The following is a 57,671-nucleotide window of genomic DNA, read 5'->3' on the forward strand; positions in this document are numbered from 1 at the left end:
TTATACAGCTACTGCGCTTATACTGCGCTTATACTGCGCTTATACTGCGCTTATACTGCGCTTATACTGCGCTTATACTGCGCTTATACTGCGCTTATACTGCGCTTATACTGCGCTTATACTGCGCTTATACTGCGCTTATACTGCAACACATGCACTTCATTTTAAAGGCCACACATGCTGGATGAACAGGAACTCACCGCCTTATTGTTAAGCTTGTTGCCCAGCCCAGCCTATATCTACGGTGCCATCATTTTCGGCATACTGGGTATGGCGGCCTACGCCTATGGCAAGAAAAAGTCTAGCACCCGCATCAAATGGCTGGCCATAGGTCTGATGTTTTATCCCTACCTGATAGGGAATGAAACCTGGCTGCTCTACCTGGTGGGCGTAGCACTATGCGGGGCCATTTACTATTATCACGACAAATCCTGATCATTGACCAAGTGTGCACAAGCGCTTGAAATCAGGACAGTATTTTTTCCATTTCTTCAAACTGCAGGTTTTCAACCAGCATCTGTTCCTTGCCGTTATTTGAAGGGAAAGGCTTGAAGCGGCCTGTGCGTACATAACCACGGCGTTCGTAGTAAGCAATCAGTTCTTTCCTGACGCTGATGACGGTCATCCAGATTTTATCTATGCCCCATGATACTTGCGCGTGTCGTTCAGCCGTTTGCATGAAATGCTTGCCTATGCCCTTACCTTGCAGTACCGGGCGTACTACAAACATGCCCAGGTAAGCGGCACCTTCGGTTTTCTCCAGATTGACACAACCTATGATGTCGTCACCTTGCAGGCAGAGCAGGATGACGGAATCGGGTGTGGCGATCAGCTTGCGTACTTCTGGTGCAAGTATGCGTGAACCCTGCAATAAGTCGGCTTCCGTGGTCCAGCCCTGGCGGCTGCTGTCGCCACGGTAGGCACTGTTGACTAGATCGGCGATTGTTTCGGCATCAGCATCCACCGCAGGGCGAAAGCTGATTGCGCTGGTATTGCTTGAGGTGTTTTCTGTCATACGTGTCTCTGTGTTATGGAGGGCTTGCGACTGGGCTTACAACTGCGCTTATAACTGTGATTGCAACTGAGCTTGCCGCGGGCCTGAAATAATAACATGTGTTTTTCCTGGGCCAGAATCCGGCTTTGCTGATGCGAAAACTGCGTGTTAGCATGTCGTGAATGTATAAAATTTTGGCTTTCTATCAAGAATTTTCCGGTATTTTCTGATTTAGCGATGAAAAACTCCACCACCAAAGCAATTCTGTTTGTCTGTATGGGTAATATTTGCCGTTCACCCAGTGCTGAAGGGGTGTTCCGTGCCCAGGCTGAAGCTGCGCAACTGAATTTGCATATCGATTCTGCCGGGACCCATGCCTATCACATCGGCGAGCCACCCGACCCACGCTCGCAAGACTTTGCTGCCCGCCGCGGCATCGATCTGTCGCAGCAAAGGGCGCGCAAGCTCAGCGCTGATGATTTCGCAAAATTTGATTTGTTGCTGGCCATGGACAAGGACAATCTGGCCAGGATGAAGGTAGCCTGTCCTGTGGCCCATCAGCATAAGCTCAAGCTGATGATGGACTATGCCAGTCAAAGTGACAGTGATGTCGTGCCTGACCCTTACTACGGTGGCCCGGATGGCTTTGATCTGGTGCTGGACTATATAGAAGATGCCAGTGCCGGCCTGGTCCGCGCAATACAGCAAGACCTGAACAGAGGAAAAGAATAATGCAGACTCAAGATCAGGAATTCATCGCGAATGCCATACGCCACTATTTACAGCAGCGCCCAAACAGTGCCGATACGGCTGAAGGTATTAATCACTTTTGGATAAACTGGCCAGGTGACGTACTGCCCACGTCGGTGGTATTACCGGTACTTGAGAACATGCGTACTGCCGGTGAGCTGGAAAGCGTGGTGGTAGGGGGGCGCACGATCTGGCGTGCCGCCCGTTCTGACAATTGACCTGGATGTCTATGTCAGTTAACAGAGTATGCAGAGTATGGCTTATCGCGGTCTTTTCTTATGCCTTATCTTTCAGTCAGTTTTCAACAGTCTATGCCGCTAACGATCTGGTGAAGATAGAAACAGTCAGAAAAGCCGGTTCAGATACCGTGGTTGCCACCAACAACAGCCGCATGCCGGTGATGGTGACACTACAGCTCAGCAGTTCCAGCAACCTGGCATCGAGTCGTAACTGGCCTATACAGGTGCTGCTGGCGGGTGGGCAAAGCATGGAACTGGTAGACGTATCCGCAGCCAACAAGCAGTTTGCTTACACGCTTTATTCCAATAGCCAGGTCGTCCAGGGTGACCCCAGGGCGCGGCATGATGCGGGTGTCAGCTACCGCATTCCTTTTCTTGCTGACCAGGCTTTTCAGATATTGCAATCGGCAGATGGCCCCCTGTTTACGCATACCACGGTGGCCACGCGCTATGCGGTCGATATCAATATGCCTGTCGGTACTGCGGTTGTTGCAGCACGGGCCGGCATGGTGGTTGAAGTGGTGCGTCAGTTTGCTGACAATGGCAAAGCTGAGCCCGAATTTTTTGACAAGGCCAATTATGTACGCGTTCTGCATGATGACGGTAGCTGGGCTGATTATGTCCACCTGATGCAAAACTCCACCCAGGTGCAGCCTGGCCAGCGGGTGGAAATCGGGAATGTGCTTGCTTTGTCTGGCAATAGCGGTTTTTCGACCACCCCGCACCTGCATTTTCATGTGCAGGTGAACCAGAACGGCACCATCATTTCTCTGCCATTTCGCTTTCGCAATGCGCATGACGGGGTGTTTACCCCACTCTACAAGACCTGGCTCATCCCCGATCCACCGAACCTGACCGTCAGCAGGGCAAAAACCAGGAAAACCCTGCGTGAATGCCTGTCAGCCGGCAAGGTGATTGATGATGTGGTGATACGCTGTCTGTCTTCTTAGTGGGCTTGTGTTTGGCGACACTGTTCACTCAGACCTGATCGGTTTTTGTTTCTGACTATCACCTGCATGTTATTGATGCATTTGACCTACATGCGCGGGATGAAACTGCATCCTGGCAGAAAAGTGGCATTACACTGTATGCCTTTGAGCGGGCTGGAAGCATATCGGGGCTATCCCTGTTTTTCCTTTATTTTTTTCTTTTATTGCCTGGATTGCTGAAAATAGCAGCAGCAAGGTCTGCCGGGATTGGAACTTATCAGGCTTATCCGGGTCTGACCCGGCACAATTCCCGTAGGGGTAAATGCATTTCAACCCGTAAAAAATGCATTTCATCCATAAAAAAGAGCAGTTCAAAACCTGGGGTATTGAACTGGACAGGTTCCCGGGGAATACTCTCTCATCCAATTTTCCCAATAACAAATAGCGACAGGGATTCATCATGTTACGTAAAACACTCCTCGTTCTTGCCATCGCCTCAGCCCTGGCAGCTTGCAGCAAAGACAAAGCCACGGAAAAAGCCAGTGCAAGTTCCAGTGCCAGCGCCAGTGCAACAGCAGACAAGGGTGGGGCTACGGACAAAAAACCACCGGTCAAACTGGTGATTGCACCGGAAGACATCATGACCGTGCAAAGCAATGCTCTGGCATCAGGCCCTGTTGTTACCGGCTCAATACAGCCTGAACGCAAGGCAGATCTGCGTGCGGAAGTCAGTGCCGTGGTGCTGCAAGTGCTGAAAGAAAACGGCGATGTCGTCAAACGCGGCGATATCCTGGTGAAACTGGATGAAACCTCGATTCGCGACAACCTCAATTCAGCCGAAGACAATGCCCGTAGCGCCGCCATGGCCCTGGACCAGTCTGACCGTGCCCTGCAAAGGCTGAAAACCCTGCGTGCATCTGGCATGACATCCCTGCAGGCGCTGGATGATGCCGAAGTACGTCGCAACAGTGCCCAGAGCGAGCTGTCGGCTTCCAGAGCCCGCGCTGTGGTGGCACGTCAGCAATTACAGCGTACTGTCGTGCGTGCCCCGTTTGACGGCGTCGTCAGCGAGCGCAAGGTATCGGCGGGTGATACCGCATCAATAGGCAAAGAACTGGTCAAGGTCATCGACCCGACCAGCATGCGTTTTGCCGGTCGCGTCTCTACCGACAAGATCGCCCTGGTTAAAGTGGGACAGCCGGTTGGTTTTCGTATCAATGGTTATGCCGGTCAGGAATTTCGTGGCAAGGTAACCCGGGTGGATCCGGCAGCCAATGATGTGACACGCCAGGTGGAAGTGCTGGTGGCGTTTGCCGACAGCAACCAGCCACGGGTATCCGGCCTGTACGCCGAAGGCAATATTGAAGCTGCCATTGTCAGCGCCCTGATGCTGCCGGAAGCTGCAGTCGTCAAGGCAGGCGACAAGGCCTATGCCTGGAAAGTGGCAGGAAAAACCCTGAACCGGGTGGATTTGCAGATCGGCAAACGTGACCAGCGCACCGGCAATTATGAAATCCGCAGTGGTCTGGTGGCGGGTGATGTGGTCATGCGCAGTCCAAGTTCCAGCTTCAAGGATGGTCAGAACATAGAAATGGCAGCGGCCAAAGTCGCCGTGGCTGACGCGACTCCAGCGCAAGGGAAATAATCATGTTCTTATCCGATTTCAGTATCAAAAAGCCGACTGCGACGATCGTACTGATCATCGCCCTGATGGCTTTGGGTTTGCTGGCACTCAGCAAACTCAGGGTGAACCAGAACCCGGATGTCGAAGTACCGGGCCTGTCCGTCGTCATGCCTTATCCTGGTGCATCACCGGATACGGTGGAACGCGAAATCATCAACCGTGTTGAGAAATCCCTGCAGGCAGTATCCGGTGTGCAAGAAGTCTGGGCAACGGCAGCAGAAAACAGCGGCCGTTTCGATATCCGCTTCACCTTCAAGAAAAACATGATCGAGGCTTCGGATGAAGTCCGGAATGTGATTTCCACCTTGCGCTATAAATTGCCGACAGAAATGCGTGAACCGGTGATCCAGCGCTGGGACCCGGGTGCACAGCCGATTCTGAACATGGCACTGTCGTCCAGCAAGCAAACGCATGCCGAAATTTCTCGTCTGGCCGAAGATAGCCTAGCCGACAAGCTGCGCAGTATCAATGGCGTGGCGACGGTAGAAGTGACAGGTTCGCTGAAGCGTGAATTGTCAGTGCTGCTGCGGGCAGAAAAATTGCGTGAATTTAATATCTCGGTCGGCGATGTGGTGAGTGCCCTGCGCAATCAAAACACCAATGCCCCGGTCGGCAAGATACGCGGCACTCTGGATGAAGAAAGTATACGCCTGGTAGGCCGTATTGAATCGCCGGAAGAATTTCAGAACATCGTGGTCAAACGCAACGGTGAGCAAATTGTTCGCCTGGCGCAGGTGGCTACCATAGAAGACAGTTTTGCTGACGTGAATGGCCTCAGCATACGCAGCGGCAAGCCGAACGTGGGCATCTATGTGACACGTGCCCGTGATGCCAGTACCGTCAGCGTGGCACAGGCAGTGCGTGAAAAGGTCAAGGAAATCAACAAGGACCTGGAAAAAAACCTGCCAGGTACCAAGCTTGAAATCACCCGCGACGGCGGTGAAGATGCGCAGCGCAGCCTGAACAATGTGATCGAATCACTGATACTGGGTGCCGGCCTGACCATCTTCGTGGTATATGCCTTCCTGAATTCCTGGCGTTCTACCCTCATCACGGCCCTGAGCTTGCCGACTTCTGTCATTGCCGCCTTCATTGCGGTATGGCTGTGCGGCTTTACCCTGAACTTCATGACCCTGCTGGGCCTGTCGCTGGCAATTGGTGTGCTGATTGATGATGCGATTGTGGTGCGGGAAAACATTGTGCGCCATATGCAGAACGGTTCTGACCGTCGTACTGCGGCACTCGAAGGTACGGCTGAAATCGGCATGGCCGTGGCTGCTACGACGTTTTCCATCATTGCGGTGTTTATTCCTGTGGCCTTCATGCCTGGCATGCCGGGTGAATGGTTCCGTCCGTTTGCGCTGACGGTGGCCTGTTCGGTGTTTGTCAGTCTGGGTATTTCCTTCACGCTGGACCCGATGTTGTCGGCATACTGGGGTGACCCGCCAGATCACCATACTGCGCCGAAAAAAGGTATCAGCAAGGTATTGGCCAACTTCAATGACTGGTTTGACCATCAGTCCGACCGTTACAGTAATGTGATTGCCTGGGCCCTCCATCACAGGCGCTGGATGAGTGCGATTGCCCTGTTCAGCCTGGTGGCTGCACTGGGTGTGCAGATGAAGTGGGGCGGCACCAGCTTTTTGCCAACCGCAGATTCCGGCAACCTGATGATCACCGTGCGTACACCAGCTTCTTCATCCATAGAATATGCGCGCCTGAAAATGGAAAGAGCGGCAGAAATTGCACGTGGTATTCCAGAAACCAAGGAAACCAATAGCAATATCACTGCCGCCGGTGGCCGTATATATGTGGATATAGGCAAGCGTACACAACGCAAGCGCAGCGCCAAGGAAATCGCAGTTGAATTGCGCGAAAAAGTAAGGGCTTTGGTCGGTGCTGAATATGTGGTGCTGGATGATTTGAACAACGGCGCACAAAAACCGGTGCAGATAGAATTCACCGGCCCGGATTCACGCAAGCTGCTGGAAATCACCAGTGCTTACATGGATAAATTGCGTCAGGTGCCAGGTGCGGTGGATGTTGGCCTGTCTGAACAGGATCCTAAAAAGGAATTGAAGATAGAACTGAATCGTGGCCTGGCCAATTCCATGGGTATTTCATCGAATGATGCAGCGCAGGCCTTGCGTGTGGCCTTTGCCGGTATCGAAGTTGGTGACTGGGTTGACCCTACCGGTGAAACCCGCGATGTGGCAGTGCGCCTGCATCCGAACGATCGTGTCAGCAAGGAAAACATAGAACGTCTGCCTATCGCCGTATCCGGCACCAGCCAGATGGTACCGTTGGACCAGATCGCCACTGTTACCATGGGCAAAGGGCCTTCCGGTATCGAGCATGCAAATGGCAAGCGCACCATCACCGTGTCTGCCAATGCGCAGGGGCGTTCCAACGGCGAAGTCATTGCCGACGCCATGAAACTGGCGCAGTCCTTTGATTATCCGCCAGGCTATGGCCTGTCACTGGGTGGTTCTGGCCAGGATCAGCAAGAAGTATTTGGTGCCATGCTGATTGCCCTGTTGTCCGGTATTGGTTTGATGTATCTGATCCTGGTGATACAGTTTGGCTCCTTCACGGCCCCACTGGCTGTGATGCTGTCGCTGCCTCTGTCTTTGATCGGTGTGGTGCTGGCCTTGCTGATCACCGGCAGCACTCTGAATCTGATGAGCTTTATCGGCATCATCATGCTCATGGGGCTGGTGGCGAAGAATGCGATTCTGTTGCTGGATGCTGCCCGCAAACGTGAGTCAGAAGGCTATGACCGTGAAGATTCGCTCATGCATGCTGGCCGTGTGCGTCTGCGTCCTATCCTGATGACGACCTTTGCATTGATTGCCGGCATGATGCCTGTTGCACTGGGCCTGGGTGAAGGCGGTGAGTTCTATCGTCCGCTGGCGATTGCGATTATCGGCGGCACCATCACGTCCACCATCCTGACGCTGCTGGTTGTGCCGACCTTCTATGACAGTATAGAAATTGCACGCGACCGCATGATGGCAAAAATGAGCAGACGCATGACAGAACGCAACCCGCTGGTCGGTTTTTGCATGACCATACTGGAAGCCATATTTACCCTGTTGTTCATACGCTTGATATATCGCACTTTGATGAAACTTATCGGCATGCTGACTGGTCGAAATCGTAAAGCAGCAAACACGCTGACAGTTAAGCCAGAAAATGCATGAGCAGAAAAAAGAACGAGAACAATGAAATGGAATGAATTGAAGTAGTAACGCTTCCCTCTTGCTGATAGACCGTTGTTATCTGGTCAGCAATTTCAAAGCCTGTGCAACGAGGTGTGCACAGGCTTTTTTTTTGAGGACATCCGAAAAATTGCCCCAAAGCGTTGAGGCTTCCGCTTTTCATTTTAAGTTTGTACTAAAGTACTGTCTTCGCCGTCGTGGTGTAGTCGGGGTTTCAGACAACATGTTGTCTGCCGACGAAACGAACGTCCCTTGAAAGGGACGTTTCCTAAAAGCGATAAGCCTTGTTGGGACAATTTTGTGAATGTCCTCTTTAATTTTTACTGGATTGACGTTGCAGCCTGCAGCTGGCTGGCAATCTGTGCTGCAATTTCATATGAATGCAGGCGTGCGGTGTGGTTGTGGATTTGCGAAGTCAGCATCAATTCATCTGCGCCTGTGCTATTGATAAAGGCCTGTATTTTTTCAGCCACGGTATCGGGTGCGCCGATGGCCGAGCAAGATAAAATCTGATCCAGCAGCATTTGTTCTTGCGGCGCTGTCTGTTTCAGGAAATCACGTACCGGCAGCGGTAGTTTGGCCGGGCGGCCACTGCGCAAATTGATAAAGGCTTGCTGGGCCGAACTGGCCAGGTAATGCGCTTCGTCGTCCGTATCGGCAGCAAAGACATTAAAACCCAGCATCACATAGGGCTTGGCCAATTGTGCAGAAGGGCGGAAAGTGGCGCGATAGATATCGATTGCCTGCATCATCTGCTGAGGTGCAAAATGCGAAGCAAAGGCATAGGGCAAGCCCATGGCAGCAGCAAGCTGCGCACCAAACAGGCTGGAACCCAGTATCCAGACCGGGATGGACAAACCGGCGCCAGGCACCGCCCGTACATAGCGGGCATCGCCTTCAAAATACGCAATCAGTTCCGCCACATCTTGCGGAAATTCATCCGCGTCGCTGGACAAATTGCGACGCAAGGCACGCGCCGTGCGTTGATCTGACCCAGGTGCGCGCCCCAGTCCCAAATCGATGCGGCCAGGGAAGAGTGATTCCAGCGTACCAAACTGTTCGGCAATGACCAGCGGTGAATGATTGGGCAGCATGATGCCACCGGCACCCACGCGTATGCTTTTGGTCCCGGCGGCGATATAGCCTATCAGTACAGACGTAGCTGCACTGGCAATACCGGGCATGCCATGGTGTTCTGCCAGCCAGTAACGCTTGTAACCCCAGTTTTCGCCATGCTGGGCCAGGCTGAGGGAATTATGGAAGGATTGTGCAGCATCGCTGCCTTCTGCTATCGGTGACAGATCGAGTATGGATAAGGGATACATGAGCCTGCAATTTCAAATGACAAGAAAATCATTATGGGTGAAATTGCCAATTCTTGTTGGCAGGCTAAAAAATGCTGTCAAAAACGAATTATTTTTTCGCCAAGCTTCCCATTACGGTATCACGCAGCAGGCGGTCCAGAACAGAAAAATCCATATCTTCGGTAGCATGCTGCTTCACGTTTTCTAGCCTGCCCAATTCGGTTTCAATAAAGCGGTTGATGACAGGCATGGCCGGTGCCAGTTCTGATTCTTTGGCACGTCGCTTGATGACCAGTAGTTCAGCGATGGCTGCCTTCAACACCTCATCACTGATCAGTGCATCCACCAGGTCCTGGAAGCGCATCGGTACTGTACCGAGGTTTTTCTCTATCCATAAACTGGCCAGTAGCGGGCGCAGTACATACAGGTATTTTTTCAGCTTGACGATGTCGCCACTCAAATGCTCGCGGTAGTTTTTTGCCGCCATGTGCAGGTAATGATAGTAAGAGCGCTCTGGCCGGTGCACTTGCCTGGTTGCTGCTTGTATTGCCTGTAGAAACACCGCATCGGCCGCATACACCACAGGTGACGACAGCCATTCGATCAGGGTTGCATTACCCATGCGCAGCAGGCCCAGTGCCTTGCGTACATCCCAGCCGCTGACATCATAAATTTCATTGACCGGTAATTCGATGACATCGCGACCGGGCACCACTGTCAGATACCAGTCTGGCCGGTTCACGTAGATAAAACGCACATCATAATCACTGTCAGGCGAGGCAAAGCCCCAGCCACGACTGCCTGATTCACAGGCAAACAAGACCCTGACATCATGCGTCTGTTCTATGCGTTGCAAGGTGGCATTGATTTCTGTGCGTATCGCAGGGTCTATCGGGTGTTCCTGTTCTTCAAATGCCAAATGATCGTCATGCATGTCAAAATCCTCTATTGTTTTTTGCAGCCTGCCTGAATGGCTGCTTTGTTGAAAATCATACCTTCCTGCGCAGATAATTTGTAAGAAAATGCAATTCGCATTGTCTGCCTGCCGGATCAGCACTAGGCTGGAAGCCCACTTGCCTCATGCCGGAAGTAAAACCACCATGCGATGCACTACAGTTCAAGGACTATCCGTCATTACACTCATGCTTGCGCTGACAGCCTGCGGCGGTGGTTCTGGCAATACCAGTAGTGGTGCGAGCGGCAGTACCACGGGTACGAGCGGCGGCGGCAGCAATACGGGTAACACGGGTTCTACAGGCACCACCACTGCCACAGCACCAGTAATCAACAGCTTTGTCGCCACTGCTGCCAGCATCACTTCAGGACAAAGTACACAATTGAGCTGGAATATCAGTGGTGCCACCAGTGTCACCGTCAATGGTTCCGCCGTGACGGGCAACAGCCTTACTGTCAGTCCAGTCGCCACCACAAGCTATACCCTGCTTGCCAGCAACTCCGCTTGTAGCACCACATGCAATACATCTGCCTCGGTCACCGTTACCGTCAATACAGCAGGCACTGGCAGCACTGGTGGTGGCACAAATGGTGGCACAACGGCTAACGCCATTTATGGCGACTTGCGCAAGGCTGATTTGGGTGCAGGGGCCAATCTGAACGGGGCTGTGCCTTTTCCGGCAAATAATGCCTGGAACATGGATATTTCGGGTGCCGCAGTTGACCCGGCATCCGATGCGCTGATCAACAGCATAGGTCTGGGCACCAGTCTTCATCCCGACTTTGGTTCTGGCCTGTACGATGGTGCACCCATAGGCATACCCTATGTGGTAGTTGCCAGCAGCCAGCCCAAGGTGGTCGTGCAATTTACCGACTATGGTGATGAGAGTGACCCTGGCCCTTACCCCATACCTGCCAATGCACCGATAGAAGGGCAGCAGGCCAGTGGTATCACTTTTGGCGGTGATCGCCACGTTCTGGTCATAGACCGTGACGCCAATCGCCTGTATGAAGTGGGTAATGCCTATCCACAAACAGGTGGCAGCTGGAAAGTCAGTGGCGGTGCCATCTTTGATCTGACATCCAACACGGTAAGGCCAGGCGGCAAACCAGGCTGGACCAGCGCCGATGCTGCCGGTCTGCCCATCTTCCCCGGCCTGGTGCGTTATGAAGAAGCCGCCAGCGGTGCGATACGCCATGCCCTGCGCTTTACCGTCAGCCGCAGTCGTCGTGCCTATGTGCCACCGGCTACCCACTGGGCTTCATCGAATACCAGCAACACCTTGCCACCGATGGGCATGCGGGTACGCCTGAAAGCCAGTTTCCAGATACCGGCCAATTTCTCAAACGAGAGCAAGGCCATTCTGCAAGCCATGAAAACCTATGGCATGCTGGTGGCTGACAATGGTTCCAACTGGTACATCAGCGGCGCACCAGATGCCCGCTGGAATAATGAAAAACTGGTGTCCGAACTGGGCAGTGTCAAAGGTAGCAATTTTGAAGTTGTGAGAATGGATGGACTGGTGACGCCCTAGTGGACTGTAACAGTTAAAACAGAAGTGAAAGACGTTTGCCCGGCGATCAGGGCAAGACAAGGTTAACACTTGGGCAGAGCGATAGTGGACTATCGCGAGCATTTGCAACGCAGCCATGGTCGTCGCGCAAGCGGAAGGCACTCTGTTTTCAGCTGTTACAGTCCACTAGTATTCACTGACGACAATTTTTTCAAGCGAAACGGCGTATCCGGCACTGCCGGATACGATTTTTTTCTTGCTTGTCCAACTCCAGTGTTCCCTTAAAACAGAGACGGTCAATGTATAGCTGTCTTTGGGAATAATCGGGCTCATGAACTTCAGCGCAGACACCGGGTATTTACTGTACATATCGATGATGGATGACAATACAGTTTCGCCTTTGCTGTTACGCATACTCACCCGGGCATAACCGCCATCGGGGGTCGCAAGGCTATATAAACTGATTTGTCGACCGGTAAATGACACAGAGAAAGCTGCATCCTTTACATCTGATCTGCTTTGTGCAAATGGCGTCGTTTCATGTTGCCATGCGCCGGTGTAAGTAATGCTGTCATCCGTATTCTTGATAAACCGTCTTCCATTCGCGACAGGCACAGTGACGCCGGTCGCGGCATTGATTTGCCATGCTTCCTGATATAGAGGAATGGAAACGGATATGTCGTCGATAGTCAGCGGTTGCCAGACATAGGTAGCAGCAGATGCCTGTCTGGGGTAAGACCAGCGATCACCCATGAACATATAGGTAGTGCCTTGTTGTCCTTCAATCGGTAACACAAAAGTGACTTGCGAATTCCAGGTCAGTGTACCTTCCGGCGCGATGAAACCCCTGCGCGTCCACGGCCCCTTTAGTGAGGTGGCAGTGAAATAATAATTGTCATTGCGTTCCCAGCCGGTAAGGTCCGAACCAAAAAAATAATAGATATCGTTTTTCCTGAACAGGGCAGGGGATTCAAAACCTGACGTCATGGCATGATTGACCTGCTCACTGACACCGGTATAGTCGTCTGTCAGTTTGTAAATATCACCCCCGTGCAGCAGCACGTATCCGGCACCATCCTTATCCTGAAAGGTGCCCATATCCCATTTCTTGATAGGCTTGCCCTGATATAGCAAAGGTCCGTGGTAGGTATAATGGCCGGTAATGTTCTTTGACGTGGCATAACCGACAAACTGGCTTTTGTAGTCAAGCGCATCAACGTGCATAAACATGACATATTCACCCGTGGCGGGTGACTTCATGACTTTCGGACGTTCTCCCACCGTATCCGGGCCCAAATCGCCGCTGGCCTGAACCGGCAGGGCAATGCTCTCGAATGTCCAGTTGTACAAATCTTTCGATGAATAACAATTGAAACCGGCAAACGCATTGCCCGCATCCGTGTGTGCTTCACCAAACAGGTAATAGGTATCTTTATCCCTGATGATGCTGGCACCGTGGGCACTGACGACCTGCCCGCGGTTGTCAAACCAGGGGATACCCGAATGAATCGCCTTGTAGCTGACCGGTATTTGCGCGACTGAAAGATGCGAAATGACCATCAGGATGATGAATAATGGCCAGTCGCTGATCAGTGTGCGTTTCATTTTTCCAGACGTAAAATCAGGATTGCGCAGCCGCTTCCTGCAAAAACCTGGCCTTGATGGCTTCAGGGCTGGCTTCTATAAAAAAGTTTTCAAAACTGGTTTCATTGGCAAATGAATTGCGTACACGTGCCATCAGTTCGCCCAGTTCCTTGCCGGACAAGCCGGTAATCTCAGCAGCCAGGCCACCATTGAATTGGCGCTTCACCAGCTTTTTGCGGGCATAGTCTGCCAGGGCATCGTGATAGGCTAGCCTGAAATCGGGGAACTGCGCAAACGTTGTATCGAGAAATTCATTTTTCTGATTGTTGCGCTCTGTCGTGCCAGCTTCGGCCCACGGGTAGGCTGGTAATTCCACCTCATCCTGTTCGTCCAGCCAGGTCAGAAAGGCATTGTAGGTCGCTCTTTTGGCATCCCGTATGCGGGCTTTGTGATTTCTGTTATCGAGCAGGTAAATTTCGCGGTTGGCATAGGGTGATGCCACGACATAACGGAAGATGTCATTCAGGGTTCTGAACTGCCCATTGGTGCGCATGGTTTCGTAAAGCGCGGCATCGTAACCAATCAGACTCAGGGCTTCACCAAAATTCGTCGTAATGCAAACTTCGGCAATCATGTGGCTGCTGTTATCCGGATCGCGTAGTGGGTACAGCAAGCCAAGATGCCCGAACTTGGCACCAAACTTGTGGGCAATGCGGCCCACCAGATTACCAAAGTCGTTCAAGCCAAAGTAACGCGAAGCAAAATCAAATGATGCTGGTGCTGTTCGTATCAAGTCAACCTGGAACACACCTTCGGCTATCGCCAGACCCATGCTGGTGACATCGCCATTAAAGACCACTTCGGTCGCCTGCAATGCCTGCGCCAGTTGCGCAGCATCATAGTCCTGGCCAGCTTCGACCAGGATGTCCAGATCACCAAAATCTGTCTTATTGGCATACGCAATGACGGCTTCAATACGGCGTTGTGGAAAACACCGTTGCAATGTTGTCACTGCATGCCGTTCCACTTCACGGTATCTTGATGCGGGCAATCGAACCGATTCAGCCTGTAGTGCATTTCCGCCCATGACATTTCCTTATCTGTCGCCATGCTTTAACAAATAGCTGTTTGAAATTGCCTTGAATGACATGCTGCCGTCCAGACGCTTGAATACCACACCTTCTCTCAAAGTTGCCGGATTCAGGGAGCCACCTTCGGCATACTCCAGCACCCTGGCCACATCTGCTTGAAAGCGCTCCAGTGTCGTATTTTCCAGCCATGGTACCTCATTGACACTGGCACCCAGTGCGCGCAGATCAGCCACAACTTGCTGGCGTTCTGCCCTGCCCAGATATTGACGGGTATCGCTGTTGAACACGTCAAACAGATAAAATTCCTGACCGCGCAGTTTTTCTGGATTACCCTGAATGCCTTCGCCTATGATTTCGCCTTGCAAGGCAAGATTGCGACCATATGCCGTCAGTGCAGTCAGTAGCTTATTTTGCTTTGCCACCTTCCACAGGCTGTTGCTTTCTGATTCCCTGATCCACCAGTTTCTACCGCAGACACCAGATACATTGTCGTGATGGAAGACCGTCATGCTGGAACCATCCAGTTTGATGGTGACTTCAAATTCCGTTTTTGCATCCGTGCTCAGTACTTCCGTCAGATTCTGGATACGTTCCTGATCGGTCTTGCTGATGAAATCCGGAAAGGGGCCTTCCACTTCACCAGACAGTGAGGCAGGTATGGCAGGTTCCCATTTTTCAATGCCAAGCAATGCACCAAGATCAACGTCTCCGGCTACAGCATGTGCAGTCAGTTCCGAAAATTCACCCAAAGGCAGAATCAGACCCTGTGACAATTGGCCACGCAATCTGATGGTACGCAACCGCACACCAACTTTATCGTTCCAGTTGATCTTGTTCTTTTCCAGAAAAGTAAAACGTGCGTCGCTTAAAGGCAAAAAGGAATCAATCTCGAAATATACGCAGGCATCGCCAACCTGAAATTCATTTTTCTTGACCACGACAGACCAGCCATCCACGCTTGCGCATTCAATGGCATCTGCGCCGGGGATGGGTCTGATGTTGCTGACTTGTCTGATGGTGACTAATTTTCTCATTGGAATTTCCTTGTTATTTTTATGGTTGCCGCTATCGCGCAGTGCGCGAAAAAATGTTGATTGTATGTGATTAGGTGTATAGCTGGATAAAAAACGGGGATGGGAAGTATGGATTTTGTTGTCGTGGTCGAGATTGCCGGATTTGAACCAGCGACCGCTCGCATATGAAGCGAATGCTCTACCAACTGAGCTAAATCTCGATTTGTATCGATTGAAAAGGAGGGGATGATCGCCACGAATCAGCAATGCCGAAACGGGTCTGTGTGTGGCGATCAAAGATGGTGCGTCAGGCAGGGTTAGTGGACTGTAACAGTTGAAAACAGAGTGCCTTCCGCTTGCGCGACGACCATGGCTGCGTTGCAAATGCTCGCGATAGTTCACTATCGCTCTGCTTTGCGTCTTGCCCTGATCGCCGGGCAAGCGTCTTTCACTTCTGTTTCAACTATTACAGTCCACTAGAACCCGCAACAGTCGGTGTAGAAGACCGGGGCTCTATCCTTTGAGTTACTAACGTAATATGGCGGAAGCGATGTCAGTAATATCTCCCTATGAAAAATACGCGGATTTTTCATTTACCCATCTTTGCGCCCACCTGCTTCAAAAATGTATGATTTAATTTAAAAATTAAAATCAATTTCATTTAAAACAACTGGGAATTCAACTTCCGCTTACGCCCCGTTGCGGAAGTTCGCATTATTGGGCTACGCTCGTATAGCTTTCGCAGGTCGGTACATCAAGAACTCGGAGTTGATCCGAGCACACCAATAATTTTGGCGATCTGCCCATTCAACTGATCTTTCGCACCTTTGATAGTGCAAAGCTTCCCAGTTTTGTACTCGTCTACTAGTGTTCGCCCATATCGCTGGAGCATCATCACGTCTGACGGAGTAACCTTCGATTTCATAAAACCACCGGGGAAAGCTTTCTTGAAGTGCCAATGATTGTTTGTCACGAACGAAAGAAATTCCATGAGATATTCCTCAGTAAAAATAACATCAGGCTCCAGGTTGGCAAACTTTGAAAGCATCGATTCGTATTCTGCGGGCTCCTTAACTAGATGTTCATACACCCATGAGTAGTACTCATCTGCAGCTTGGTGGATACGGCCTCTATTCCGGTCTACCCGTACTCCAAAGTTCAGAGGTTCAATTCTGTCTTCCCACCAGCCTGAAAAAAGCGAAGGATAAAGGTCCAGTTCAAGTAGCGTATTTACATTGTTATGCTCAGCTCTCACTACGGTAAATTTCTTGTCGAACTGTAGCCCCTTATTACGGGCGAACGAAATACACACGTGATCCAGGAGAGACTCCGAGAAGCTTGATGTGACATTGTAAACATCAATGACTTCATGCACGTTTTTTTCATTGAATTTGAAATCCGCCTTGTAGAACCACCGCCTAGTTACCCCGAGACATTCGGCAAATGCACAATGTTCAAGGTCCATGAAGGCAAGACTCGAAAAAGTCAACAAATTATCAAAAATGTCTGCCGTATTTTTAAACGCCAAGTCAGGCGCGTATGAAGCGGGTTCTCGATGATTGCCGTGACCCAACTTAAGTTTGTAGTCAGTATTGGAATAAACTCTGAAGAGCCCGGTAACAAGAGACTCCGCAGGAAATATCAATTTTTGGTGGGCGCTCACGTTCCGAAGGTACTTGAGCATCTCGTAGTCTTTCCGATGCACCTCCCTGAACTCAGTGACGGAAGCATTGAGCCAACTTGGTGAGTTTTTTATCGAATTCTCGACAAAGAATAAAAGGCTACGTAGAAGATTGTTAAGGCTAAGTATGAAGTGTTTCGGTTGGTGATAGGCCGAATCCAACAAACGTTTATTCTCGTGAACGATCTCGATGTTTTGCACCACCTCCGGATGCTCTGCGTCCATTCGCTCAAAAAAAAGCGAGGACCGTGCCAAATCAAACATATATATCCTTCGCTTTCAAATCGTTACTACCGCAGTGGCTCTGCATCAAAGACTCGCAACTGAAGTGAAACCCATTTTCGAAACTCAATGGGAGAAATAGGGTTTTCAACTTGCACCATTTCAGGCCACACTCGAAGTGACATGATCTCCCACTCTTGAGCAATCTTTAATATTCTTGCGTCAACTATGTCAATTTTAACAGCTTCACTTAGCTTTATAGATGCACCACAAACGTGAGAAAAGTGAACCTCATCCGCAAGGTACGAGTGAGCCAAGTCGATAAGAGTTTTCAGTTCTGGCAGGCGGCGCGATTGAGAATATTTCATAGTTATTGACACGTTGTAAATTTTTTCGAAGTCGCTGCCCATTTTTTTTGAACGACCGCAGTTGGCCGGTTACTGTCAATCGCCAAGTTCGTGACCGCTAGTGTAAGACAGACCTCCAACAAGTCCAACTCCTAAGATCAAAAGCGATGCCATACCTTTGCTGGGAGCAAATGCGATTATCTGAAATCCGAAATTGTTAGCATAGAGGTCTGGAGTCGGATTCGCTTGTAACTCATCCATCGTACTAGACACATCTACCCAACCGTAAATCAACACCACAGACAGCCATACAAAGAAAATGACAAGTAAAATCAATTTTCGCTGTATTTTAAAGTTACTCACTGTCGCTTTTGGAACCGCCAACGGCAATTCCCAGCCACAGCCCGCCGCCGTCGCCATACAGGCCGCTTAGTTCGAGGCTACAAACGGACAGAGCAGAGAGCTGATTGATCCGGGAGACCATGGATTTATCCACCTTTCTTCCCACCTTTGATAGCAGGATGGTAGTGTATTTTGCTGGACAGCTGCACACGTCGGATTTGCGATTTCTCCTAAGAGAAGGCGAAAAACAAACCCCATCGCAGGGGCTTGTCTTCGGGTACTTGGAGGAAGCGGTGAGATTCGAACTCACGGGTCCGTTATGGACCTCCTGTTTTCAAGACAGGTGCAATGAACCGCTCTGCCACGCTTCCATGATTGGTGCCGGTTGCAGGATTTGAACCCACGACCCACTGATTACAAATCAGTTGCTCTACCAACTGAGCTAAACCGGCAAAAACTGGCGCCCTATAGCGGAATCGAACCGCTGGCACTTCGCTGGACAGGCGAATACTCTACCATTGAGTTAATAGGGCGAAAATTGGCGGAAGATGTGCGATTCGAACGCACATGGGCCTGAGGAGCCCGCCGGGTTAGCAACCCGGTGCAATACCATTATGCGAATCTTCCTTTATTAAAAAAATTATCGTGTATGTGCATTCCACATCCTGCTGGTGAGGTAGCAGTGATCTGTTGATCACACGATAAAACTGGACCCGCCTGCAGGGATCGAACCTGCGACCTCAACATTCGTATTGTTGCGCTCTTCCAGCTGAGCTAAGGCGAGAAATAGTGGCATCCCAGACAGGACTTGAACCTGTAACCTTCGGTTTTGGAGACCGCGACTCTTCCAATTGAGCTACTGAGATAAATGGGACTGACGAAAAAATGCGTAAAGATTTTTTCGTCAGTTCTGTTGACGTTGGTACTTGCAGATGGAATTGAACCACCAGCCTCTGCCTTATCAAGGCAGCGCTCTGACCAATTGAGCTATACAAGTAAAAAATCATGGTGTCCCTTGCTGGCTTTGAACCAGCGACCGACCGGTTATGAGCCGGTTGCTCTACCCCTGAGCTAAAGGAACGCGTTAAAGTGGAAAGAATGGCTCCTCGACCTGGATTCGAACCAGGGACATGCGTATTAACAGTACGCCACTCTGCCTGCTGAGTTATCGAGGAATTGAAAATTGGGGGGCTTGTACAAAACACCGGTTAAAACGATTGCGCTTTAATCGAAATTCTGTGGTGGTCGAGATAGAGAGAATTGAACTCTCGCCGTTCGGTTAAAAGCCGAATGCTCTACCTTTGAGCTACATCCTGCGTGATTTTATGGTTTGGCATCTTGCGATGCATGGTCTTTCGTTTCATGTGATGCTCCGGTAATTGCGTTGTTAAAAAATTGGTGGAAGTGGTCGGAATCGAACCGACGACATTCTGCGTGCAAAGCAGGCGCTCTCCCAACTGAGCTACACCCCCGTATTGGTTTTTTGTTTCATAAATTATGGTCGGAGTACGAGGATTTGAACCTCGGACCTTCTGCTCCCAAAGCAGTTGCGCTCCCGGGCTGCGCCATACTCCGATTGATTAACTTTTCTTGCTTAGTGATGCTGGTGCGTCCCCGTGGTAACGATCCACGCTCCCCGATTTTTCAGACCGGTGCTTTCACCTGTTTAGCTTGAGACACAATGATGGAGTCCTTGAGTGGAATCGAACCGCCATTCGCTGATAGAAAGTCAGCTGTCCTGACCTTTAGACGACAAAGACATCATGAAAAAAACCTCGAAATCATTGATTGCAAAGTCACTTTCATGATGAAACGGGCAGAGGGATTTTTACCCTTGTGAACGGTCAATGTTCGCACTACCCTGGTATCCACTCTCATTCCACAGGCATGTGAAGATGCCTGTGGAATGAGCTTGAATAATACTTCCCGAATTGTTAAAGAATTTCCATGGGCCGGTGTTGTCCGGTCACGACCGCTTGCACGGGTTTGACTGCTGTGATCTGCGTTGTGCGGATCAAAAAAACCAAAAACAAAAAACAAAAAAGCCCGGAGCTGTTGAAGGCATCCGGGCTTTTCAGCGCTGGGGTCGGGGGAGCGGGCTTAGCTTGCTCCGGTGACCTTAAGGGTTGCCCCTCGTATGCCTGTTTGTATGAACCATGTATCTTGCAGATTCATGGGGTTGACATCATTGAACATTTCACTATCGGCGTGTTCTGGTGATGTGAAGAATGGAATCGTATTGCGGGCAGCCTTCTTCGCCGCGGCTTTGCTGGCCTTGGCCGATGCCCGGGCTTGCGCATTGAAGCGCAGGCTTGGTATCAGTTGTTGGAGCAAAGTTGTTTTCACGATCATTCCTAAAATAGTGTTTGTTAATGCGAGTGCTAGTGGGTATTGCTTAGTCGATGGATGTATCTTGCCACAGGTTTTTGAATAAAACAAGCATGGCATGACGAAATTAATGAAATATTTGATGTGTTTTTGCGACAGGTGCAATATTTCTTCGTTTATTGCTATGATGCGCGCCTTCGAAGTGAGGTTCGGACATGCATACCATATCAACAGTTTTACCTGAAATAGCCCTTGGCCAACAACGTATCAGGGTCGTATTGCGACTACGCGAATTAATGGCGGAACACAAAATTCGTTCGGTCTCTGCGCTGCATCGCATACTGATCAGCAAGAAGGTCACCGTATCGCATTCACAGCTATTGCGCATCGTCGATAACAAGGCAGACCACTGGAAGGTGGAATTTCTGTCTGCCTTTATTGAGGTGTTTCAATGTAGTGAAAGCGAGCTGTTCAAGATTGAACGTTATGTGGAAACAGACGAGATTGCTGCTGGCGCCTGAATACAGCAGGAAGCCTTGTGTGCTGTTATGCTGCTAAATAGGTTTGTTCAAGTATAGAACCTGGCATTGAGGTCAAACATTAACGCTAGACATTAACCCCAGACATCACACCAGCCTTCTTCCTTCACCAACTTGCCTGGGAAGATGCCGCATGCGCCCCAGCCGTTGCGTTTGTCTTCATAGAGCTGGCAGCTACCGCATTTTTGCGTGTTCTTGAATTCGGGAAAGCGCTTGATGTCGACCTTGGCAGCATTTTCCACATAGGCATGCTGCTTGGCTTCGACTTCATCTTCTTTCAGGGGCACTTCGTTAGCTGCGCGGCCAGGCAGGGTGTACATGGCGAGACCTGCACCGAGCAGGCGTGCGACAAATATTCTGCGTTGTTGATTCGAGTTCATGGCTGAGCCTTTCATCAAAGACATCCTGTCCGTCAGTGTACTTCTGTTTATTAGGACTTACGCAAAACCGCCCCAGCTGCGTTGCAGCTCCTTGCCGTACTAAAGTACTGTCTGCGTCGCTGACGCCTTGCCGGGACAATTTTTCGTAAGTCCTATTTATAGATCCAAATGCACGCCGGCTTATTTTTGCAGATTCTCAATCTGCTTTTGCAGGGACAAATCCACGACATAATCCGGATAAACAGTGCGGAACCTGTTCCATTCCTCCAGCGCTGTTTTGTTTTGTTTGGCCTTGATCAGTTTCTCTATCTTTGCCAATCGCAACTGCGCATCAGATACTGGTGCTGCCACTGGTGGCGTTTGCACCATGGGTGGCGGTGCTGTAGCTACCGGCGCAGGCATGGCAACATTGTTACTATTGTCTGCAAGTTGCTTTTCTACAGACGATTTCATGGCTGCCATGGCTGGCGCACTGAGGGGGGCGGCACTTTTTGCCATACGCGTATCCATGCTTGTTTGTGGTATAGCCGGTTTGGTTTCAGCCTCGTTCGCCCTTAAATATTGTCGTGGCACTTCTTCTTTCATGGCGACTGAACCGGTGGCAAATGTGCGTGCCCTTTCAGCTTGCCCGCCGGCCGCCTGTTTGTCATCCGATGCGGCATTTGCTGCCATTTTTGCGAGGGACGAGACTTCGGCAGCTGACATGGCGGCTGCTGGTGCAGCCGGAATAGCGCGCCGCAATGCGTCTGGTGTCGCAGACGCCACAATGACCGGTTCGGCGGCAATGGCAGCAGCAGGGGGCACGGGGATAGCGATAGTTGCCGCAGCAGGTACAGCGGCAACTTGTGCAACAACTGGTGCAACCGGCTCGGGCCGGTTCATGGCGACAACCGTATTGTCCTTGTCCATCAGGCGTGATTTGGCTTTGACGCTGCCTGCAGGTTTGCGTGGTGATTGCGCGGGTATATTTGCTGCCGCACTGTCCATGTCGGCCATTGGCGCGGCAGCCACGACTGTTGCTGCCTTGCGCTCTTCTGGCACTTGCAGCTGCACCTCATTCTTGGCAAGTTGCGGATATGTATCCTGCTGATTTTTTTGCAGCAAGACAAAGGGTACGGCCAGCAAAACGCTGGCGGCCAAACCCAGTGGCAGTTTCCAGCGCCATAAAAATGAAGGCTTTTGTGATGATGGTGACGTTAGTGACGATGCATCAGGATTTTGCACATCATTGGCCGCTGCCAATGGTGACAATACTGGTTGAACTGGCAGAGTTGGCTGGGGTGCCAGAATAGCTGCCTGTATCATGGGCACTTCCGACGCAGCCAGTCTCAGGTGTGGGTCCAGGGCTGCTTCGGCATCGGCCAGTATTGCTGCATCCAGTGCGGCTGAAGGTGTATCTTGCGGCAATTCATGCAGCAAATCGGCAAGCGCACCTTTGCCTTGCAGGAACTCTTCAAATTCGGCGTCCTGCATAGGGTCAATATCGTTGATGTCGGTATCTCTGGAAGTCATGCTGGCTCACCTTGCTTCGTCTGGCTATGCAATTGGGAGCGCAATTTCTGCATGGCATAGCGTAATCTGCTTTTGACAGTCTCCACAGGTACTGCAGTGATGGCTGCAATTTCTTCGAGGCTGAGTCCATTAAATTGCTGCAAGACGAGTGCCTCTTTCTGGTCATTCGGTAAAACCCGTATGGCTGCATGCAGCCTGTCGGCTTGCTGTTTTTTATCCAGTGCGGCTTCTGGCGACAGCGTATCCTGGTTGGCATGTGTGGCGTTGTCGATAGCGGCATTGTCGAAGACATCGTGATGTGCGTCATCACCAACCAGAAAAATTTCTTTCTGGCGCAACAGATCAATCAGGCGGTTGCGTGCAATCTGGTACAGATAGGTACGAAAACCTGCCAGAGGCGTGTAATGCTGGCGGGCAGTGTGCAAGGCTGCCCAGCTGTCCTGCACAATTTCATCCACCCATTCACGGCGTGGCGAACGCCAACTGATAAAACGGTACAGACCATTGCTGTGACGCTGATACAGCTCGCGAAAGGCTTGCAGGTCGCCTTCGCAGTACAGCAGCATCAATGCTTCGTCAGTTTGTGGGGTGGAAATCATGCCGTCTAGTTTAACGGATATTCCCCGGTTCATCGCAGATTTTGCATTGCCTGCATTTGACAACCCAGTGTCTTTTTCAGTGCCTTTATATGCGACGTTTCCCGTTACCTGACACCACCAATGTGATGCCAGGTAACGGGGCTTGCTACATCGTGTCATCGCATCAAGGCGTGATGCTTATGCTCATTGGTGTTGTCCACGTTTTATCCGTGTCGTTGTAATACAGGTAGGCCGATGATGCCGGGCTGGTATAGGTGCCCGGTACGGTTGCCACCAGATCAATTGCCAGTTTCCGGACTTCGCCTGGTTTCATGTCACGGAAGTAGAGTATCACTTCACGCGCACGGGTTTCAAAGAAGGCGATCTGGCCTTTTTCGCGCATTTCTTTCAACTGCCAGTTCTGGAAAGTCAGGCCACCGGGCAAACCCAGGCGTACCAGGCTCATGGGTTGGCCAGTCTGCGTTCTATTGCTGACGACGGCATCCAGACGCACTGTTTCACCCATCTTCATGTCCGTTTTTGCCAGGCTGGTATTGAGGTTGATGACAGCATCTTTTGAAGAAGCAGGCGCTGTCGTGCGGTATTCAACAGCAATTGAATACGGCAGGGCTTCGCTGCTTTTTGACAGCAGGCTGATGCTATGTTTGCCTGGTGTCAGCAAGTCATCAATGTCGTTGAACATGACAGCTTCACGTCGGCCAGCTTCGTAATTTTGTTCACGTACCACGACGCCATCTATCAACAGGCTGATCTTGCCGGCTGTGGGGGCAATGCGGGTGGCATTGTCAAAGGCGATCATGGCTTTCAATGCCAGCACGGTTGCCTGTGTAGCACCCCATTGGCCAAAGCCGCTGCGATTGTTTTGCAGCCAGTCTATGCCTTTGCGCGCCTGTTCCAGATGGCCGCCAGCCTTCAACATACTCAAGATTGCCAGTGAAGTGGTTTCTATCTGCAAATTGCTGCCGCCACTGCGGGTGATGGAATGATCGGCATTGGTCCATGCGCCAGATGCTGCCTGCATTGCCGCCAGTTTGTTCACCGCTGCCTGACGTGCCTTGTCTGTGACGGCAGACGCACTGCCTTTTTCCAGCATGGTGCCGGTAGCCAGTGCCAGTTGATAGGCATCCTGCGTGTTTTCTGCCAGCCTGGCTGAGCGGGCAATTTCTTTGTCGAGGCCAGTTTCACCTGCCGACACCAGCGCCCAGGTGATATAGGCATCGGTGACTTCTGGTGTAGCGCGGCCAAAACTGTCCAGTGCCTTGACATCGCGCTGGTAACCGCCATTGCCGTCGCGTCTGGATTTCAGCCATGCCGCAGTGCGTTCCAGCATGGCCCGGTCAACGGCACCGTAGATTGGTTTCATGTCAGCAAATTCCAGCAGGCCATAGGCTGTCAAAGCCTCATGTCCGGGGTCACCGCCAAACCATTCATAGCCTTTTTTCGGCGATTCAAATCCGGCCAGTTTTTTATAGCCACTGTCGAGCAACTTGCCGGTGCGTTCCAGCAAGGCGGTGTCTGCCACGTCATGCTGCTTCAGGTATTGCATGATCATGACATTGGGGTAATTGGTGGACGAGGTCTGTTCGAAGCAGCCATTCGGTTCACGCAACATGCCTTCCAGACCCGATATCATGGTTGACAGTGACGATGTGTACACCTTGATACTTGCCTGCGCGCTGCCCTTGCTGGCCTTGCTCAGATCAAGTTCGTGGCTGGCCTGTCCTTTGATTTGTCCGGATTTTTCGAACAGTTGTGGAAAGCCGGGTGCCACCACCGGGATGCTGCGCAAAATTTCATCTTTCAGGCCCGCTGCGGTGGCAGACAGACGCACTTCAGACTGCCCGCGTACCCCGGTCACCTCTACCGGTATGAACAGGCTCTTGCGCTGGCCTGCTCCCAGCACTTCCGACAGCTTGCCGTTGCCGGGCTTGCCCGCTTCGCTGCTTGCCTTGAGCATGGCACCAAAACTGCTGTCCATGGATACCGGCATCGATTGCTCGCTTTCGTTGGTCAGCGTTACAGGTATCAAAGGATGGTCACCGGCTGATATCTCCAGCGGCAGCTTGGCGGACAAAGAAAACGGCAGTGAAGATTTGATGACGGTCTCATTGCGTCCCGCCAGCCCGGTCGCTGACTGGCCACCGGCCGCCCCCACACCTTCGGTAGAAACACGGAAAGAAGTTACTGCATCAGACAAGAAAAATTTCACACTGGCTTTGCCCTGTTTATCTGTCTTGACCGATGGTGCCCACATGACGGTTTCGCGGTAATCATCGCGAGGACCATCATGGCTGACCTGGTTTGCCTGGTAAGCCGGTACCGGGAACACGCGCACCGGTGCCAGGGCCAGCGGTTCTTCTTCGAAGCGAAAATCCATTTTCGCGGCAGCACGGGCAAAGTCCTTGTCCACCAGTTCTTTCGCCATGAAGTTACCTGCTACGGCTCTTTCTTCCGGGATCATGACCATTGCCGGCGCAGCTGCCGCTTGCATGTCTGCGACAGCCGCGCGTTGCTGTGGTAGACGGCGGCGTATCTCGGCTTCTGCCTTGACGACATTTGGATTTTGCGCAACTGGCATGACCAGTTTGCCTTCGGCTGCTTTTTTCATATCAGGCGGCAGTGCCAATGGCATAGGTGGGCTGGGAAGCGGGGCTGGTTTCATCGGTGCTTCAGGCATTTTCATCTTGACCAGGTCTGCAAAACCGCCTCTGGCAAGCGGCGCGGCTAAAGGTGCCATCTGCGTGTGGAAGGCGTTGATAACGGGCACCCAGTCAAAGCGGCGATAGCCACGCGTCCCCATCAGCATATCCAGCGCCAAAGCGCTTTTTTCTTCAGCCAGATCCATGTAGAAATTGGGTTCTTCCACCTTGCCTGGCAATTCTGATTCCAGCAACAGGCGTGACAGCAAGTGGGCGCTCTTGTCATCGGCAAAAGACAGCACCGTATCATCGACTACCGCCAGCGCCAGTTCGGCAGGTACGGGTTTGCCGCTGATATCTCTGGTGGTGATGGACAGTGCGACCTGGCCACGTGGGGTATAGCTTTTCTTGTCTGTCTCTACCTTGATGTCGAGCCGGTTGCGGCGATTGCGAAACACCAGTCTTTCGGCGAGTGGGGTCAGGGCCTGATCAAATACCGTGACCCGCGCAATACCAGCCGCATTGCGGATAGCTGCATCACTGGCCTGCAAGTAAATCACGGCGGGCTTGTCGGGGCCGGCTTCGATGGCACCCACATCAAACAGGTTTTCACGCACGGTTGCTGCCACCACCACTTTTTGTTTTTCCGAGCATTGCACGGCAATACGCAAGTCTTTTTCCTGGCCATCCAGGTCATCATAGCTACGCAGCACACAGCCACTTTCTTCGGCCAGCGGCAGGGTATAGGTTTCTGTCACCGTATCGGGTTTGCTGATTTCGGCATGATAGCTGCGGCCAGTAGCAGGGGTAAAGGCAATACGGCCCAGACCGTTTTTATACGTCGCAAAGCGCGCCACGGTATTGCCCCGGTCATCTACCAGGCGGCCTTCGACATCGGCGGGTTTGCCCAATCTGTTTCTGGCTTCAAAATACAAACGGGTGGGCAGGCCAGCCACCATTTTCCCACCTTCGGGGAAGAAGGACAGTGCCAGCTTTTTCTGCAATATCGGTATGGATTTGGAAATCGATTCGGTAATGCCGCCATCTTCTACCAGTATCGTCAACAAGCCATCGCCGGTATCTATTTTCTTTGGCAGATCAAACTTGACCAGGGCATCACCTTCACTATTGGTCGTGGCCTTGACACATGGCAGCTCCACACCATCTACCGTGACGATGGCTGTGATCTGTTTGTTTGTCAGCACCTCACCAGTGGGGCGTTTGACCTCTACCGTGGCGCTAACCTGTTCACCGGCGCCATACGATTTTTTGATGAATTCCAGCTTCTTTTTCAGGCGCGGTGCTTCATATGCCGACACAATGATGGCACGTTCGACTGTTTGCCCATCTGCACTGGTGGTACGCAAGGTATATTCACCACCCTGCGCATCCGCAGGGATTTCAAAATCATTGCTTGCTGTACCAGCCACCACGGCCACATTCTTTTTCAGGACCGTGGCACCTTTGGGCGAAATCAGCTCGACCCGGGTTTGAGATTGATCACTGCCCGTTAAGGTACGTGCTTTTAAATCCCAGGTCTTGAACCAGATGGTTTCACCCGGCTTGTACAAAGGCTTGTCCACCTGCATATACATGCGATGGCCAACCTGGTAATCAAAATAACTGTTGATCAGTTCTGGTAACTCTTTGCCGCGTGTCGTATTGTCGCGTTTGGCTGCATCCGGTGCAGCTTCTGCTGCCAGCGCCGGAAGTATGTCTTTTTTGCTTTTGGCGACCTTGCCCTCCTGACCATCCTGACTGTCACTCGCATGCAGGTCATTGTCTGTTTTTTTTGTATCCCCCGGCCCTTGGTCGGTGCGTTCTGTCATATTGGTCAACTGGCAGCCGCCGAGTATCAGGGCTAATAATAATGTGCTGGGCTTTTTCACGATGGGTATCCTTTTTGTGGAATGCTATTTTTTATATGCTGGCGGGTGCAGGCGCAGTTGTTTGGGATTATTCGGAATTATTCAGAGTTATTCCGGATCAGGCACAAAGCCGCCGGGGAAGGGGTTGGGCTGATCATGACGTGTACGCGGGATGATGCCGCGTGCCACCAGATGGGCATAGGTGTCGTAATGGATGCTGATGATTTCATTTGCCATGGGCGTAGCACGACGAAAATCCGTAGACCGCACGGCGCTGGGCAGACGTTCTCCATGTCCGGTGCCTATCCTGGAATCAGCCAGTTCTGCACCGTCGGCACGTTTTGCCATGCTGCCTGTGATGGCAGGGGCAGGGGCGGACGAAGGGACAGGAGCCTGTGCTGTAGCAGCGGAATTGCGCGAATACTCTTCTTGTCTGACGTATGCAGGTTCCACGTATTCACGAAACAGGGCAATGCCTATCACGCCCACATTGTCGGGGCGGCCAGTACGGGCAGCATAGGAATCAGGCAGTTGCGAGAAGTAAAATGCCGCCACTTCATCCATATTCTTGCGCCAGCCTTTCACTTCCATGGTTTGCCAGGTGTTCAGCACATAACCTGCCTGCGCCGGCGAAGCCGTGCTACCGGTCAGTACATTGATGCCATCGACGGACAGTACAGATAAAACCCGTTCATCTGTCTTGTTCCTGATTTCTATCGCATAGCGGTCACCGGGCTTGCCCGCGACATAGTTCACCCCCTGATGGCGCCAGATGGGCAGGCGTTCGCCTGTGGCCTGATTGATGATGCTGACAGCAGCCAGTTGCCCGGCACTGGCTATGGGAGCCAGTAAGGCCATGATCAGCGTTGTTACGATAGTTATCCAGGTTTTCATGTTCACTCCAAAAAATGAGGGTCTTGTTCATTAAACGGAGCAGCAAAAGAAACGGGGTTAAAGTTTTTGGAAATTATTTGCAAGAGGCGATAAATCAGTTTTCTCGCGTTGTGGTGTCACATTTTCAATTTTTAAGGATAATATGAAGCCAATAAGGCCATTGCGGAGTATTAGCCAGCCGCAGCAACAATGACAGGAATCAGCATGAACACAGAAAATACCGCCGAATCAGGCAGCCCAGCCGCAGCAGATGCCCAGTTTTTAGATGAAGTTGAAGTGCGGGTACTGGGCGCACTGGCAGAAAAAGAAGCCGCCACCCCAGACAATTACCCGCTGTCCCTGAATGCGATGGTGAACGCCTGTAACCAGCTCACCAGTCGCGACCCCGTCATGTCCGTGACCGAGGCCGAAGTGCTGGAAGCCATAGACAGGCTGGCCACCAAAAAGCTGGTCAACGCCATCCACCAGGCTGGTGCCCGCGTCGCCAAGTATGAACACCGCATGCGTATCAAGTGGATGCTGGACCAACCCAAGGTGGCTGTACTGAGCATCCTCATGCTGCGCGGTTTTCAGACCGCAGGCGAAATCCGCAGCCGCGTTGGCCGCCTGCATGAATTTGCTACCGTAGCAGAAGTGGAAAAATGCCTCGATTACCTCATCGACAAATACCCACCCCTGGTCGCCCGCCTGAACCTGACGCCGGGCACCAAGGAACCACGCTATGCGCACCTGCTGTCTTGCGATGAAGAAAGCCTGGACCAGGCAGAAGTCAGCCACCCAGTCAGTGCTGGCGGTGGTTCAAAAGCTGACAGAGTTGGTCAGCTGGAAGCAGAAGTCGCGCAACTGAAGCAGCAGGTCAGCGATTTGAGCCTGCAATTTGCGGAGTTTAAGAAGCAGTTTGAATGAAGTTTTCTTGCGAAAATTTAGGCATGATTTGAGTGGATGAATTATGTGATCCACTCTGAAGTAATCTTCAGACGGCCTTGACAATTTGGACAATTGCATTCGGGTGACCATGTTCTGACTAATGATTGATCCTTGTGGCAATAAGCGCATGTTATTGATGAGTTGATATCGCCGTTTTCAAGGAAGATATTTCCTTCAAAATCAATCAGTTGCACGGTTCTCTGTTCGTCTTCGTCGCTAAAATTTGGTGAGCCTGGTGACCTTAGCTTGTTGGTCATTAACGGGCCAAAATGGGGATTCTTACGGTGTTCGTAAACGCGTATTGTAGTTCCGATACCGAGAACACTAAGTTCCTCTGATATGTCTTTTGCTTCATCCTCTGTCAATTCCTGTTTAAAAGTGAAAGGCAGATTGTTTATAGTCTGCCTTGCCTCTTCTAGACTCATTTGTTTTACTTGGCGTAGTTGCATCATCATTGCAACACGACTATGCTCAGAAATCACATCGATAACAATTTCAAAAATTTTCCAAAACTCTTCACCTCTATCATGTAAGGCTACCTCGATTGAGTGACGCGTACCACAATGGCGGCAGACCGATAAGACGAAACCGCTATACCCAGTCCAAAAACGATGGCTGTCATAGCCACCAACGGAAAATTGGAGTTTGCAGTCAAGGCACTTGAAGTCAGAAACCATCGCTAGCTTACTTATGCCCCAGCATAATCAACACCCCAACCACAATCACACCCAGCAATACCGCCCCGGCGATCTTCCATGCTGAATACGGGCGTTCACCCTGTACTTCGCCCGTCTGGCCATTGACCAGAAAGCGGTAGGTCTTGTCGCCGTATTTATACGAAGACAGCCAGATAGGCAGCAGGATGTGCTTGAAGCTGATATTGGAATAGCGCGGTTGCATGGCGGTAATGCGCTGGTGGTCACCACCGATGTCGCGGCAGATGGCATTGCGGATTTCGTCTTCCATCTTGCCCTGTGCATCCACAAAGCCCGGTTCCAGACCAACCTGATACGCTTCTACCGTGAAGCCGGATACATAATCGTCGCGATAGCCTTGCAATTTATCCAGACGCCACGGTGCCAGGTTTTCTGCATACGAAGTGGGCAGGGTTTTTGAACCGACTACCAGGACATCATCAAACGGCACCTGTACCGCACCTACCGCCGGGTACCAGTTGGTTCTTGTGACCTGGCGGCTCTTGGTTTCACCGTTTTCGGTATAGGTTTCTGTTACCGTGTAATCAACGCCGCGCTGGCCCTGATAGGTGGTGTCGCTGTCGGCATCATAGGTCCAATACGGGGTGTAGATACCCTTCAGGCCGCGCTCTGCACGGTAGGCGCGTTTCAGCGCATTGGGGGCAAACCACAAGCCTGTCACCCAGTTCGTAAATTTCGAACGCGCTTCCGATTCCTTGATGTCAAACGGGGCAATCGCCTTGGGCCTGATCTTGCGTGCGGCATAAGCGTTAGCGGCTATCAGTGGCACCGAACAAAACGGGCAACGGTCAGACACCAGATTGGCCGCCAGTTGCGATTCGGCCCCGCAACCTGTGCATTTCACATGCTGACTGGCGAGCATGGGTTCATTGCCAGCCTGTTCTGCCAGATACGCCTGGTAATCCAGCTCTTCTACTGCCGCAACCGTGGCTTGCTGGTCTTCAGGGATATCATTCTTGGCGCCGCAATACGGGCATTGCAGGGCGTGCTGGCCAGGCGCGTATTCCAGCTTTGCACCACAAGATTTGCAGGGATAGTTTTTTGTTGTCACAGGTGATGGTTCCAGAACAAAACAGAAATGGCGTCGCCCCCATCCGGGTGCGACGCCGCATCATGAAGCCGGTTTTATTGTGGTAGCAGTGGCGGCGGCATGGCAGCAAACAGGCCAGACAGATCCGACTGTTCACCCGCCTTGCCCCAGGCAGCCATACCCTGACGCCATACCAGGCTGTCACGCGTCAGGCTGCCACCGGCAACATGCGATTGCAGCACAGGCAAATCAAACGGGCCAGTCTGCGCGCCGTTTTGCGCGACAAAGTATTGCACTGCCGTTGGCAAAGGTGGCGGCATGCCACCGCTCGCCGCAGGGGCAGATACCGGGCTTGCAGCCGGGGCCGCAGCAGGTTGTGGATTATTACCAAACATCGTGCCCATGCTCTGGCTTAACATGCCGCCTACACCCACACCCATCATGGCGCCTGCCATGCCGGGGTTTTGTGCTGCATCACGCAAAGCCTGTGCGCCCTGGTACTGAGCAAACTGGTTCATGTTACCTATCACGCGCATGGCACCCTGCTGGTCGATGGCTTTTTCCACCTCTTCCGGCAAGCCTATGTCCTGCACCTGCACTTCACACAGTTCCAAACCAAACTGGACAAAATCAGCAGCAATCTTTTCCTGTATGCGCTTGCCCACTTCGGTGACCTTGGCTTCCAGATCAATTACTGGCACGCCAATCTCAGGCATTACTTCCTTGATGCGCATGCCTATCTTGCCGCGCAGGTTTTCTTCTATATCCTGCGTGGTAAAGTCAGCCTTGGTGCCCACCAGTTCAGACAGCATGGCCTTGGCATCAACAATGCGTATGCCATAGATACCAAAGGCAGTCACACGCACCACACCAAATTCAGGGTCGCGCATGGTGGCCGGGCCAGCCGTACCCCATTTCAGGTTGGTAAAGCGGGTGGTCTTAAAGAAATACACTTCCGCCTTGAAAGGGCTGTTAAAGCCATACTTCCAACCCTTGAGCGTGCTCAGCAAAGGCATGTTTTCAGTCGACAGGTCATACATGCCTGGCATGAAGACATCTGCCACCTGGCCCTTGCCCATCTGGCCTTCATTGACCATCACGGCAATCTGCCCTTCGCGCACCGTCAGCTTGGCACCCATCTTGATTTCGTTCTGATAGCGCTCAAAGCGATGCACCATCACATCGGGACTGTCATCCAGCCATTCGACAATATCGATAAATTCATTGCTGAGCTTATTCCACAGACCCATAGTCTTCTCCAAAAACAAAATTCTTGCAGGATGCTGGCAGGCAATTCCATTGATAGCGGCCAGCAGCTATTCGGCGAACAGGTGTGGATAATTAAAATCCACCAGCGCATTCGGCGTAGGCGAAGTATTGCTGAATTGGTACATTATCACAAGGGCGGGGAGGGGGTTTTGTGTTGTAAGCGTTTGTAAATGTTAGTTGTTTGAAATATATGCATGTTCCTTTTCACAAAATGATCGCAAGATATGGCATTTTGACCAAAATATGATGGCAAGGATTGAGAAATCCAATAGCTGGGTTTGTGAGTAGTGCTTGATTATCTTCAATTTATATTACCTGCTTACTTTGCGTAAATTTCTTGGTTATAAACTGTCTTGCTTCTAAAGGGATTAACAACGGAAATATGGCTACATTCAAATTTCGGAGACAATGAGAAACGACATGCTTAAATTCGGTATTGATATACAGCGACAAGTTATTACGGCTAACTTAGATGACTTCTCGCCAAACGCAATGTTGCCAAATGTGCATGGAGGGCAATATGGGATGACGCCGCAAAAGTGGCGTACAGACGTTATTTCTCTTACATGCGGCATGCTGGCCGCAGAACTTATTGAGCCGCTTCCTGGGATGGAGGCTTATCATGGGAAGCATTTTGAAAAAATTAGAGAGATTTTGCAGCACGGTGATGCAGAGAATGGATTTGATGTCGATTTGACTTGGAACGTTATACATTTTTATGGAACAAAAAAACTGCATGACTTGCTTGAAAAGCTTCAGCTAGATAGTTGGGAGACAATTCATGATGAGCTGTCACCATCGCTTGGTAATATTTTGGCTGAAATGCATGTTGTGTATTTTTAATGTCAACGGCAATCAGCGCAATGGCGTCAGTTGGAGTCAGTTCTGATGTTCATGCATTTCCTGTCGGATCGACACTGAACACCTGTTGGTTGTTTCAAGTGTCGCTTGAACGGTAATCGCTGTATGTGAAATGTGTCAGCACTTCTAAGCCAGCAACCTTGATCGATTCGCTTCAATGGCCTTACCCACCATTGCCAATGTTTTTCTTGAAATAGGCAAATCCCGCGCCGTATTCTTGAAATCATTCGCAGTAATTAAATCCAGCACTTCATCAATCATATGCTGCGCATCTTTTTCTTTCAGCCCACCGTCTTGCGCCACTTTTAAAATATGTGCCTGCGTTGGTGACTTGCCTTCGCCGGCAACGTCCATGAAGTGTTCGCCTTGGTAACCGGGGCAATAGGTCAGGTCGTAAGGTGGAGCGAGTTCCCATTCCTGATTTGTATTGAGCAGGTAGGACAGGTTTTTGGCGTGGTCGTCGCGGTTGTTCATCAATACGTTGAAGATGCAGCGTTGTAATGCCTTTTTTAATTCCCTTGCATCGCGTGTCAACCTGCGCGTTGCGCGCATGAATTCGCTGTAGCCCAAGGCGGGTATTTGAAAATTGACGTGTAATAAACCAGCTAATGAATGAACGTGGATACGTTGTTCATGTTCACGGTCAAAACGTTTGGTGCCAAATGCGGTCAGGCCATCGGGTAATTCAAAGAATTGCGTGTCGCCCATGCCCAGGCCGCATTTGCGAGCCAGCCGCGCGTATAGTTCTTCCAGTGCGCAACTGTCCTTGGCATCTTCTTTTGCAGGAAATTTGATGAGCCAGGCCTCTGCCGAGGGTATGTATTCGGTACTCATCTGCCCTGTTGCTGGTTTGTAATAGACCAGTGCTTTGGGGCGTGCACCGCCGGGTGATCCGCCTGCTTTAGCCAGTTCATCCAAGACCTCATGGCTATCGTTTGTCTCCAATGCCCGCACTTCTTTTGCAAGCTCGATTAATGTCAGGTCTGTGACTTCGAGATTGTTTTCGCTACATGGCTCATAGGTCAAAGCACCCATGGTGTTGTCACCAAGATAGGCGAGTCTATCCAGTACTGAGACGGTTTCAGTATTTATGCCTTTGGCTTTCATGCGGCGGTTCATCAACTGGAAACCCCAGCTATCAGGCAAGGAATCATAGATTAATCCTGGCACGCGCATGAGGGGCAGGTAATCAGCCTGTTTGTCAGGATAAGCATTTGGCCGGAGCGGCAGGCGTATGGGAGATAGTTCCAGACCACGTGCAATGGCGACAGGCGAATACTGGAATAAGATATCACTACCATCGTCGGCCAATGTTCCCAGCCAAAGCGATTCGCCATGTACGGTATAGTTGACTTTAAGCTCTTTCATGCTGAGCTTTTTGTTTTGCGATATGCCCGCTGCCTGGCCTGCACAGCAGATTTCGCCCGCATATCTTCTATGCTATTGGTTTGTGGTGTCAGCACAGTTTGTAAATCTGGCGTCGCATTCAAGGACTCCAGTATGCGGACAAAGTTAGTCAGCGTGCATTTGCCTGTGCGTTCAAAACTGCTGACTGTTTGCGCAGAGACGCCTATGCGTTGTGCCAACTCTTCTACGCTGATGTTCAAAAGCAAACGCCGCTCACGCGCACGTTCGCCCAGTTCTACACAAATCTCATCAGGTAAGAGTAAAGAGAAATCCATTGGTTTTCTGTAGATTATGGTTAGTTAATCTAACTTTCCAATAGGATTATACTGGTTATGGTCGTGTGTAAGGTGGTTTTTTAGTCCGAATTGATCAGCAAAAAATTGTGTTATGAGTAATTACTAATCGCCCCCTAAGCCACCCGCATTTCCCCAAAACTCCGTACAAATTCATCCAGATATCGCTGGTAAGGCCCCAGGTCTACGGCTTGCATTTTGATCAGCAAAGCCTGTCCCTCTTTGTTGCGGCGCAGTTGCTGGTAGGCGCGTAGCAGGTTCAGGCCGGCCATGGGGTCGTGGCGTTCTGGCTGGTAGACGGGGGCGATCAGTTCGATGATGTTGGTGAGGTGGCCGTGACTGCCCAGTGCACCGGAGATGCTGGCCAGGGCGCTGGCATCAAACAGTTTTGCATGCAGAACCTTGTGGTACAGGTTGACGGCGGTTTCTGGCTGGTTTTGTTCCAGGTAATATTGTGCCAGTACCAGTTGCGCACGCCAGGTCTGGGGCAGGGCGCAGACGGTGTGCAGGGCATCCACGTAGGCGGTGTCACCATGCTGTTCGCGTTCCATGGCCAGCCACCACATCAGGCCGTTTTCCAGATTTGGGGCGGCTTGCACGGCTTCCCACAAGATGTCCTTGGCTGCCGCTTCGTTGCCGGTTTCCCATACAACCTTGGCCAGATTGGTCAGCAGGGTGCCGGTAGCACCGACCTTTTGCATGCCGGCTTTCAGCGTCGCTTCAGCTTCTGGTAATCGGCCGTTTTCCAGCAAGACGATACCGTGCACGGTGTAGCCGCGTTCGGCGATGGTGTCGATGGCCAGCAGGCGTTCTGCTGCGGCTACCAGGTCTTTGGCAAAGCCATCATTCAAGGCAGTCATGATGACGTTGTAAAGGGCATCGGCGTCATTCGCTTTTTCTGCGATGCTGGGCAACAAGACTTTTTCACGCCATTCATTGCGCGGCACCACGACCTGTCGGCCTTGTGCATCATAGACTGTGATTGGCTCGCCTTCGTCCATCTCCGACGGTGTTGGTGCCGGGGTGCTGGTTGATAATTTTACTGTTGCTGCTGGTGTTGTGGTGGTTTCCGGTGCGGTTTGGTCGGACGATTTGGTATTGCTAAAAACAGAAAGAAGGCGTTTGAACATGGCAAATGACTATTCAATATTGATAGTTCATTATGCCTGCGTGATGTTTTGGCGCAAGAAATTATGTGCAAATAAATTACCGAAGTTGTAACAATTTCTGTGGAGTCACAGAAATTGTTATAGCTCATCAACCTGCCTGATCTGCCCTTTCCAGTTTCCCTGTAGCGCTGCCCCAGCTGCGCAGTTTATGTCCCTTTATGGCATACATGAAAATCATCAGATAGCAGGGCAGCATGACCCAGTAAGCAGTTTGGGAATTGCCCGCATCTGAAAACTTACCGTACAGCATGGGCAGCAAGGCACCACCGGCAATACCCATGATGAGCAGGGCAGAACCGGCTGCCGTATATTTACCCAGGCCTTGCAAGGCCAGCGGCCAGACGGATGGCCAGACCAGCGCGTTTGCCAGGCCCAGCATGGCCAGGAACATAACGGTGTTGGGCACCACCGGCACGCCTGCCCAGCTGACCAGGACGTTGGCAATGCTGGTGTCAGTTGCTGAACTGGTCGCAACGCCTATGGTGAACAGCAGGCCACTAACGGCAGAAAACAGCAGGGCGGTTCTTTGTGTCATCAGCCTGGGGATGGTTGTCGCACCCAGTATGTAACCCAGCACCATGAAGCTCATGGTGTAAGAAGTCAGCACGGTATAGTTGTGCACGCCCAGATTGCGGCCATACAGACCTATGGTGTCACCGGCGATGACCTCGACGCCGACATAGGCAAACAGCGACAGTGCGCCCAGCACCAGTTGCGGGTATTGCAGCACGCCCCATTTCTTGACTTTCGTGACTTCTGGCTGGTTCTTTTCTTCTTCCGCATGTAATTCTGGCAGTGAAGAAAAATGTACGATCACCATTACCACCAGCAAGCCAGCCGCCATGATGGCATACGGGTAAACCAGGCGCGATGACAGCTCTGCGCGCAAGGCCAGTCTGCCAGCATGATCCAGCGCAGCCAGGGCCGTATCGGAATATTTTTCTATACCAGATAAAATCAGCGCAGAAAACACCAGCGGTACCACGATGCCCGCACCCTTGTTGAACAGACCCATGATGCTGATGCGCATGGCAGCGCTTTCGCGTGAGCCTATGCAGACGATGTAGGGATTGATAGCCGTTTGCATCAGCGTCATGCCCGTGGCCAGCGTGAACAGGGCCAGCAAAAAGAAACCATAAAAGCTGGACTTGGCAGCCGGAATGAATAGCAGCGCACCCACTGCCATAATGCCCAGACCCAGTGTCATGCCATTCTTGTAGCCGGTACGGCTAAGTATGGCTGCCGATGGCAGGGCCATCACGGTGTAGGCGATATAAAAGGCAAACGTCACCCACAGCGCCTGAAAGTTGTTGAGGTCGCAGACTATTTTCAGGAAGGGGATCAGCGAACCATTCAGCCATGTGGCAAAACCCAGGATAAAGAATAAGAGGCTGATAAAAAACATGGCTACCACCACGTCTTTCGTTGATCCTGCTGGTTGATCATGGTTATTCATGAGGGATTCCAAACATATTTAAATTATTAGGACTTACGCAAAACCGCCCCAGTTGTGTTGCAGCTCCCGCATTTAGCAAGATTCGGTACTAAAGTACTGTCTGCATCGCTGACGGTGTAGTCGGGGTTTCAGGCAAATGCTGCCTGCCGACGAAACGAACCTCCCTTGCAAGGGAGGTTTCCTAAAAGCGATAGCCTTGCTGTGACAATTCTGCGTAAGTCCTGTAAAGTCGGTTGCAAAATTAAAATGGCCCGGCACCTCCGGCCACGTGCGCCGACGCAGACCACACTTTATTCGCACGGTAAGAAGACACAACAACGCCAGATTGATTTTGCAACAGGTTCTTGGTAAATGAACTTTAGCAGCCATTGACTACGCATTGTGCAAAAAAAACCTCCCCTGTTGCTTATATAGGGAGGCTCTTCAGGTGCCCTGGTCTGAATTGCTTCAGAACATCATGTTAAAGATCAGAACTTGGCTCTGACACCGAGGCTGTAACGTGCGCCGTTCTCATATACGCCAACCGGCAAACCATCTGTGGTATTGGTGCGTATCACAGAATTGGTGAGGTTGACGGCAGTGGCAAACAGGCTGATTTTTGGTGTGATATCCCAGTTGGCTGTGGCATCCCACTGGCCATAGGCACTGGTGACATCCTGACCACCTTCATCCAGACCACCGTAAGACTTGGACCGGTAGTTATACGACAGGCGGAAGCTGATACCATTCTTTTCATAATAGCCGCTGGCATTCAACTGATTGCGTGAATTGCCGATCACATTCAGTTTTTGCCCGCCAGCGATGGAACCTGCCTTGGCATCCGTGAAGGTGTAATTCACGATTGCACCAAAACCATTACCAAAGGCTTGCTGCCATTGCAGTTCCAGACCATTGATGACGGCGCCATTGTCCGCATTGTGCGGACGAGTGACCGGGCGCATCACACCGCCGACATTTTCTTGTGCGGTCGAGGTATAGATGAAGGTATCCAGGCGTTTGGTGAACAAGGTGGCAGACAACATCGATGCATCAGCAAAATACCATTCTGCACCTATCTCTGCCTGGTCGGCATGATATGGTTTCAGTAAAGGATTACCGGCGGTGGCGGCATTGGTGGTGCCACTGACTTCGGTACTGGCGCTAAGGTCGCTATAGGTGTTGCGTGCCATCACCCGGGCTACTGCACCACGCAGTATCAGGTCTTTGCGCATGTCATACACCACGTTCACGCTGGGCAAAACATCGTTATAGGTACGTGTGGTGCTGCCGATCACATAGTTGCCCTTGCCGGTCAGATCTTGATAGGCTTCAGATGTTTGCTCGGTCTTGACCAGGCGCACACCAAAATCACCGCGCCACTGGTCGACGGCATAGTCGGCCTTGACGTAAGCTGCCGTGATTTTTTCCTTTATCTTGTAATACTCACCCTTGGCTTCGTTATACACCATGCCCTTGTCATACATGGCAAAGCCCTTGCTGGCAGCCAGTGCATCATTGACCCAGGCATATTGCGTCAATGAACCAGAGGTAGCAGCAGCCTGGCTCAGCAATGGTGATGGGCCAGTGGATAAATCAGCCAGGCTGAAAGACTGCCAGCCTGGGCTGTCCGGGCCTACCGTGCCTATGGTGCGGTGATTTTGCACGGTGTTGTCGCGGTATTTCAGGCCCAGTTTAATATCCTTGATGAAGGAACCTGTCAGGTCCCAGGTCAGATCGCCCTGCACATAGTTCTCTTTGCTTTCCATCTTGCGTATCCAGTCACGTGCATTTTGCAGCGTGAGTTTGGTTGGGTCGAGAGGGTTCATGTCCAGGTAAGATACTTCATAAGTATCCGGTGCGATATTCACCGTGGCGCGGGTATTGCCGGTGAACCAGAAGTTACGGTCATGTTTGCTGCCGCCTTCGGCAGATGTGGAGCCTAACTGACCATGCAGTTTCCAGCCATCACCTTCATAATTGCCTTCCAGATCGAGTATCTTGGATTTGATATAAGCTTCACGATAGATAGGTTCAAATGAAACACCAGTTGTCGGGCCGACTGTGCCGCCGACGACTGCCTTGGTGCCATCAGAAGTGGTGATGAAACGAGGATTGGTGATACGGATAACATTATTCTTGTCCGCCAGGCCACCTATCTGCCACAGATAGTTCTGGTTGTTATTGTCCATGTTCATGTCTGAATTGATGTAATTCAGAGAGATGTCGCTATCACGGTTAGGCTTGATTTGCAGGGTGACATTGCCGGTGGTACGTTCGCGATCCTGCCGGAAAATCGCCGAGCCACCACCCCATGATGCATACGCATTCGGTGTGGCAACATTGTTTTGATCGATGATGGTGTACTTGGTGGAGTCTGTAAAATTTTCCAGACCATCACGGCGCATGGTGCGTTTTTGTTTACTCAGCGACAGCAAAATACCCAGTGTGTTTTCATCATTCTTCCAGTTCACCAGACCGGAGATTTGCGGGTCAGTCTTCTTGGGCAAATCAGAATAGGTTGCTTCCAGCGAGAATTGCGCTGTCAGCGGTGCCTTGAATTGCAGCGGCTTGCGCGTTTTGACGTTGACCAGGCCACCGATACTGCCTTCATCCAGATCAGCGGACGGGCTCTTGTACACATCCAGGCTGCCTACCAGTTCAGAAGGCAGGATGTCATAGTTGAAGCCACGGCTTTGGGAATCGTTTTTCCACCAGTAGGCTGAAGCTACCGACTGGCCGTTCAACTGCGTCATGTTCAGGCTTTTATCGGTACCGCGTACGAAAATGTCGCGGCCTTCACCCCAGGTACGGTCTACAGAAATACCGGGTACGCGCTGCAGCGAATCAGCGACGTTCTTGTCCGGGAATTTACCCAGATCTTCAGAATTGACGCTATCGACAATATTTTGCGAATCACGTTTGCCAGCCAGGTTCTTTTTCAATGTATCGCGTATGCCGCGTACTTCAACTGATTGTGTGCCGGGCGTATCAGGAGCAGCTTGCGGTGCTTCATCGGCGGCATATACAACGTTAAACGCAGTCGTGCTCAGTACAAGGGCTATCAGTTGCGGCAACAGTTTTTTCTTGAATACAGGCTTGGTCATGTAAGTCTCCTCTGGATAATTGGCTATATGGCTGGGGATTTAAATTGAAGGCCGGGCAAAATCATCTGGTGCTGTCGCTTTGCCATATTGATGTTGTATAGGCCTTGGAAAAGCTGCTTCCTTTCAGGGAATGCGGTAAGCAAGGTAAAAGAAATGGCTATCGCCGCTACGGGGACATAGCCTGCTCATGGGCAATCTCCGTCTGTCAAGGTAAAGGGATGATTTCTGTTGTTCATTTTTACGTCTGTTTAAATATTTTGTTATGTACCAATATGGCTGGCGATATCTGTGGGTAAAAAAACCGACGCCACGCCGGGCGTCGGAAAATCATACGACTTGGGGGAGGTATGAATTATTTACGCAAAGATTTGTATGAAGCCGACAAACCGTTCTGTATTCTTGACGCTGCATCTTTGCCCGATAAATTGCCGTTTAACACATCGGCATTGACGCTCCATAATTCCTGTTCCAGGCTGGGCTGGCCACGGTTCAGTATTTGTGCATTCACCCTGATGCTGGATTCACAAGCCGTGCGCCATTCCATCATCTGCTTGCCTATCGGATCACGTACCGCGATCAAATGATTCGACAGGGAGAAAAAACCGGTAACACGGTTGGTATAGATATCCGCAAATTCCTGCGAGCCCAGCCACTCCAGAAACTTGTAGGCATCTTCCTTGTTTCTGGATTTTTTATTGATGCCTATGCCTATGTCCATGTGGTCCAGGATGTAACACTTGTCACCCGCAGCCCGCACCGGTGGTGCAAAAACGCCAAACTCCAGCCCTGCCACCTGGTTGAAATAAGAAATATCCCAGGACCCGACCGGATACACAGCTGCACGACCAGATGCAAACTGATGCTGGCTGTCGCTATAGCTCTGGGTGCTGGCCGTATTCGGCAGATAGGCACTCAGTTTTTTTTCATAATCAAAAGCAGCGACAAAGGCAGCATCGGTAAATTTGGCCTTGCCGCTTATTAATGCCTTGCGGCCGGTTTCACCGCGCCAGTAATTCGGGCCTATGCTGGTAAACAAGGTTTGTGTTGCTTCCCATTTTTCTGCTGTGCCCAGTGCCAGCGGTACGTAACTGCCATTCTTCTTGATGGCGTCCAGTACGCTTAAAAATTCAGCCTCGGTTTTTGGTGCCTGCAAATTGAGCTTCTTGAAAATCTTTTTGTTGTACAAAAATCCGTGTATCACGGATGCCACCGGCATGCAGAATGTCGTCCGGGCATCATCACTTTGCCAGGCCAGCAAGGCCGTGGCTTCAAAATGTTCCATGCCGGGTTTGCCATCCAGTTTGTCCAGATAACCCTTGCTGTACAAAGTCTGCGACACATCAAATGGCCGGCACGCTACCAGATCACCCACCGTACCGCTGCCAAATCGCGCCAGCAAACTGCTGTCGTATTCGGTCGGCGCAGTGGGTGAAAATTTGATATCTATACCGGGATGCCCTTTGCTGAAGGCCGGTATCAGGACCGTTTCCCACAAGGCCTTGTCGTCCACGCGCCAGCTTTCCATGACGAGCGTACCTGCATTCGCAGTACCCATCACGGCAGTGGCGCATAACATGGCGATGTTGAAAATGCGTTTCAAGAGACATCCTTTTGATAATATTTGTCCGGTAAAACAATCATTAAATTCCCTCCCCTTCAAGGGGAAGGCCAGGGTGGGGATGGGTTTCGGTTGATTAAGCCGTTATCAAATTACCGACGAACCCCATCCCCATCCAACCTGTCCACCGCGCTGCTTACAAACAATTCGATATAAATGAATTACTCGTTGAAGCTGATACTAGCAACGCGATGAATGTAATGCCACTTGCATATCTGTTTGTTGCTGTATACGCCAAGTGCTTGATTTTATTGAAAAATTTATTCGGTACTCAGCTGGGCTACTTACAAATCCTTACCCGGCAATGACTACGATATGGCGGTTCGCTGGGGATAATGTGGCTTGCTGGTTTTCAGATTCCTGATGTGCAGAAACCTTACTTAAGAATTCATTACAAAACTTTACAAAAGTCCGGATAGGGATGTTGTGAATTGCGCAGACTGGTGGCAAACCAAGAGCTGACAGGCTTCAGGCAGCCGGGCAGCTGTCTGCTGTCTGACACATGACGCATGAGCGGAATCGTAAAGAGAATAAGGATGAAATGCCTGATCAGGCAATATGCTGACTGGGCAGGCTGATGATGGCTTTCAGTCCGCCTTCGGGATGGTTTTCCAGTGTCAGCGTACCACCATGGGCCTCGATGACGCTGCGGGCTATACCCAGGCCCAGGCCCATGCCGCCTTCGTTCTGTTCGCGTCCATGCACCAGGCGCACATACGGGTCAAACAGATTGGGCAAGGCATCTTCCGGTACACCGGGGCCGTGGTCACGTACTTCGATGATCACGCTATCGGCCAAGGCATGCACGCTGATTTCGGCACGTTCACCATAGTACAGCGCATTGTCGAGCAAATTGCCGATGGCGCGTTTCAGCGCCAGTGGCTTGCCGCGTACCGATACACCGGATTCTTCAAACAACACATTGTGTTTGGCCAGGTGGGCGCTGCGCACCAGCCGCCAGATCAGGGGATCGAGTCTGACTTCGGTCGGGTTTTCATGAATATCACTATCCTTGACGAATTGCAGGGCACCCTTGACCATCATGTCCAGGTCATCCAGGTCTTCTTCAAATTCGGCACGCAAGACATCATCATCCAGCAGTTCTGAACGCAGTTTCAGCCGTGTGATGGGGGTGCGCAAATCATGCGAAATCGAAATGAACAGGCGCTCGCGGTCTTCCAGATACCCCTGTATGCGCTGGCGCATGGCGCTGAAGGCGCGTGCCGTGTTGATGAATTCGCGGCTGCCGGTTTCCGGCAGGTCTGGCATATGCTCACCCTTGCCAAAGGCTTCAGCCGCATCCGACAGGGCTGCCAGCGGGCGCGTGATCCAGCGCACCACCATGATGGACAATAACAATACTGCAGCCAGCGACAAGCCCTGCAACACCAGGCGATCAAACGACAGCGGGTCATTCCCTTTTAAAAAATATGGATTAGGCATCAGAGCCGCCAGGTACAACCAGTTACCCGGCTCCAGCTCGGTCTGTATCACCAGTACCGGTGCCGGTTCGGGTTTGATCAGCAAGATATGCTGCACCCAGCTTTCCGGCAGGTCGCTGATGCGGGTGCCATCGGCAGAGGTAGTCAACTGGTCGGGCCAGGCGAAGGCGACTTTAAATTCGGGATACTGTGGCAGGTCGGTTTTCAGTGTATTCGTGATCTTGCCCAGTACGGTCTGCGCCAGTGCCTGTGCTTCAATTTCGCTGACAGGCACGACGGCATTATTGGCCTGCACAAAAAAACGGGTGCCGCCCATTTCACGAAACTGCTGTATCAGTACGGTACGATAATTCGGTGGCAAACTGCGAAAGAAGCGTATTGCGCTGGATGCGCTGTGCGCCAGGTATTGCGATGCCGTGGTAGCTTCGATCTCTGCCTTGGCACGTTGTTGCGTGGTCCAGATGGCGCTGCCCACCAGTTGTGTCAGCAATACTCCAAACACCATCACCAGCGATAGCCGCCCCAGCAGCGATTGTGGCAACCAGTGCCAGCGTCTGCTTGTGTCTATTGCCTTGCCTGGCGCTTTGCTGCTGGCCGTATCGATTTTTGATTCAGGCACTGGCAATGCTCACGTCGGCAGAAAACACATAGCCGGCACCACGCACTGTCTTGATCAGGCTGGGCTGCTTGCTGTCATCTTTTAACAGCAGGCGCAGGCGGCTGATCTGCACATCCAGCGAACGGTCCAGTGGCCCGGCATCGCGGCCACGGGTTTCTTCCGAAAGAACATTACGGTCCAGCACATCACCGGGGTGCTCTACAAAATATTTCAGTAACTGATAATCCAGCCCGGTCAGTGCTACCACTTCACCCGTGCTGTCAGTCACCTTGCGCTCCACCAGATCCAGCGTGAAGCCGACAAAGCGATAGTAGCGTGGTGCTGCCGCTACATCCAGCGCAGTGCGCCGCAAGATGGCCTTGATGCGTGCCAGCAGTTCACGCGGGTTATAGGGTTTGGCGATATAGTCATCCGCCCCTAGTTCCAGCCCGACGATGCGGTCGGTATCGTCAGAACTGGCGGTCAGCATGATGATGGGCACGTTCGAACGCTGACGCACCACCTTGCACAACGCAAAGCCATCGGTATCGGGCAGCATCACGTCCAGTATCACCAGCGACAACTGGTTTACCTGGCTGTTGAATTCGGCCACAAAGCTTTCACCGTTATGCGACAGGATGACTTCATACTGATTCTTTTCAAGGTAGGCTTTCAGCAATACCCTGGTTTTCTGGTCGTCATCCACTATCAGTATTTTTCGCATCATCATGTCCACCTGACTGTCTTATTATCTTATGGGTTTTGTTTTTTGTTGCTGCCAAAGGTCTTGAACATCGCTGCCAGTCTTGCCTGTGTGTCGGCAGGTGTTACCGTTGCATCAATAAAGTAACGGTGTATTACGGCGATGATTGCATCCTTGCTGGATTCATCCGTTGCCATGCGGTGCACCAGGCTGGGTGCCTGGGTGGCAGCACCCTGGGCAAACGCATGCCAGGAAGCGCGGGCGCAGCTATCCATTCTGGCCGGGTCGGCATCGCGCCGCACTGATACGGATCCCTTGACGGCATTGTAATCAGCCTGCACGGCGGGCGTGGCTACCAGCCGCGCCAGTTTCTCTTGCGCCAGCACGCGTGAATAGTCATTGGTAAACATCGACAGGGTGTCTACGCTGTACAGATGGTATTTGCCGGTGCCAGGCATGGGCGTGCAGGAAAACGCTTCGTCTGTTGCAAAACCCAATTCATTCAACTCACCCTTGACCCAGTCGCCGGTGATCATCATGGCTGCTTCATTTTTTGAAAACTGCCGTACCACGTCTGTCCATGGACGTTCATCGACAGGATTATTCATCCAGTTTTTCATCAGACGCAGGCGTTCCAGTGCCTGCGTAAAACGCTTGTCAAATACCGCCTGGGCATTTTGTTTGACGAACAGTTCGCGATGATAATCGGGGCCGCTCTCGGCCAGAATCAGGTTTTCAAACAGGGTGGCGACTTGCCATGGTTCGCTGCTTTGCGCCAGCGGTATGACACCCGCCGCTTTCAGTCTGGCTGCCAGCAGGACCAGTTCATCCCAGCTTTCTGGTGGCGACAGCTTCAGGCTATTGAACAGCTTGCGGTTGTAAAACAGGGTATTGATGCGATGTATGCCCAGCGGTGCCGCCACCACATGCTTGCGGTGCTGTATCAGCGTTTGTATGGTGGGGAAAAAACTGTTGCTCCACTTGTTGGCAGTGGCGACTTTGTCCAGCTCCAGCAAAAATCCCAGGTCAGCCCATTCCCGTATCGAGACGCCGATAATTTGCGTCACCTCGGGCGCATCATTGGCCAGCACGCGGCTTTTCAAGACCTTGCCTGCACCGATGCCCGCGCCGCCGGGTATGCCGACATCACGCCAGGCTACGCCTTCATCTGCCAGCCTGCTGGCCAGCAGAGTCGCCGCCTTGCGCTCGCTGGCAGATGTCCACCAGTGCAAGACTTGCAGCGTGGTATCCGCTTGAACCGTGCCCGCATCAACCCTTGTCATGCCATACAGTAGAATCAACACACCAGACACGACCACCCGGACCAGGCCCCAGGCTAGTCGAAATGCAGCGACATGTTCAGTTAACGAAATCACTTAAGCGGTGTATGGGAAATAATTTATTGCATTAGGGAAATGGCTGCGCGGCTGATGTGTTTTTGTTCTGGAATGAGCATCATGACCATTGGGCCGGATGCATATTACCAAAGGGGGCAGATTTCCGGTAGGCATTGTTCTTTTGTGTACACAATGTAGCAGGCGCTAGTTGCATCTGATTGTGTCTAATGGCATCTGACTGCATCTGATGTTGTCAGCTATTTTTAATGCCTTTTTTTATCACCAGACGTTCCAGCAAATCAAATCCCCATTGTGTCAACAATGCCAGTGCGGCGGCAGGCAGGGCGCCAGCCAGCAGCATCTGGTTGTCGTTCAAGGCCAGACCTATGGCGATGCGTTCGCCGTAGCCACCGGCACCAATAAAGGCGGCGATAGTGGCCGTGCCCACGCTCATGACGGCAGCAGTCTTGATGCCTGCCAGAATGGTTGGTAGTGCGAGTGGCATATCTATGTGCAGCAAACGGTCACGCGCAGACAGACCCAGCGCATGGGCTGCCAGCCGTAAGCCTGCTGGTACCTGCGCTATGCCGACACTGGTATTGCGTACTATGGGCAGCAAGGCATACAGCGACAGGGCAATCAGGGCGGGTGTAAAACCTATCATTCCCAATAGTGGTATCAGCATCGCCAGCAAAGCCAGCGATGGTATGGTTTGCAAAATGCCGACCACGCCCATGACTACTTCGCGCAGACGTGGAGTAAACGCCGCGATAATGCCAAGTGGTATGCCCAGCACGCTGGCTACGGCAATTGCCAGCAGCACCAGCAGCAGATGTTGTGATGTCAGGCGTAAAAAATCGGGGCCAAACAACTTGTGCATGAAGCTTTCACGCGCTACCGGTGTGCCAGGTGCTTTTGCCACAAATTGTTGCGCCACCTGGGCAAAGCTCTGGCCGTCGATTTCTGCTGCTGCGTTCATGGCGATCATTTGCGTATTATTGATCTTGCCCTCCAGTCGCTGAATTGCCGCCCAGGCTTGCGGGAAACGTGCCGGCATGTCCAGCCGGTACAGCAAGACGGCGTCATAACGCGGGAAATAATTTCTGTCATCAGTCAGTACGCGCAAGCCCAGTTGCCTGATCTTGGCATCGGTAGAATAAATATCGATGACATCAACCTGGCCTGCAGCCAGCGCTTCATACGCAATGCCATGGTCCAGCCCGGTTGCCTGCTGCGGCAGACCATATAGTTTGATCAACCCTGGCCAGCCATCGGCACGCCCTAAAAATTCATGCGACAGGCCAAAGCGCAAGCCGGGCTGCGCCGCCAGATCAGTCAGTGTTTGCGGGGCGGTGCTTGCGTTCCTGGGCAAGATCGCCAGCGCATAGGTATTATTAAAACCCAGTGGCACGGCAACACCCAGGCCTTGTAGCGCCAGTTCGGCCTGCATTTGTGGCAGGCTTAAGGCACTGTCGTGCTTCAGGATTTCGGTATTGATGGTGCCCATGTATTCCGGGTAGATATCAATGCTGCCGGTCTTCAGTGCATTGAACACGATTGCCGTATTACCCAGGCCCTGCTGATGCCGCACACGGGCATGTGGTGCGGCGGTCTGCGTCAATACTTCACCCAGGACATAAGATTCGGTAAAACGTTTGGAACCCACATTCAGCGTGTCTGCGGCCTGTGTCTGTGTCGTCATGACGCAGAAGAACAAAAACAGGTTCAGCAGCGCTGTCGTGTGGGATTGCAGTCTGCACCTGTTAAGCATGGGTTTTGCTCCGCTAAACTGCCATTGATTGAATTGCTGTGTATTCTACATGCCCCGCACGCTTGGCCAATTCAACCCTGATATTGTCCAAACCACCGCTACGCATGTTGCTTATGCAGACTTACACTGCAGGCTCCACATCAGACAGGAGCCCGCCATGTCCATCCCCATCAAAGATATCAGCAAACCAGACATGCATGCTGATGACTTGTTGACTGATTTTACGCCGCGCGAGATCACACTCAATGATGTCAGCAAACGTGTGTACGTGACGGGTAGTGGTGGTGTTAGTGATGGCAGTAGCGGAAATGGTGGCAGTGATAGCCGGCCAGCCGTCATCGTCATGACAGAAATGCCTGGCATCAGTCCGCATGTGGCGCGCTTTGCGCGCTGGGTGCGTGATGCGGGTTTTACTGTTTACATGCCCTCACTGTTCGGGCGTGATGGTGTGGTCGCAACGGCAGAAGAGGGGGCTGCCGTGTTTCAGAAAGCCTGTGTCAGTGCAGAATTCCGTGCTTTTGCCGGCAAGGGGACCAGCCCTGTCACTTTGTGGTTACGCGCATTGGCAAAGCTGGCACATGCAGAATGCGGTGGCCCTGGTGTCGGTGCCATAGGCATGTGCTTCACCGGCAATTTTGCCTTATCCATGATGCTGGAACCGGCAGTACTTGCGCCAGTGGTGGCGCAACCATCATTGCCCATGGATGACCCGGCAGGCACAGGCCTGGATGCAGCCGACTTGCAAGTAGTACGCCAGCGATTGGAAAACGAAAACCTGACCGTTATGGCTTACCGCTTTGAAGGCGATGCCTTTTGTCGCGCCCAGCGCTTTGCCGCATTTTCAGATGCACTGGGCGAACGCTTTGTTAGCCGGGTATTGCCAGACAGTGCCGCCAATCAGGATACTGCCCCGTTCTTCAAACGTTATGTCACCACGCCGCACAGCGTCGTCACTGCACATTTGATTGACGAAGCAGGACAACCAACGCTGGCAGCGCGGGATGAAATACTGGCGTTTTTCCACAGCAGGCTTGTGTAGGCTTGCGCAGGCAGTGCCAACTGAGCAGGTTTAAATATCCTTTGCTCATTACCTTGATGGCAGCGACATATAGCTATGTGAGCTCATTTGCCAGACAACATACTTGAATCGGCCATGTTGAATCGGCCATGTAGGCTGGCTCAGTGCCTGCTTAATGCCTGGCTTAGTGCCTGGCTTTCACCGTTTCATGTCGATATGCTGAAGGGGTATTACCTGTCCAGTCCTTAAATGCCCTGATAAAGGAATTGACTTCCTGAAAGCCAAGAAGATACGCAATTTCTCCCTGCGAAACGGAAGGGCTGCTCAGGTAATGCTGTGCCAGTTGCTGACGCGTGGTATTGAGAATATCCATGAAGCTGGTAGACTCTTCATTCAATTGTCTTTGCAGCGTACGCTTGCTGACTGCAAGGTGCCTGGCGACGGACTCTATTGAATATTCCCCAGCGGGTAGCCCTTCCAGCAGCACCGCCCTGACACGATCACTCATCTTTGCTGTTGAATCCAGTGACGACAGTCGCTTGCGCAAACCGGGTTCAAAATATGCCCACATGGCTTCATTGGCAGTCAGGAAGGGTCTGACACCATCCTGGCTCGAAAACACTATCCGGATTGCAGCGCCCTTTTTTGGCGACAGGCCGAAATAGTCCACATATTCCCCAGCATTTGCAGGAATTTCCGGCACTGTCACTTCCAGGGGAATCACGCGATGGCGGGTACCTAGCCTGACGAGTTGCGTGAGAAAGACCAGTTCCGTCATTGCCAGGCTCCTGGGAATGCTGCCCTCGCTTCCATAACACTCCAGCGTTATGGATGTCTTCAACAGCCCTGCATGCACGCTCAGCGTCATTGGCCCGATGAGCTTCTTGAATGCCGACAAACGCTGCATGGCGATATTCAGATTCGCACTGCACAGGCTCGCAAAAATCGGCGGGTCGAATGCTTCGACCGAAATAGCCGCGCCAACCTTAAGCGGCAGAGATGCGATTCCCGCCGACGTTTCAATGGCTTGCCATAAACCGAAATACTGTGCAGCCGTGATACTGGCTTCCTTGCGTGAGAACAGGTCCGCAGGGAGGTTTGCCAGGCGCAGCAAGTGATCCGGATTGAGTCCCATATCACTTAGTAGCAGCCTCCAGCCGGGCTGGACAGAGAAATGCGTTGCTCGTTTCATTGCCTGTCAGGTTTCCTGGTTAACTTTCAAAAAGCATTCAACAACACTCAGCAGCATTCAACAACACTCAGCAATACTGCGCAGCACTCAGCAGCACTCAAGGCCTGGGAATTTGCCCGCTGTCTATCAATTGCTGGAACATGTCCTGAATTGTAACTTGCAAGGGCCGATAGGACATCTTCAGTTCACGCACGCTCTTGCTGTTATCTGCCTGCCAGCCATAAGCAACATTCCTGGTAATCATCTTGCGGGTGATGCTTTTGTCCGCCAGTGGTGCAAACAGCCAAACCAGCCATTTTGGCAATATGCGACGCGGGACTGGGTAGGCATCATATTTCGGCAGCAGAGCCTCAGCAATCTTGGGTAGCGAGGTGTTGTGTCCGGAAACGATGTGACGCCCCTTGGCGTTTGGCAGGTAGGCTGCGTGTAGGTGCGCGTCGGCTACATCCCGCACGTCGACCGCGCCGCATCCGATATCGGGAATGCCCGCTTTCATTCGCCCGTTACCCAGCTGGCGGACGAAATTGAAGCTCTCAGATGAGGTGCCTTGCACATTCAGCCCAGGGCCAAGAATGAAACTGGGGTTGATGACGACCAGATCCCAGCGCGACTGTTTCTGCACGATGCTCCAGGCTTCCCGTTCGGCCACAGTTTTCGAATAGGAATAAGGGACATGCTGCAGCGAAGAACTGGTATTCCAGATATCTTCCGTCAGAACTTGCCCCGGTGCGTTTTCGATATCTGCGCAATCTCCGTAAATGGCTGCGCAACTGCTGGTCAGGACCACCCGTTGGACAGATTCCGTCTTGCTTGCTGTTTCCAGAACATTGCGCGTCCCCAGTTTTGCCGGATCAACGAGTTCCGTTTGCGGGTCGCCAACCTCCAGTTTGAAAGGTGACGCAGTATGGAAGACGACCGCACACCCCTGCATCGCTTCAGTATAAGAACCCTTGTCAAGCAGATCGGCCTTGAAGTAAAGAATGGTCCCAGGCAAGCGCAAGGCCAACTGATTGAGGTGCGCAAGTTTGTCTGCATCCTTGGGATTGCGTACCGCGGCATGGACTGTGACGCCTTCTTCCAGAAGACGTTTCACAATCCAGCCGGCAAGATAGCCGGTGGCACCAGTCACCAGTACAGGTTTGGTCTTGTCAATATTTAGCATGGCTTTGCTCTCACAGGTTGTTGACTCATAAGGGGCCGGTCGCTTGCTGGTCCGGCCTTGTAAATGAAAGCCATTTTCCCCTTTAGCTGGCGCGTAAGCGTCATCAATACGCGCCGCATCACATTCAATATGCGCCATTTGTGTGGCGCGTTCTGCATCATTACTGGCGTTATCGGGTGATGTCTGATCCAGATACGGGCCTTAAGCTACGTGAACGATCTATTTTTAACCAGGAGGCATCAGTGATGAAGAACAGACTTTTCATGAGCGGGGCAACAAAAACAGTAATGATGCTGGTCAGCTTTCTTGTGTGCCATGTATCGATGGCGGCACCGGAATGGACACTGGCCAAGGATGCAGAAGGTATCAGGGTCTATACCCAGGCCGTGGCAGGTTCGCCACTTCGTGAGTTCAGGGGTGAGGTGGACATTGCTGCTACTCCGGAGCAGGTTGTCAGGGTATTGAAGGATGCGAATTCTTTTCGCAAGTGGATGCCGAATGTAGTTGTTTCGGAACTGTTAAAATCGTCCGAAACGGATCAGCACCACTACCTTGAAAATGCAGTGCCGTGGCCGCTAGTGAATCGTGATGGGGTCTACCACTTCATGTATTCGCATTCGGATGAAGGGGGGATTGCTGTCACTACGGTACGCGTGGAAGCACTTCCTGATTATTTGCCAAAGAAGGATGGCAAAGTCCGGATTCCAAAGTCAGATGGATACTGGAAAATCATCCCGGTGGCTTCCGGCGTCAAAGTGATCTGGCAGATTCACGCCTATCCCGGAGGTGAGATACCTGCGTGGCTGGTCAACAGTACCGTCATTGACACGCCATTCAAAACCCTCAAGGGTTTGCGTAATTTCCTGCAGCCAGAAGCTAAGCACTAGTGGACCTTGCCTGAAAGAAGTCCAAACCAATTCACAACACATTCACCGTACATTCACCACACTTCACGGATAAACATATGCAGCAAACTCTTCCCGGTCTTGATCCTGCCCAGGCGAAAGCCGCGCCTGTAACCAGAAAAGTCCTGATCGCCGGTGCTACCGGACTGGTGGGCGGACTTATACTTCAAGGCCTGATCGAAGATGCGACCGTCGGGGAAGTTCATGCATTGGTCAGACGGGAGCTTGCTGTCCGGCATCCCAAGCTGTTCACCCATGTGATCGATTTCAAATCGATTCCAGCCTTGCCGCCGGTTGATGAGGTGTATCTGGCACTGGGTACAACCATCCGGCAAGCAGGAAGCCGTGCGGCTTTCCGTGCAGTGGACTTCGATGCAAATCTCGCCGTGGCCAGGGCAGCACTGATGTCCGGAGCAAAACGAATCGGACTGGTCAGTGCCTACAGCGCGAACGCCGGCGCATCAATTTTCTATACCCGCGTCAAAGGCGAACTCGAAGATGCATTGAACCTGCTTTCCACCGAAACCCTGGTCATTGCCCGGCCATCGTTCTTGCTGGGTGACCGCGATGCGCTGAAGCAGCCAAGTCGCTATGGAGAAAAGATGGGTATCTGGCTCAGCAAGCTGCTTAACCCCCTGCTACCAGCGAATTACCGACCCGTCGAAGCACGAAAAGTCGCGAATGGATTGTTGGCGATGGTGCCATCCTGTCACGGGAAGATGATACTGCTGTCAAAAGATATCCAGCATTTCGATACGCCGTCTTCCATCAGATGACGGATATTGATTGTCGATGCATCGTGCAATAAAAATGCCCGGCATAGTCCGGGCATCTTCATTGCAACGAGTTTGATCAAGTTCGATCAAATTCGATCAAGCAGCTTGCAGGCTGGGGTAATCCGTATAACCCTTGGCACCTGGCGAATAGAAAGTCGAAGCATCAGGCGCGTTCAATTCTGCACCTTGTTTGATACGTTCCGGCAAGTCAGGGTTGGCCAGGAAGCTGGTGCCAAAGGCAATTGCATCGAGCTTGCCGCTGCTGATAGCCTGGTTGGCTTCATCGGCCTTGTAACCCATATTGCCTACCAATACACCCTTGTAGTTTTCGCGGGCAACCGTCATGACATCGCCGGTTTGTGCCTGGAAGAAGTCAGAACGCATCACATGCAGATACGCCAGCTTGAAATCATTCAGGCGGGTAGTCAGGTAAGAAATCAAAGCCAGCGGATCGCTATCCTTCATGCTGTTATAGCTGTTGAGAGGCGACAGGCGCAGACCCACCTTGTCAGAGCCGATAGCAGCATTGACCGCAGTCAATACTTCAAACAGGAAACGTGCACGGTTTTCGATAGAGCCACCATAACTGTCAGTGCGCTGGTTGGCGCTGTCACGCAAGAACTCGTCGATCAGGTAACCATTGGCACCATGTACTTCAACACCGTCAAAGCCAGCAGCAATCGCATTTTTTGCACCTTGTGCATAGGCGGCTACCAGCGCCGGGATTTCATCCAGGCGTAGTTCACGTGGCACAGCGTTAGGGATTTTGCCGTTTGGTGTCTGTACTTCTGAATCGATGGCGATGGCGCTTGGGCCTACGTTTTCAATACCGTTGTTGAATGCAGGCACGGCAGCGCGGCCAGCGTGCCAGATCTGCATAAAAATCTTGCCACCTTTGGCGTGCACGGCGTCTGTCACAACTTTCCATGCAGCGATTTGTTCAGCGTTGTAGATGCCTGGTTCAGCATAGAAAGCCGAGGTGTTTTCAGCCACCATCGTGCATTCAGTGATGATCAGACCGGCACTGGCGCGCTGGCTATAGTATTCCGCCATCAGGGCGTTAGGCATATGACCGGCATCGGCACGGGCACGTGTCAACGGGGCCATCAGGATACGGTTAGGCAGTGAAACAGAACCAGTTTGCAGGGGATTGAATAACATTTCTTTTTTCCTTTATCGGGACATGTGGGGTCAGCAAAAACAAACAGCAAAACTTAAAAATCAAGGCAGATAAGCCACAATTGAAATGCTATGTGTAGCTTAATTAAAATACTTCAAGATAAAAATTAGACTGGTCGTCTATAAAAATTGCAAAGTTAAATGCAGAGCTAAATCGTTTATATTTATATCAACTTCGGGAAATTCGGTTTAGGTTTTACAACTGAAGCATCTTGCGGGTGGCCCGCATGGCGCTTTCCAGCGCACTCATGTCTCGTCGCATCTTGGCCAGCAGTGTTGCACCCAGCCACATTTGATACAGAGTCTGGGCGCAATGGGCCGCATCCAGATCAGTTGGCAGCGAGCCATCGGCAATACCTTCACGCATACAGTCTGCCAGGCGGGCAATAATACTGTCGGTACCATGTTGTAAAGCCAGCCGCATTGCTTCAGACAAATCCGATACTTCGCCACCCAGCTTCGCCGCCAGACACTGGCATTGCACGCTTTCACCCGGACGTTCCGGCAACCAGCCTTGCCAGTAACGCATCAGGCGCTGAGCCGCAGGTTCATCACTGCTTTTCAACAGCGCATCGATTGCCGCCAGGTAACCAGCAAAATAATCGTCCAGCAAGGCTTCACCAAACAATTCCTTGGATTTGAAATAGTGATAAAACGAACCCTTGGGCACCGCAGCCGCTTTCAACACTTCATTCAGCCCGACCACAGAAAAGCCCTTGCCCAAAATAATGGGCTTGGCAGTATCGAGGATATGTTGCCTGACATCGGCGCGCGGAGTATTCATGGTTCGCATTCTAGATCAAATTAGACCAGTCGTCTAGTAAATTTATTTTAATCTTGTTTGCCGGGGTAAGGGGGCCTTACTCTTACCTGTAATCTCAAATTAGTCCCTCCAGCAAAGGCTGGCTGCCGTCCGGAATAATGTGCTTGACAGAAAATGACCAGGAAATCCCCTCCCTTTCAAGGGGAGGGCCAGGGTGGGGATGGGTTTCTGTCGATTGACTATAGACGAATTTACATCGAAAACTGCGAAATCCCGCTACCGCCTCACCCCTTAAAGAACTCGGCATGTATGGCTTGCAAAGCCAGCTTCCTGTCCTCTTGCTGCACCAGCATATAGGCCGCCACTTCACTGGCACCCGCAGCCGCGAGGCAGACATGCACACCTGCCGCAATAGCGGCCGACAGGGCGCGGCTGGCAATCGCTCCACCTACATCAGATGCTTCCAGTACGCCATCGCCCACCACGGCAACGATGGCTACCTCGGCATTGCGTGATACTTCCACCACGCCCGCCAGGTGATGTTCCATCAGCGCCGCGTAGGCGGCATCCAGATGATCACGCGCCACCAGAATATTGATGGCAGTCTGTGCTGTCAGCACACTCTTGATATTGATACCGTTCGCGTCCAGCGTATGAGTCACCTGCGCCAGGATGCCGGGCTTGAAACCCACGCCAGGGCCATGCAGCTTCAGTATCGCCACGTCTTCGGTTGAAGTGACACTTTTCACTACGTCGCGTGTCACCTTGCGCTGCGCATTGATGATGGTGTAAGGCTGCAAGCCGCGTTCCGGGCGGGTGATGTTCAGGATGCGGATAGGGATATTCTGATCAAACAAAGGCTCTACCGTGCGCGGGTGCAGGATCTTGGCACCAAAGTAAGACAGCTCGGCGGCTTCCAGGTAATTCAACTGCGAGATGGTGTGCGGTACGGCTACCGTGCCGGGGTCGGCACTCAGGAAACCATCGACATCCTTCCACACGTCCAGCGATTCTGCTCCTATGCAACAGGCAATCGATGCAGCCGAATAGTCAGAACCACCACGCCCAAACAAGGTCGCCTTGCCATTGCTGTCAACGCCATAAAAGCCGGGTACGACAATCACTTCATCGCCCTCCAGGGCTTTGGCGACAGCAGGTGTACTGACTTTAAAATCACAGGCCGCATTGCCAAACACACCATCTGTGACTAAACCTATATCTTCTGGCAAAGCTTCACGTGCCCTGATGCCACGACTCAGCAAGACCTCTGTCAGCAACAGGCTGGACAGGCGCTCGCCATAACTGAGGATGGCATCATTCACAAACGTCGGCACGTCACCGATGCAGTGTATGCCTGTCAAATATCGGTCCAGTTGGTCCAGCCGTACTACCAATGCCTTTTCTATACGAGCGCGCTGTGCCGCATCGTTGATATTTGCTTCCAGTATTTGCTTTTTCAGTGCCCGCAGGTTGAGCGTGTAATCCTGGCTTTCGGCCAGAGCCGCTGCCGTGCCCGCCCCTTCTCTTGCGGCCTGTACACAGGCAATCAGCGCATTGGTAATGCCATAAAACGCCGAAACCACCAGCACCAGAGGACGCTGATAAGTTTGTACTACGCTGACGACGCGGTTGATATCTTCAGGCTGACGCAGGTTGGAACCACCAAATTTGACGACGATTTTTTTCATTGCAATTTCCAAAACAGGGATGGCAGATTGATCAGAGACATTCCACAGCCATGCCGCAAAAGCTGGCAACAGATATGAAATGACGCATATCGAAACCGACAAGGGTAATGCAGGCAAGTTGACAGGTCAACGCGCTTGCTCATTCATCCCGCAAGCAAATGGCAAAACCCGGTCTTGTTCACCCATATGATCTGGCGCTTCAAGCCTTATAGTAGGATCATTGCGCGTACTATGACCCTGCCTCACCATGAAAAAATGCCAAGCCCCGGATCACCCCCATTGCACGCACTGGGTGGCTGAAGGCGAAGCCATCTGCGCTGCTGGCCACTCGCAAGCAGCGACGGCAAACGCTAGCCGCACCGCTGTGTTAAAGGCATCGGCAGGCATTATCACCCGGCAAGCGGTGGCAACTACAGCAAGCAATCTGCATCTGCATTTCAGCGGCTACGATCCACGCGCAGCTGGTGGGCGTCAAACCATACGGCTGGAATTGCGTGGCACACTGCCGCCCGACATCCGCAGCCTGGCAGTACAGTTGCGTTCAGAGCTGATTGCCACTGGTGCATCCACACATAGGCTATTGCGCACCACGTCCGGCCAATGGCAACCTTTGCTGATCAGTTTTACCTCCAAAAACAAAGAGCATGGGCAATACCTGCTGGAAGTCGCTCTACTGCATG

The 57,671-nt window shown here is 51.8% G+C and carries 47 protein-coding genes and 14 tRNA genes (1 of these 61 running past the window's edge); 14 read left to right on the forward strand and 47 right to left on the reverse strand.

Features of this window, described 5'->3' with window-relative positions:
• Positions 1–177 precede the first annotated feature (177 nt).
• Positions 178–435, forward strand: a complete 258-nt coding sequence (locus H8L32_RS04275) for a hypothetical protein (RefSeq protein WP_186945940.1) — start codon at positions 178–180, stop codon at positions 433–435.
• 31 nt (positions 436–466) lie between these two features.
• Here H8L32_RS04275 and H8L32_RS04280 read toward each other — a convergent pair whose 3' ends face one another.
• Complete coding sequence (locus H8L32_RS04280; protein WP_186945941.1) at positions 467–1,015, reverse strand: GNAT family N-acetyltransferase; 549 nt, start codon at positions 1,013–1,015, stop codon at positions 467–469.
• Between the two features lie 216 nt (positions 1,016–1,231).
• Between H8L32_RS04280 and H8L32_RS04285 the strand changes: the two genes are divergently transcribed.
• From H8L32_RS04285 to H8L32_RS04305, 5 genes are all read left to right on the forward strand, one after another.
• Positions 1,232–1,726, forward strand: coding sequence for a low molecular weight protein-tyrosine-phosphatase (locus H8L32_RS04285; protein WP_186945942.1), 495 nt, complete (start codon positions 1,232–1,234; stop codon positions 1,724–1,726).
• Entirely contained in the window at positions 1,726–1,962 is a 237-nt protein-coding gene (locus H8L32_RS04290) for a hypothetical protein (RefSeq protein WP_186945943.1), read from the forward strand. Before H8L32_RS04285 ends, H8L32_RS04290 begins: the two co-directional genes overlap by 1 nt.
• Positions 1,963–1,973: 11 nt before the next feature.
• Positions 1,974–2,933 (forward strand): M23 family metallopeptidase, encoded by a 960-nt coding sequence (locus H8L32_RS04295; protein ID WP_186945944.1) that lies wholly within the window; start codon positions 1,974–1,976, stop codon positions 2,931–2,933.
• Between the two features lie 439 nt (positions 2,934–3,372).
• Entirely contained in the window at positions 3,373–4,557 is a 1,185-nt protein-coding gene (locus tag H8L32_RS04300; protein ID WP_186945945.1) for an efflux RND transporter periplasmic adaptor subunit, read from the forward strand.
• A gap of 2 nt (positions 4,558–4,559) precedes the next feature.
• Positions 4,560–7,799, forward strand: coding sequence for an efflux RND transporter permease subunit (locus H8L32_RS04305; RefSeq protein ID WP_186945946.1), 3,240 nt, complete (start codon positions 4,560–4,562; stop codon positions 7,797–7,799).
• Between the two features lie 338 nt (positions 7,800–8,137).
• Here the strand turns inward: H8L32_RS04305 and H8L32_RS04310 are convergent, their stop codons facing one another.
• Positions 8,138–9,142 (reverse strand): LLM class flavin-dependent oxidoreductase, encoded by a 1,005-nt coding sequence (locus tag H8L32_RS04310; protein WP_186945947.1) that lies wholly within the window; start codon positions 9,140–9,142, stop codon positions 8,138–8,140.
• 88 nt (positions 9,143–9,230) lie between these two features.
• The gene (locus H8L32_RS04315) at positions 9,231–10,055 is read right to left on the reverse strand and encodes a nucleotidyltransferase domain-containing protein (protein ID WP_186945948.1); all 825 of its coding nucleotides are present in this window, start codon (positions 10,053–10,055) and stop codon (positions 9,231–9,233) included.
• Positions 10,056–10,263: 208 nt separating this feature from the next.
• Between H8L32_RS04315 and H8L32_RS27665 the strand changes: the two genes are divergently transcribed.
• Positions 10,264–11,610, forward strand: a complete 1,347-nt coding sequence (locus H8L32_RS27665) for a hypothetical protein (RefSeq protein WP_230412054.1) — start codon at positions 10,264–10,266, stop codon at positions 11,608–11,610.
• Between the two features lie 165 nt (positions 11,611–11,775).
• Here the strand turns inward: H8L32_RS27665 and H8L32_RS04325 are convergent, their stop codons facing one another.
• From H8L32_RS04325 to H8L32_RS04425, 21 genes are all read right to left on the reverse strand, one after another.
• Entirely contained in the window at positions 11,776–13,194 is a 1,419-nt protein-coding gene (locus H8L32_RS04325; RefSeq protein WP_186945950.1) for a family 43 glycosylhydrolase, read from the reverse strand.
• Positions 13,195–13,210: 16 nt separating this feature from the next.
• Positions 13,211–14,260, reverse strand: coding sequence for a hypothetical protein (locus tag H8L32_RS04330; protein ID WP_186945951.1), 1,050 nt, complete (start codon positions 14,258–14,260; stop codon positions 13,211–13,213).
• A 9-nt stretch (positions 14,261–14,269) separates the two neighbouring features.
• Positions 14,270–15,298, reverse strand: coding sequence for an RNA ligase (ATP) (locus H8L32_RS04335; RefSeq protein WP_186945952.1), 1,029 nt, complete (start codon positions 15,296–15,298; stop codon positions 14,270–14,272).
• A 124-nt stretch (positions 15,299–15,422) separates the two neighbouring features.
• Positions 15,423–15,498, reverse strand: a tRNA-Met gene (locus tag H8L32_RS04340).
• 533 nt (positions 15,499–16,031) lie between these two features.
• A complete protein-coding gene (locus tag H8L32_RS04345) occupies positions 16,032–17,222 on the reverse strand; it encodes a hypothetical protein (RefSeq protein ID WP_186945953.1) in 1,191 nt (396 codons plus the stop codon).
• Positions 17,223–17,248: 26 nt separating this feature from the next.
• Positions 17,249–17,548 carry a hypothetical protein gene (locus H8L32_RS04350; RefSeq protein WP_186945954.1) on the reverse strand — a complete coding sequence of 100 codons (300 nt, stop codon included), beginning with the start codon at positions 17,546–17,548 and terminating at the stop codon, positions 17,249–17,251.
• Positions 17,549–17,623: 75 nt separating this feature from the next.
• The gene (locus H8L32_RS04355; RefSeq protein ID WP_186945955.1) at positions 17,624–17,947 is read right to left on the reverse strand and encodes a hypothetical protein; all 324 of its coding nucleotides are present in this window, start codon (positions 17,945–17,947) and stop codon (positions 17,624–17,626) included.
• Between the two features lie 204 nt (positions 17,948–18,151).
• Positions 18,152–18,240, reverse strand: a tRNA-Ser gene (locus H8L32_RS04360).
• 5 nt (positions 18,241–18,245) lie between these two features.
• Positions 18,246–18,321: transfer RNA gene (locus tag H8L32_RS04365), tRNA-Thr, on the reverse strand.
• A 6-nt stretch (positions 18,322–18,327) separates the two neighbouring features.
• Positions 18,328–18,402: transfer RNA gene (locus H8L32_RS04370), tRNA-Asp, on the reverse strand.
• 6 nt (positions 18,403–18,408) lie between these two features.
• Positions 18,409–18,496: transfer RNA gene (locus H8L32_RS04375), tRNA-Ser, on the reverse strand.
• Positions 18,497–18,577: 81 nt separating this feature from the next.
• A tRNA-Arg gene (locus tag H8L32_RS04380) sits at positions 18,578–18,653 on the reverse strand.
• Positions 18,654–18,659: 6 nt separating this feature from the next.
• Positions 18,660–18,735, reverse strand: a tRNA-Trp gene (locus H8L32_RS04385).
• A 54-nt stretch (positions 18,736–18,789) separates the two neighbouring features.
• Positions 18,790–18,866: transfer RNA gene (locus H8L32_RS04390), tRNA-Ile, on the reverse strand.
• 9 nt (positions 18,867–18,875) lie between these two features.
• A tRNA-Ile gene (locus H8L32_RS04395) sits at positions 18,876–18,950 on the reverse strand.
• An 18-nt stretch (positions 18,951–18,968) separates the two neighbouring features.
• Positions 18,969–19,044 (reverse strand) — tRNA-Asn (locus tag H8L32_RS04400).
• Between the two features lie 67 nt (positions 19,045–19,111).
• A tRNA-Lys gene (locus tag H8L32_RS04405) sits at positions 19,112–19,185 on the reverse strand.
• 80 nt (positions 19,186–19,265) lie between these two features.
• Positions 19,266–19,341, reverse strand: a tRNA-Ala gene (locus H8L32_RS04410).
• A 26-nt stretch (positions 19,342–19,367) separates the two neighbouring features.
• A tRNA-Pro gene (locus H8L32_RS04415) sits at positions 19,368–19,444 on the reverse strand.
• A gap of 110 nt (positions 19,445–19,554) precedes the next feature.
• A tRNA-Glu gene (locus H8L32_RS04420) sits at positions 19,555–19,629 on the reverse strand.
• Between the two features lie 340 nt (positions 19,630–19,969).
• Positions 19,970–20,215, reverse strand: a complete 246-nt coding sequence (locus tag H8L32_RS04425; protein WP_186945956.1) for a hypothetical protein — start codon at positions 20,213–20,215, stop codon at positions 19,970–19,972.
• Between the two features lie 197 nt (positions 20,216–20,412).
• On the opposite strand from H8L32_RS04425, the gene H8L32_RS04430 reads away from it, so the two are divergent.
• The gene (locus tag H8L32_RS04430) at positions 20,413–20,718 is read left to right on the forward strand and encodes a helix-turn-helix domain-containing protein (protein ID WP_186945957.1); all 306 of its coding nucleotides are present in this window, start codon (positions 20,413–20,415) and stop codon (positions 20,716–20,718) included.
• A gap of 92 nt (positions 20,719–20,810) precedes the next feature.
• Here the strand turns inward: H8L32_RS04430 and H8L32_RS04435 are convergent, their stop codons facing one another.
• The 5 genes from H8L32_RS04435 to H8L32_RS04455 all read right to left on the reverse strand — a co-directional run bounded on the left by H8L32_RS04435 (position 20,811) and on the right by H8L32_RS04455 (position 28,628).
• Entirely contained in the window at positions 20,811–21,116 is a 306-nt protein-coding gene (locus tag H8L32_RS04435; protein WP_186945958.1) for a high-potential iron-sulfur protein, read from the reverse strand.
• A 180-nt stretch (positions 21,117–21,296) separates the two neighbouring features.
• The gene (locus tag H8L32_RS04440) at positions 21,297–22,628 is read right to left on the reverse strand and encodes a hypothetical protein (RefSeq protein ID WP_186945959.1); all 1,332 of its coding nucleotides are present in this window, start codon (positions 22,626–22,628) and stop codon (positions 21,297–21,299) included.
• Positions 22,625–23,227: a sigma-70 family RNA polymerase sigma factor gene (locus H8L32_RS04445; RefSeq protein ID WP_230412055.1), complete on the reverse strand. Its 603-nt coding sequence runs from the start codon at positions 23,225–23,227 to the stop codon at positions 22,625–22,627. Before H8L32_RS04445 ends, H8L32_RS04440 begins: the two co-directional genes overlap by 4 nt.
• A gap of 163 nt (positions 23,228–23,390) precedes the next feature.
• Positions 23,391–27,755 carry an MG2 domain-containing protein gene (locus H8L32_RS04450; protein ID WP_186945960.1) on the reverse strand — a complete coding sequence of 1,455 codons (4,365 nt, stop codon included), beginning with the start codon at positions 27,753–27,755 and terminating at the stop codon, positions 23,391–23,393.
• A gap of 87 nt (positions 27,756–27,842) precedes the next feature.
• Positions 27,843–28,628: a hypothetical protein gene (locus H8L32_RS04455; protein ID WP_186945961.1), complete on the reverse strand. Its 786-nt coding sequence runs from the start codon at positions 28,626–28,628 to the stop codon at positions 27,843–27,845.
• Positions 28,629–28,832: 204 nt separating this feature from the next.
• On the opposite strand from H8L32_RS04455, the gene H8L32_RS04460 reads away from it, so the two are divergent.
• The gene (locus H8L32_RS04460; protein WP_186945962.1) at positions 28,833–29,534 is read left to right on the forward strand and encodes a YceH family protein; all 702 of its coding nucleotides are present in this window, start codon (positions 28,833–28,835) and stop codon (positions 29,532–29,534) included.
• Between the two features lie 41 nt (positions 29,535–29,575).
• Here the strand turns inward: H8L32_RS04460 and H8L32_RS04465 are convergent, their stop codons facing one another.
• The 3 genes from H8L32_RS04465 to H8L32_RS04475 form a co-directional block, all read right to left on the reverse strand.
• On the reverse strand, positions 29,576–30,232 hold the full coding sequence (locus tag H8L32_RS04465) for a ribosomal protein L7/L12 (protein ID WP_186945963.1): 657 nt from the start codon (positions 30,230–30,232) through the stop codon (positions 29,576–29,578).
• 7 nt (positions 30,233–30,239) lie between these two features.
• Positions 30,240–31,322, reverse strand: a complete 1,083-nt coding sequence (locus tag H8L32_RS04470; protein WP_186945964.1) for a hypothetical protein — start codon at positions 31,320–31,322, stop codon at positions 30,240–30,242.
• Between the two features lie 74 nt (positions 31,323–31,396).
• Positions 31,397–32,551, reverse strand: a complete 1,155-nt coding sequence (locus tag H8L32_RS04475) for an SPFH domain-containing protein (protein WP_186945965.1) — start codon at positions 32,549–32,551, stop codon at positions 31,397–31,399.
• Between the two features lie 439 nt (positions 32,552–32,990).
• On the opposite strand from H8L32_RS04475, the gene H8L32_RS04480 reads away from it, so the two are divergent.
• Positions 32,991–33,413: a hypothetical protein gene (locus H8L32_RS04480; protein WP_186945966.1), complete on the forward strand. Its 423-nt coding sequence runs from the start codon at positions 32,991–32,993 to the stop codon at positions 33,411–33,413.
• Positions 33,414–33,557: 144 nt separating this feature from the next.
• On the opposite strand, the gene H8L32_RS04485 is transcribed toward H8L32_RS04480, so the two are convergent.
• The 10 genes from H8L32_RS04485 to H8L32_RS04530 form a co-directional block, all read right to left on the reverse strand.
• Entirely contained in the window at positions 33,558–34,799 is a 1,242-nt protein-coding gene (locus tag H8L32_RS04485) for a type II toxin-antitoxin system HipA family toxin (RefSeq protein ID WP_186945967.1), read from the reverse strand.
• On the reverse strand, positions 34,796–35,113 hold the full coding sequence (locus H8L32_RS04490) for a helix-turn-helix domain-containing protein (protein WP_186945968.1): 318 nt from the start codon (positions 35,111–35,113) through the stop codon (positions 34,796–34,798). The genes H8L32_RS04485 and H8L32_RS04490 overlap by 4 nt, the downstream gene beginning before the upstream one ends.
• Before the next feature lie 134 nt (positions 35,114–35,247).
• A complete protein-coding gene (locus H8L32_RS04495) occupies positions 35,248–36,261 on the reverse strand; it encodes a tetratricopeptide repeat protein (RefSeq protein ID WP_186945969.1) in 1,014 nt (337 codons plus the stop codon).
• 127 nt (positions 36,262–36,388) lie between these two features.
• Positions 36,389–37,756, reverse strand: coding sequence for a sugar MFS transporter (locus tag H8L32_RS04500; RefSeq protein WP_222619193.1), 1,368 nt, complete (start codon positions 37,754–37,756; stop codon positions 36,389–36,391).
• Between the two features lie 467 nt (positions 37,757–38,223).
• Positions 38,224–40,839, reverse strand: coding sequence for a TonB-dependent receptor (locus H8L32_RS04505; RefSeq protein ID WP_186945970.1), 2,616 nt, complete (start codon positions 40,837–40,839; stop codon positions 38,224–38,226).
• Positions 40,840–41,191: 352 nt separating this feature from the next.
• Positions 41,192–42,415 (reverse strand): ABC transporter substrate-binding protein, encoded by a 1,224-nt coding sequence (locus H8L32_RS04510; protein WP_186946298.1) that lies wholly within the window; start codon positions 42,413–42,415, stop codon positions 41,192–41,194.
• Between the two features lie 591 nt (positions 42,416–43,006).
• Positions 43,007–44,404, reverse strand: a complete 1,398-nt coding sequence (locus H8L32_RS04515; protein ID WP_186946299.1) for an ATP-binding protein — start codon at positions 44,402–44,404, stop codon at positions 43,007–43,009.
• 106 nt (positions 44,405–44,510) lie between these two features.
• Positions 44,511–45,224 (reverse strand): response regulator, encoded by a 714-nt coding sequence (locus H8L32_RS04520; RefSeq protein WP_186945971.1) that lies wholly within the window; start codon positions 45,222–45,224, stop codon positions 44,511–44,513.
• A gap of 26 nt (positions 45,225–45,250) precedes the next feature.
• Positions 45,251–46,576: an ABC transporter substrate-binding protein gene (locus H8L32_RS04525; RefSeq protein ID WP_329605154.1), complete on the reverse strand. Its 1,326-nt coding sequence runs from the start codon at positions 46,574–46,576 to the stop codon at positions 45,251–45,253.
• A gap of 214 nt (positions 46,577–46,790) precedes the next feature.
• Entirely contained in the window at positions 46,791–48,239 is a 1,449-nt protein-coding gene (locus H8L32_RS04530; RefSeq protein ID WP_186946301.1) for an ABC transporter permease/substrate-binding protein, read from the reverse strand.
• A 226-nt stretch (positions 48,240–48,465) separates the two neighbouring features.
• Between H8L32_RS04530 and H8L32_RS04535 the strand changes: the two genes are divergently transcribed.
• Positions 48,466–49,347: a dienelactone hydrolase family protein gene (locus H8L32_RS04535; RefSeq protein ID WP_230412056.1), complete on the forward strand. Its 882-nt coding sequence runs from the start codon at positions 48,466–48,468 to the stop codon at positions 49,345–49,347.
• Positions 49,348–49,510: 163 nt separating this feature from the next.
• Here H8L32_RS04535 and H8L32_RS04540 read toward each other — a convergent pair whose 3' ends face one another.
• Together H8L32_RS04540 and H8L32_RS04545 are read right to left on the reverse strand one after the other, a co-directional pair.
• Positions 49,511–50,518, reverse strand: a complete 1,008-nt coding sequence (locus tag H8L32_RS04540) for an AraC family transcriptional regulator (RefSeq protein ID WP_186945972.1) — start codon at positions 50,516–50,518, stop codon at positions 49,511–49,513.
• 97 nt (positions 50,519–50,615) lie between these two features.
• A complete protein-coding gene (locus H8L32_RS04545; protein WP_186945973.1) occupies positions 50,616–51,680 on the reverse strand; it encodes an NAD-dependent epimerase/dehydratase family protein in 1,065 nt (354 codons plus the stop codon).
• Between the two features lie 245 nt (positions 51,681–51,925).
• Here H8L32_RS04545 and H8L32_RS04550 point away from each other — a divergent pair, with 245 nt between their 5' ends.
• The gene (locus tag H8L32_RS04550; RefSeq protein WP_230412057.1) at positions 51,926–52,567 is read left to right on the forward strand and encodes an START domain-containing protein; all 642 of its coding nucleotides are present in this window, start codon (positions 51,926–51,928) and stop codon (positions 52,565–52,567) included.
• Between the two features lie 77 nt (positions 52,568–52,644).
• Entirely contained in the window at positions 52,645–53,361 is a 717-nt protein-coding gene (locus H8L32_RS04555; protein WP_186945974.1) for a Rossmann-fold NAD(P)-binding domain-containing protein, read from the forward strand.
• Positions 53,362–53,457: 96 nt separating this feature from the next.
• Here H8L32_RS04555 and H8L32_RS04560 read toward each other — a convergent pair whose 3' ends face one another.
• The 3 genes from H8L32_RS04560 to H8L32_RS04570 all read right to left on the reverse strand — a co-directional run bounded on the left by H8L32_RS04560 (position 53,458) and on the right by H8L32_RS04570 (position 56,991).
• Positions 53,458–54,522 (reverse strand): alkene reductase, encoded by a 1,065-nt coding sequence (locus H8L32_RS04560; protein WP_186945975.1) that lies wholly within the window; start codon positions 54,520–54,522, stop codon positions 53,458–53,460.
• A gap of 214 nt (positions 54,523–54,736) precedes the next feature.
• Complete coding sequence (locus tag H8L32_RS04565; protein WP_186945976.1) at positions 54,737–55,324, reverse strand: TetR/AcrR family transcriptional regulator; 588 nt, start codon at positions 55,322–55,324, stop codon at positions 54,737–54,739.
• A 263-nt stretch (positions 55,325–55,587) separates the two neighbouring features.
• Positions 55,588–56,991, reverse strand: a complete 1,404-nt coding sequence (locus H8L32_RS04570) for an aspartate kinase (protein ID WP_186945977.1) — start codon at positions 56,989–56,991, stop codon at positions 55,588–55,590.
• A 247-nt stretch (positions 56,992–57,238) separates the two neighbouring features.
• On the opposite strand from H8L32_RS04570, the gene H8L32_RS04575 reads away from it, so the two are divergent.
• Positions 57,239–57,671, forward strand: the beginning of a protein-coding gene (locus H8L32_RS04575; protein WP_186945978.1) for an FHA domain-containing protein. It continues 1,124 nt past the right edge of the window; only the first 433 of its 1,557 coding nucleotides appear in the window; the start codon lies at positions 57,239–57,241; its stop codon lies off the right edge, out of view.

The organism is Undibacterium hunanense, from assembly GCF_014284335.1.
Classification (GTDB): domain Bacteria; phylum Pseudomonadota; class Gammaproteobacteria; order Burkholderiales; family Burkholderiaceae_D; genus Undibacterium; species Undibacterium hunanense.

Bases quoted from the DNA above. Each gene is read 5' to 3' on its own strand.
- H8L32_RS04535 (WP_230412056.1), top strand. From the start codon at position 48,466: ATGTCCATCCCCATCAAAGATATCAGCAAACCAGACATGCATGCTGAT.
- H8L32_RS04555 (WP_186945974.1), top strand. From the start codon at position 52,645: ATGCAGCAAACTCTTCCCGGTCTTGATCCTGCCCAGGCGAAAGCCGCG.
- H8L32_RS04510 (WP_186946298.1), bottom strand. From the start codon at position 42,415: ATGTTATGCGCCACTGCCGTGATGGGTACTGCGAATGCAGGTACGCTC.
- H8L32_RS04545 (WP_186945973.1), bottom strand. From the start codon at position 51,680: ATGCTAAATATTGACAAGACCAAACCTGTACTGGTGACTGGTGCCACC.
- H8L32_RS04505 (WP_186945970.1), bottom strand. From the start codon at position 40,839: ATGACCAAGCCTGTATTCAAGAAAAAACTGTTGCCGCAACTGATAGCC.
- H8L32_RS04430 (WP_186945957.1), top strand. From the start codon at position 20,413: ATGCATACCATATCAACAGTTTTACCTGAAATAGCCCTTGGCCAACAA.
- H8L32_RS04475 (WP_186945965.1), bottom strand. From the start codon at position 32,551: ATGGGTCTGTGGAATAAGCTCAGCAATGAATTTATCGATATTGTCGAA.
- H8L32_RS04495 (WP_186945969.1), bottom strand. From the start codon at position 36,261: ATGTTCAAACGCCTTCTTTCTGTTTTTAGCAATACCAAATCGTCCGAC.
- H8L32_RS04335 (WP_186945952.1), bottom strand. From the start codon at position 15,298: ATGAGAAAATTAGTCACCATCAGACAAGTCAGCAACATCAGACCCATC.
- H8L32_RS04290 (WP_186945943.1), top strand. From the start codon at position 1,726: ATGCAGACTCAAGATCAGGAATTCATCGCGAATGCCATACGCCACTAT.
- H8L32_RS04550 (WP_230412057.1), top strand. From the start codon at position 51,926: ATGAAGAACAGACTTTTCATGAGCGGGGCAACAAAAACAGTAATGATG.
- H8L32_RS04310 (WP_186945947.1), bottom strand. From the start codon at position 9,142: ATGTATCCCTTATCCATACTCGATCTGTCACCGATAGCAGAAGGCAGC.
- H8L32_RS04560 (WP_186945975.1), bottom strand. From the start codon at position 54,522: ATGTTATTCAATCCCCTGCAAACTGGTTCTGTTTCACTGCCTAACCGT.
- H8L32_RS04460 (WP_186945962.1), top strand. From the start codon at position 28,833: ATGAACACAGAAAATACCGCCGAATCAGGCAGCCCAGCCGCAGCAGAT.
- H8L32_RS04530 (WP_186946301.1), bottom strand. From the start codon at position 48,239: ATGACGACACAGACACAGGCCGCAGACACGCTGAATGTGGGTTCCAAA.
- H8L32_RS04490 (WP_186945968.1), bottom strand. From the start codon at position 35,113: ATGGATTTCTCTTTACTCTTACCTGATGAGATTTGTGTAGAACTGGGC.
- H8L32_RS04435 (WP_186945958.1), bottom strand. From the start codon at position 21,116: ATGAACTCGAATCAACAACGCAGAATATTTGTCGCACGCCTGCTCGGT.
- H8L32_RS04500 (WP_222619193.1), bottom strand. From the start codon at position 37,756: ATGAATAACCATGATCAACCAGCAGGATCAACGAAAGACGTGGTGGTA.
- H8L32_RS04300 (WP_186945945.1), top strand. From the start codon at position 3,373: ATGTTACGTAAAACACTCCTCGTTCTTGCCATCGCCTCAGCCCTGGCA.
- H8L32_RS04515 (WP_186946299.1), bottom strand. From the start codon at position 44,404: ATGGTGTTTGGAGTATTGCTGACACAACTGGTGGGCAGCGCCATCTGG.
- H8L32_RS04325 (WP_186945950.1), bottom strand. From the start codon at position 13,194: ATGAAACGCACACTGATCAGCGACTGGCCATTATTCATCATCCTGATG.
- H8L32_RS04440 (WP_186945959.1), bottom strand. From the start codon at position 22,628: ATGACTTCCAGAGATACCGACATCAACGATATTGACCCTATGCAGGAC.
- H8L32_RS04355 (WP_186945955.1), bottom strand. From the start codon at position 17,947: ATGGCGACGGCGGCGGGCTGTGGCTGGGAATTGCCGTTGGCGGTTCCA.
- H8L32_RS04455 (WP_186945961.1), bottom strand. From the start codon at position 28,628: ATGAAAACCTGGATAACTATCGTAACAACGCTGATCATGGCCTTACTG.
- H8L32_RS04520 (WP_186945971.1), bottom strand. From the start codon at position 45,224: ATGATGCGAAAAATACTGATAGTGGATGACGACCAGAAAACCAGGGTA.
- H8L32_RS04345 (WP_186945953.1), bottom strand. From the start codon at position 17,222: ATGTTTGATTTGGCACGGTCCTCGCTTTTTTTTGAGCGAATGGACGCA.
- H8L32_RS04480 (WP_186945966.1), top strand. From the start codon at position 32,991: ATGCTTAAATTCGGTATTGATATACAGCGACAAGTTATTACGGCTAAC.
- H8L32_RS04285 (WP_186945942.1), top strand. From the start codon at position 1,232: ATGAAAAACTCCACCACCAAAGCAATTCTGTTTGTCTGTATGGGTAAT.
- H8L32_RS04570 (WP_186945977.1), bottom strand. From the start codon at position 56,991: ATGAAAAAAATCGTCGTCAAATTTGGTGGTTCCAACCTGCGTCAGCCT.
- H8L32_RS27665 (WP_230412054.1), top strand. From the start codon at position 10,264: ATGCTTGCGCTGACAGCCTGCGGCGGTGGTTCTGGCAATACCAGTAGT.
- H8L32_RS04485 (WP_186945967.1), bottom strand. From the start codon at position 34,799: ATGAAAGAGCTTAAAGTCAACTATACCGTACATGGCGAATCGCTTTGG.
- H8L32_RS04445 (WP_230412055.1), bottom strand. From the start codon at position 23,227: ATGATTTCCACCCCACAAACTGACGAAGCATTGATGCTGCTGTACTGC.
- H8L32_RS04330 (WP_186945951.1), bottom strand. From the start codon at position 14,260: ATGGGCGGAAATGCACTACAGGCTGAATCGGTTCGATTGCCCGCATCA.
- H8L32_RS04305 (WP_186945946.1), top strand. From the start codon at position 4,560: ATGTTCTTATCCGATTTCAGTATCAAAAAGCCGACTGCGACGATCGTA.
- H8L32_RS04315 (WP_186945948.1), bottom strand. From the start codon at position 10,055: ATGCATGACGATCATTTGGCATTTGAAGAACAGGAACACCCGATAGAC.
- H8L32_RS04275 (WP_186945940.1), top strand. From the start codon at position 178: ATGCTGGATGAACAGGAACTCACCGCCTTATTGTTAAGCTTGTTGCCC.
- H8L32_RS04295 (WP_186945944.1), top strand. From the start codon at position 1,974: ATGTCAGTTAACAGAGTATGCAGAGTATGGCTTATCGCGGTCTTTTCT.
- H8L32_RS04565 (WP_186945976.1), bottom strand. From the start codon at position 55,324: ATGAATACTCCGCGCGCCGATGTCAGGCAACATATCCTCGATACTGCC.
- H8L32_RS04465 (WP_186945963.1), bottom strand. From the start codon at position 30,232: ATGGTTTCTGACTTCAAGTGCCTTGACTGCAAACTCCAATTTTCCGTT.
- H8L32_RS04540 (WP_186945972.1), bottom strand. From the start codon at position 50,518: ATGAAACGAGCAACGCATTTCTCTGTCCAGCCCGGCTGGAGGCTGCTA.
- H8L32_RS04280 (WP_186945941.1), bottom strand. From the start codon at position 1,015: ATGACAGAAAACACCTCAAGCAATACCAGCGCAATCAGCTTTCGCCCT.
- H8L32_RS04350 (WP_186945954.1), bottom strand. From the start codon at position 17,548: ATGAAATATTCTCAATCGCGCCGCCTGCCAGAACTGAAAACTCTTATC.